The organism is Streptomyces sp. NPDC056144 (genome assembly GCF_042264145.1).
In the GTDB taxonomy this organism is placed as follows: domain Bacteria; phylum Actinomycetota; class Actinomycetes; order Streptomycetales; family Streptomycetaceae; genus Streptomyces.
Genome location: NZ_JBHJVF010000002.1, coordinates 852,284 through 908,825 on the forward strand (window position 1 = coordinate 852,284; position 56,542 = coordinate 908,825).

A 56,542-nucleotide genomic window follows, 5' to 3' on the forward strand; every position below is an offset into this window, starting at 1 on the left:
AAGTAGGCGGCCTCGCCGCGGTGCTCCAGCTGGCAGCAGGCGACGACCTCGCCGTCCCGCTCGACGACGAGGAGGCGGCTGCCCGGGGTGGTGATGACGGCGGCGACGCCCTCGGCGTCGGTGCGCTGGCCCTGGAGGATGTCCGCCTCCGTCGTCCAGCCGCCCCGGCTCGCGTCGCCCCGGTAGGCCGACTCGACGAGCGGGACCAGGACCGGGACGTCGTCGAGGACCGCCTCGCGGTACTCGATCCGGCCGGCCTCCTGGGACGTGGCGGTGTCCATGCGTACGGGCTCCCCTCGGGCGCTGACGATCGCGGTGCGCGATCGTCCCGAGCCTAACGCGCGCACCTCTCACTCCCCCTCGTACATCCGTGCGCGCCCGTGCGCCCGCGTGCGGGTTCCCGGCGGCGGGCATTCCTCCTTCAGGAGGGGGGTGATGAGCCGTGCACGGAGCGGCCCTGACCGGGTGGCTGCTGGTCGCGCTCGGCGCGGCGGCGGGCGCGTACTGCCTGCTGCGGGTGCGGGCGTCCGACGGGGAGGAGCGGCGGACGGCCGGCGGCGAGGCGGCGATGGGTTTCGGCATGGCGGCCATGGCCCTGCCCGCGGCGGTCCTCACCCCGCCGGACTGGACCTGGGTCGTGTACGCGGCGGTGTTCGGCGCGACGGCGCTCCTCGGCCTGGCCGGGGCGACCCGGCGCGGCCGTCGGAGGCTGCACCACCTCCACCACCTCGTCGACTCGCTCGCGATGCTCTACATGGCGGTCGCGATGGCGGCCCCGGCCCTCATGGGGGCACGGGGGGCGCACGGGGGGCACGCGATGGGGTCGGCGGCGGGGATGGCCGGCGGCATCCCCGTCCTGACGGGGGCTCTGCTCCTCTACTACGTGGTGTACGTGCTCCACGCGGGCGCGCGGCTCGTCCCGGTGGCGAGACCCGTGCCGGCGGGGGCGGGCGCCGGGGCGGGAGCGGGTGCGGGGGCGGGGGTCTCCTGGGCGACCCGGCCGGAGCTGACGCTCGTCTGCCGGCTCTCGATGGCGCTGGCGATGGTCGCGATGCTCGTCACGCTCTGAAACGGCCGGAACGGAAGCGGTCGGAGCCGAAACGGCCGGAACCGTGACCAACGGAACCGTGGCGTACGTCACTTGAGGTCCGCGCCCATACCCGGGGCCGTACCGCGCTCATAGGGTGACGCCCATGTGGGTCTCCCTCGCGCTGCTCCTGCTCGGCGTCCTGGCCTCCCTCGCGGCCCCCCGGCTGCTCACGCGGGCCGAATGGGCCGAGCGAGAACCCGTGGTGGCGCTGTGGGTGTGGCAGTGCGTGGTGGCGGCCGTGCTCCTGAGCTTCGCCCTGTCGATGACGTTCAGCGCGTCCACGGCCTGGCAGGCCGTGCGCGGGCAGCTCTTCGCCCCGGCGCCGCACGCGGTGGTGGAGGCGTACGAACTCGGCACGAGCGGACCGTGGTCGGCCGTCCTCGCGGTCGTCCTCGCCTGCGGCGGCCTGTGGTCCGGGGCGATGCTCGGGAGGGAGATCGGGCAGGCGCGCGCCCGGCGCGTGCGGCGGCACCGCGATCTCCTCGTCCGCGCGCCCCGGTTGCCCGGCGAGCGGCCGGACGGCGACCGGCTCGTCGTCCTGGAGGGCGAGCGGGCGGACGCCTGGTGGCAGCCGGGGACGCCGCCCCGGCTGGTCATCACCACGGCGGCGCTGCGCCGCCTGAAGGGCCGGCAGCTCGACGCGGTCCTCGCGCACGAGCAGGGGCACGCCCGCGCCCGGCACCACTGGCTGCTGCACTGCTCGGCCGCGCTCGCGGGCGGGTTCCCGGGCATCCCCGTCTTCACGGCCTTCCGTGACGAGATGCACCGGCTCGTGGAACTGGCCGCCGACGACGTGGCCTCGCGCCGGTTCGGCCGGCTGACGATCGCGCTGGCGCTCGTCGAGCTGAACGAGGACCGGGGCGTCTTCGGTCCGGGTGCGGGGACAGGGCCGGGGGCGGGGACGGACGCGGGCCTGCCGCAGCGGGTCCACCGGCTGCTCACGGCGACGCCCCGGCTCACGGCCGGACGCAGGCTCCGGCTCACGGCCACCGCGGCCCTCGTCCCCGTCGTCCCGCTCCTCGTCGCCCTGGCCCCGGCGCTGACGACCCTGGGGTAGAGACCCACGAGGAGGCGGACAGGGTGCTCCGGACGGGCGGCGCGCGCGGACCGGTCCCGGAGAGCCGTCCGGGAGGGTTCGTCGGGCAGGATCGGCCCATGCGTCCGTCCGCCGTGGTCTCCGGGGTCCTCTTCGCCGTCCTGCTCGTCCTGGTGGCCGCGGGCTGGCCACCCCTGCTCTCCTTCGACCGGTCGGTCGCCGAGGCACTGCACCGTGACGCCCTCGCCCACCCCGGCGTCACGCACCTCAACCGGATCCTCAGCGACTGGGTCTGGGACCCGTGGACGATGCGGGCCCTGGCCGCCGTCGCCGTGGTGTTCCTGTGGACGCGGCGCGAGCGGCGCCTCGCGGTCTGGGTGGCCGTCACGTGCTTCGCCGCCGCGGGTCTCCAGCAGGGAATCAAGTTCCTGGTGGGGAGGGAGCGGCCGCAGTGGCCGGACCCGGTGGACTCGGCACGGTTCGCGGCCTTCCCCTCCGGGCACGCGATGACGGCCATGGTCACCTGCGGGCTGCTGCTGTGGGTGCTCGCGCTGCGCTGGCGGGACGAGTGGCGCGGCTGGGGCGTCCTCGCGGGGGCCGCGCTCGTGTCGGTCCTCGGGGTGGGCTGGACGCGGCTCTACCTGGGCGTGCACTGGCCCTCGGACGTGCTGGGCGGCTGGCTGCTCGGCTGGACCCTGGTGGCCGTGGCCGTCCTCTCGTACCGGCGCTTCCCGGGGTCCGGCGGCCCCCGGGAGGACAATGGGAGCGAGACGGTGAGGACGGGGTGAAAGCGGCATGAGCACGACGAAGCCGTCTGTTCTGGACGATCCCCCGTGTCGCCCAGAACAGACGGCTGCCCCGCCGGCCTGCCACGAGGGCGCGCCGACGGGATGCGCTGAGTATATTGGCCGCGAGCCAGTCAACGCAGGAGTCCAGGATGTCCCCGCGTAGCCCATCGGTCAATGAAGAGCTTCGGCGCCGGTCGCGCGAGCGGATCCTGGTGGCGACGGTGGAGCTCGTCTCGGCGCGCGGATACGAGGCCACCACGCTCGGCGACATCGCGGAGCGGGCCGGTTCGGCGCGCGGTCTGATCTCGTACTACTTCCCCGGGAAGCGCCAGCTGCTCCAGGCGGCGGTGCACCGGCTGATGCACCTGACGCTCGACGAGGCGCTGGAGCGCGAGCCGCGCACCGAGGACGGGCGCGAGCGGATGGCCCGGGCGATCGACGCGGTACTGGGCCTGGCGGTGGAGCGGCCGACGCTGATGCGGACCCACATGGCGGGAATCCTCCAGGCCGACGGCTTCGTGCAGTGCCAGGAGCAGCAGCGCCTCGCGTTCCTGCTGCGGGACACGGTCGTCCGGTACGGCTCCGAGGACGTGGACACGGACTATCCGCTGCTGCGCGCCCTGCTGATGGGCGCGGTGGTGGCGGTGCTGCTGCCGGGGGCGCCGATGCCGATGGCGCGGCTGCGGTGGGAGCTGTTCCAGCGGTACGGGCTGGACTGGGAGATGGGCGCGCCGCCGGACGGAGGTCCGCCCGACGGCGCGTCGGTGGTGCCGGTGGTGCGGTCCGGTCAGTCGTCCAGGTCGAAGTAGTCCGGCTGGGTCTGGACGTTGAGCTCGTCCAGGCGGATCTTCCTCGCCGGGTCGGTGCGCGGGTCGGAGAGCTTCAGCACGTCGAAGCCCTTGGCGATGTCGTTCGAGTAGATCAGGCCGTTGTAGTAGTACGCGGACCAGGAGCCGCCGGTGATGCTGGCGGTGGCGGAGAGCGGGCCGCGCTCGAAGTAGCCGATCTCCTTCGGGGCGGAGGAGTCGGTGAAGTCCCAGACGGAGATGCCGCCCTGGTACCAGGCCTGGACCATGAGGTCCTTGCCCTTGACCGGGATCAGCGAGCCGTTGTGGGCGACGCAGTTCTCGGTGTCGGCCTGGTGGCGCGGGATCTTGTAGTAGCTGCGGAAGACGAGCTTGCGCTGGTCGCGCTTGCCGACGATGTCGTAGATGCCGTTGGCGCCGCGGTTCGGGCCGACGACGGCGTTGCAGGTGGCGCCGCCGCCACCGCCGAGCTCGTCGGTGAAGACGACCTTGTTGGCCTTCTGGTTGAAGGTCGCGGAGTGCCAGAACGCGAAGTTGACGTTGTCCTGAACCCGGTCGATGACGCTCGGGTGCTCGGGGTCGGCGATGTCGAAGAGGATGCCGTCACCCATGCAGGCACCGGCGGCCAGCTTCTTGTTCGGCAGCACGGTGATGTCGTGGCAACCGGTGGTCTTGGAGACGCCCGGGTTGGTGGGACCGCCGGGGTTGCCGCCGCCGTCCGGGCCCTCGCCCGGGAAGAGGACGGGGAAGTTGACGACCGCGGCCTTCTCGGGGGCGTTGCGGGGGACCTTGATGACCGAGATGCCGTCGTGCGGGGGCTGGCAGTCGGGGAAGGCCGCGTTGGGCGAGTACGAGGCGACGTACACGTACACGTTCTTGCCCTTGGGCACGAGCGTGTGGGTGTGGGAACCGCAGGCGGTCTCGACGGCGGCGACGTACTTCGGGTTGGTGATGTCGCTGATGTCGAAGATCTTCATGCCCTCCCAGGATTCCTTCACCGTGGCGGGCTGCGACGTGCTGTTGCACGAGTTGTCGCTGCGGGACGCGTCGGTGGAGAGGAAGAGGAGGTCGCCGGAGACCGAGATGTCGTTCTGGCCGCCGGGGCAGAGGACCTGGGCGACGGTCTTCGGGTCCTTCGGGTTGCTGATGTCGAAGATCCGGAAGCCGTCGTAGTTGCCCGCGAAGGCGTACTTGCCCTGGAACGCGAGGTCCGTGTTGAGGCTCTTGAGGGCGTCCTTCGGGACGTTCGCGAGGTGCTCAATGTTCGACGTGTGGACGATCTCGTCCACACCGGGTATCTCACCGCTCTGGATCGCGGCACGCGCCTCTGCCGCCTGCTCCGCCGTGACGGCGCCCTGGACCCGGGCGGCGCCCGGGTCGGGGGTGGCGGCCGAGGGCACGGCCGCGAGCAGGGTGGCGAGCAGGCCGGCCGCGGCGGATGCCACGCCCAGGCGTCTGAGCCGCCCGCGCGGGTGCCGCGCCTCGGCGGTCTGCGGCGTAGGGGTACGCAACGAAGTCACACCGTCCTCCCTGGTTTCCGTTCATCTTGAACGGATGTTGGACCCCGGCAGTATGGTCCTTGGCGTGCGCATCTCAACAGATGGCAACACAGATGTAATGAAGGAAGTTGATCGTTCCACCCGGGAAAAGTGCTAGGAACGAACATCCGTCCCGCAAGAACACCTGGAGGTCGCGTTGTTGATCCGCCGTCAGCGAGCCGTCGCCGCCGTGGCCCTCGCCGCCTTCGCCGTACTCGCCCTGGGCGCCTGCGAGTCGGCGCCCGACGAGACGAAGGCGCAGGCCACGTCGGACGCCGGCGGTTCCATCCTGGCGCCCGGGAAGCCCGGGGAGCCGGCCCGCCGGATATCGCCCGAGGAGGCGGCGCGCCAACTCCCCGACGAGAAGCCGAACGGCGCGGACTTCCGTTATGTGCAGATGATGATCGTCCACCACCGCCAGGCCCTCACGATGACCGAACTGGCCCCGGAGCGCGCGGGATCGACGCCGGTACGGAAGGTGGCCGAGCGGATCGCGGCGGCGCAGCAGCCGGAGATCTCCGCGATGGAGGCCTGGATCGAGAACAACGGCGGGCCGCGCGACCAGGGCGCGCACGACCATCACGCGATGCCGGGCATGGCGACCGAGGCTCAGCTGACGGAGCTGCGGAACGCGAAGGGCAAGGCCTTCGACGCGCTCTTCCTCAAGCTCATGACGGCGCACCACGAGGGCGCCGTGACGATGGCGGTGGAGGTGCTGGGCGAGGGCAACAACATCCTCGTCGAGGAGATGGCGAACGACGTGATCGCCCAGCAGACCGCCGAGATCAACCGGATGCGGTCGCTGTAGCCGACCGACGGCCCTCCTGGGCGTCGACCGCCGCGAGGACGGCGTCCAGGAGGCCGGGGAAGAGCGCGTTCAGATCGTCCTCGCGCAGGCCGTTGAGCTTGGCCGTACCCCGGTAGCCCTGGTGAATGACCCCCGCCTCGCGCAGGACGCGGAAGTGGTGCGTCGTCGTCGACTTCGTCACCGGCAGGTCGAAGTGCGAGCAGCTCAGGGCCTCCCCCTCGCGCGCCAACTCCCGCACGATGCTCAGGCGCACGGCGTCCGAGAGCGCGTGGAGCACCCCTTCGAGCGTGATCTCGTCCCGCGCGGGGTGGTCGAGGGCGCGCGGGCTGGTGGCGGTCGTCATGACGGCGGCTCCACTTCTTCCGGTTGGCCTTCATCGTACGAGACCCGTCGTAGATAGGCTTGTACGAGAACCTTCGTAGTTTGACAGATCCCGTACTACGATGAGTATCGTACGAGTGTCCTTCTTCGAGGTCCCGAAACGGAGTTCCGTCATGAGCGTCGCCCTCTTCGAGCCCTACACCCTGCGTTCGCTGACCGTGCCCAACCGGCTCTGGATGGCGCCCATGTGCCAGTACTCGGCCGAGATCACCGGCCCCAACGCGGGCGTCGCGACCGACTGGCACTTCGCCCACTACGGCTCGCGGGCCACCGGCGGCACCGGACTCATCCTCGTGGAGGCCACCGCCGTCGCCCCCGAAGGCCGCATCAGCCCCGCGGACCTGGGCCTGTGGAACGACACCCAGCAGGAGGCGCTGGCGCGCATCGCCGGCTTCCTCAAGTCCCACGGCACCGTCCCCGGCATCCAGCTGGCACACGCCGGGCGCAAGGCCTCCACCAACCGCCCCTGGGAGGGCCGCGGCCCCTACACGGGCGAGGCCTGCTGGACGCCCGTCGCGCCCAGCCCGGTCGAGTTCGACGAGGGCTACCCCGTACCGACCGAACTGACCGTGGAGCGCATCCGGGAGATCACCGGCCAGTTCGCGGACGCGGCCCGCCGCGCCCTCGACGCCGGCTTCGAGGTCGCCGAGGTGCACGGCGCCCACGGCTACCTCATCGGCGAGTTCCTCTCCCCGCACAGCAACCACCGCACCGACGAGTACGGCGGCTCCTTCGAGAACCGCACCCGCCTCGCCCTGGAGGTCGTCGACGCGGTGCGGGCCGTCTGGCCCGAGCACCTCCCCCTCTTCTTCCGTATCTCCGCCACCGACTGGCTGGGGGACGCGGGATGGACCGGCGACGACACCGTGCGCTTCGCCGCCCTGCTGCGCGAGCACGGCGTCGACCTCCTCGACGTCTCCACCGGCGGCAACGGCGGACCCGCCGAGATCCCGGCGGCTCCCGGCTTCCAGGTGCCGTTCGCGGCCCGCGTCCGCGCCGAGACCGGACTGCCCGTCGCGGCCGTCGGCCTGATCACCGAGAGCGACCAGGCGGAGAGGATCGTCGCGGGCGGCGAGGCGGACGCGGTCCTCATCGGCCGCGAGATGCTCCGCGACGCCTCCTTCGCCCGCCGCGCGGCCCGCGAGCTCGGCGCGGAGACCCACGCCCCGTCGCAGTACGCCTGGGCGATCTGAGGCACGGCCCGCCCCCGAGGCGGGCGCCACGGGAGTGTCCGGGGGCCGTTGTCAGTGGCCGGGTGCAGACTGGCCCATATCCGCGACAACGGCGTCCTGGAGGTGGCAGACCATGCCCGACGTACTCCTCACCGTAGGCACCCGCAAGGGGCTCTTCCTCGGCCGCAGGCGCGGCGGCCGCTGGGAGTTCGACGATCCGGCCCTGCCCGCGCAGGCGGTCTACTCGGTCGCCATCGACACCCGGGGGCCGACGCCCAGGCTGCTCGCCGGCGGGGACAACGGGCACTTCGGGCCGTCCGTCTTCCACTCCGACGACCTGGGGAGGAGCTGGACCGAGCCGCCGCGCCCGGCGGTGAAGTTCCCCGAGGACACCGGGGCCTCCCTGGAGCGCGTCTGGCAGCTGCACCCGGCGCCCGCGCACTCCCCCGGCGTCGTCTTCGCCGGGACGGAACCGGCGGCCCTCTTCCGCTCGGCCGACGGCGGCGAGTCCTTCGAGCTCGTCCGGCCGCTCTGGGAGCACCCGACGCGCTCCCGGTGGGTGCCCGGCGGGGGCGGCGAGGCCGTCCACACGGTCGTCACCGACCCGCGCGACCCCGACGCGCTCATGGTCGCGGTCTCCACCGCCGGGGTCTTCCGCTCCCGGGACGGCGGGGCCGCGTGGGAGCCCTCCAACCACGGCGTCTCGGCGGTCTTCCTGCCCGATCCGAACCCCGAGTTCGGGCAGTGCGTCCACAAGATCGCCCAGGACGCGGGCGACAAGGACCGGCTGTACCTCCAGAACCACTGGGGCGTCTTCCGCAGCGACGACGGCGGCGGCAGCTGGTCCGACATCGGCGCCGGGCTCCCCTCCGACTTCGGCTTCGCCGTCGCCGCCCATCCGCACCGGCCCGGCACGGCCTACGTCTTCCCCATCACGGCGGACTCCGACCGCGTACCGGCCGACCGCCGCTGCCGCGTCTACCGGACCCGGGACGCCGGGGCGAACTGGGAGCCGCTCACCGCCGGGCTGCCGGAGGGCGCCCACTACGGCACGGTGCTGCGCGACGCGCTGTGCACGGACGACGCGGACCCGGCGGGCGTCTACTTCGGCAACCGCAACGGGGAGGTGTACGGGAGCGAGGACGACGGCGACAGCTGGCGCCTGCTCGCCGAGCACCTGCCGGACGTCCTGTGCGTGCGGGCGGCGGTGATCTGACGGCCCGGCGTCGAAGGTCAGGGCAGGCGCCAGTCCACGGGCTGCGCGCCCTGCCCCAGGAGCAGCTCGTTGGCCCGGCTGAACGGGCGGGAGCCGAAGAAGCCCCGGTCGGCGGACATCGGGGACGGGTGCGCCGACTCGACCGCCGGAAGGTTCCCGAGCAGCGGGCGGGCGTTGCGCGCGTCCCTGCCCCACAGGATGGAGACGAGCGGCTTGCCGCGGGCGGCCAGCGCGCGGATGGCCTGCTCGGTGACCTCCTCCCAGCCCTTGCCCCGGTGGGCGGCGGGCTTGCGCGGGGCCGTGGTGAGCGCCCTGTTGAGGAGGAGGACGCCCTGACGCGTCCAGGGGGTCAGGTCGCCGTTCGACGGCCTCGGCAGGCCGAGATCGGTGCCCAGCTCGCGGAAGATGTTCTCCAGGCTGCCCGGCAGGGAGCGGACCTCGGGCGCGACCGAGAAGCTGAGTCCCATCGCCATCCCCGGCGTGGGATAGGGGTCCTGACCCACGATCAGGACCCGCACCTCGTCGAAGGGCTGCTGGAACGCCCGCAGGACGTTCGCCCCGGACGGCAGGTACGTGCGGCCCGCGGAGATCTCCGCGCGCAGGAAGTCGCCCATCCGGGCCACCTGTCCGGCCACGGGCCGCAGGGCCTCCGCCCAGCCGGGTTCCACCAGTTCGTTCAACGGTCGCGCTGTCACGGTCCGTCACTCTACCGGCCTACAGTGACAGCGAAGCCTGCTCTCTCCCCCAGACGCGAGGACGGTGCACCGTGAACGAACCCGGCGTGGCCGCGCACACCGAAGCACTCGTGGTCGGCGTCGACTCCGGTGGATCGGGGCTCCGGATCGCCCTCGCCGACGCGGCGAGCGGAACCGTCCTCGCCGGCGCCGCCTCGCGCGAGCCCGTGCGCACCGGGCCCGGCGGGATCTCGGCCGCGCACTTCCTGGAGCAGGTCCTCCCGGCCGTCGACGCCCTCCTGGAGCCGTACCGCTCTCGGCCCCTGCGCGCCGCCGCCGTCGGCGCGGCCGGGATGGCGACGCTCGGGGACGAGCTCCGTGCCCAGCTGCCGGCCGCCCTCGCCGGGGCCTGGGGCGTGCGGCGCCTCGCCCTCGCGGCCGACGCCGTCACCGCGTACGCCGGGGCGCTCGGGCACCGGCCCGGTGCGGTCGTCGCGGGCGGGACCGGGCTCGTCGCCCTCGGTACGGACCTGGGCTCCTGGCGCCGGGCCGACGGCTGGGGCCATCTGCTCGGCGACTGCGGCAGCGGCGCCTGGATCGGCCGGGCGGGCCTGGAGGCGGCCATGCGGGCGTACGACGGCAGGCGCGGCGGTTCGGCGGCGCTGCTGGCCCGGGCGGAGAAGCTCCTCGGCCCGGCCGCGGGCCTGCCGGGCGCCCTCTATCCCCGTACCGACCGTCCGGCGGTGCTCGCCTCCTTCGCCCCCGAGGTGGCGGCCTGTGCCTCCGGCGACCCGGTCGCGGCCGGCATCCTCGCGGCGGCGGCCGGGCACATCGCGGAGGCGGCCGAGGCCGTCTGCCCGGCGGAGCCCGGCGCCCTGGTCGCCCTCACGGGCGGGCTCTTCAGGATGGGCGACCCGCTCCTCGTCCCCCTGCGGGCCGCGCTCGCGGAGCGCGTACCGCACGCCCGGACGGTGGAGCCGGCGGGCGATCCGCTGGCCGGGGCGGTGACCCTCGCGTCGGCGCTCGCGACGGGGGTGCCGGGGCTGCCGCAGGACCCGTCGCTGCTCCGGGTCTTCACGTCGCCCGGAGGGCGGTAGGCGCGCCATTCGCCCAGGTCGGACGCCGTGGACACGACACACCGGGCCGATCACCGGACATAGGGGGACAGACGGCGCGCGATCCCACCTCAACGAACAGCGTGGTGGGCGAAACCAGTAGCATGCGGCGCCATGAGCACCCCCACTGGGCCCGCTTCCGGCCTGCCTGTACGAATGCCGCGACCCCGACAGTCCGGGCGGCACCGTCGCCCCGAGCCCGCGGCGGCGCCCGAGGGCGCTCCCGCGCTGGTGCTCGCCGTTCCCGGTGAGCCCTCGGCCGCCATACGCTCCCTCGCCGAGGAGCTCGTGAGCATCACCCGCTCGGAGCTGCCCGGCCTGGAGGCCGTGATCGGCTTCGTGGACGGCGACGACGCCGAGTACCCCTCCCTCTCCGCCGTGCTCGTCGCGGCCGAGGCCCTGCGCACCCAGCGGTACGAGCTGGCCGTGGCGGCGGGCCGCGAGGTCGCCGCCCCCTCGGGCCCGCCCGCCGTCGTCGTCCCGCTCCTCGCGGGCCCCGACAGCGCGCAGATGCGGCTGGTCCGCCAGGCCGTCATGGACAGCGGCAACACCGCCGAGCTGACGGACGTCCTCGGCCCGCACCCGCTGCTCGCCGAGGCGCTGCACGTGCGCCTGTCGGAGGCCGGGCTCGCCCGCGCCGACCGTGCCCGGCTGTTCACGGTCGCCACGGCCGCCGACGGCATCATCCTGGCGACGGTCGGCGGCGAGGAGGCCGTGCAGGCCGCCGGGATCACCGGCATGCTGCTCGCCGCGCGGCTCGCCGTGCCGGTGATGGCCGCCGCGCTCGACCAGGAGGGTTCCATCACCTCCGTCGCCGACCAGCTGCGTGCCGCGGGCTCGGTCCAGCTGGCGCTCGCGCCGTACCTGATCGGCCCCGAGCTGGCCGAGGGCCTGCTCGAAGAGGCCTCGAAGGAGGCCGGCTGCGCCGTCGCCGAGCCGCTGGGCGCGTACCCGGCGATCGGCAAGCTGATCCTCTCGCAGTACACGGCCGCGCTGGGCATCCCGCCGCAGCAGCCGCAGAGCGTGCCCTCCGCCTGACGGGTACGTGGAAGGGCCCGCACCGGGTGTCCGGTGCGGGCCCTTTCGCGTACGGGCCCTTCCGCGTACGGGGCTACCGCCGCGCGAAGACGACGCAGGAGGCCGCCGGGGCCTCTACCGAGCCCGCGCGGACCGGGATGCCGGTCTCCCAGTCGATGTCGAACCAGGTGACGTCCCCGGAGCGCTCGTTGGCCGCGTACAGGCGGCGCCCGGTGGGGTCGAGGACCAGGTCGCGGGGCCAGTGGCCGCCGCAGGGCACGGAGGCGACGAGCACGGCCTTCGTACCGCCCGCGTCGAGGGCGAGGACGGCGAGGGTGTCGTCGCCCCGGACGGCGACCCACAGGAAGCGGCCGTCGGGCGCGGCGACCACCTCGGAGGGGTAGCAGGGGCCGTCGGGGAGGCCCTCGGGGACGACGGGGGTCTCGCCGAGTGGTTCGAGCACGCCCGCCCCGGCGTCCCAGCGGCAGACGGTGAGCGTGGGCTCCAGCTCGTGGAGGACGTAGGCGTGGCGGCCGTCCGGGTGGAAGGCGAGGTGGCGCGGGCCCGTGCCGGGGCGCAGGGCGGTCTCGCCGTGGAGGGTCAGCGCGCCGGTGACGGGGTCGAGGGCGCAGATCCGTACGGAGTCGGTGCCGAGGTCGACGGAGAGCACCCACCGGCCGGTGGGGTCGGGGAGCACCTGGTGGGCGTGCGGGCCGGCCTGCCGGTCCGTGACGGGTCCCGAGCCCTCGTGGCGCAGGAGCGCCGAGGCGGGGCGCGCGGTGCCGTCCTCGGCCAGCGGCAGGGCGGTGACGCTGCCGGAGCTGTAGTTGGCCGTGAGGAGGTGTCCGGCGGCGAGTGCGAGGTGGGTGGGGTCCGCGCCGCCGACCGGGACGGGCGCGCCGAGGGGGCGGGGCGCGGGTCCGGTCACGTCGAGGGCGGCGACGGCGCCGTCCCCGGTCTCGGAGACGGCGTGGAGGACGGCGCCCGCGAGGGCGAGGTAGGAGGGGTTGGCCACGGCGTCGCTGCCGCCGGTGACGGTCAGGGCGCCGGTCCGTTCGTCGACGTCGGCGGCGAGGACGCCGCGGCCCCCCGCCGTGGTGAACGATCCGATGTACGCGCGCAGCGCGCCGCGGCCCGCAGCCGCCCCTGTGTCGCCCGTGGTGCTCGTCATGCGGCGGACGATAGCAGGTCTAGACCAGACCCCTCCGAGTCGTCGGTGCGGCCTTCGTCAGGCCGCCGGGACGAGCGGCTCGCGCGGCGAGGTCCGCAGCGGCGCGGCGAGGTCGACGAGGGCCTGTTCCAGGCTGTGCAGGTGGCCCAGGGCCGCCTCGGCGCCGGGGTGGTGGTGCGGCACCCCGGCCGTCGCCCGGGCCGGGTCCGTCACCGGCCGGACCTGGGGGACGAGGGCGTGGACGGCGGACTCGACGCGCCAGGCCGCCGCGGCGAGCCGGGCGTCGTGCGAGGCGTCCGGGTCCCCGGCGACGACGGCGAGCCCCTTGATCTCGCGGGCGCAGTCGTCGAGCAGCGCGAGCACGCGGCGGGCCCGCGCCTTGCGCGCGCGCAGCGGGCTCAGCGGGTGGACGAGCGGCGCGAGGGTGAGCCGGGCGCGGCCGAGGAGGAGTTCCAGCTCGGCGGCGTGCGGGGCCGGGTCGGCGTGCGGGTCGCCCGCGAGGCGCCGGGCGGCGGCCGTGGTGCAGGTGTGCACGCAGGTGACGGCCCGCTCGATCCAGGCGTTGGTGGCGGCGTGCGTGGTCACCGGCAGCAGGGCGACACCGATCACCGCGCCGAGGGCGCCGACGGCGGTCTCCTCGAAGCGCAGGACCAGGAGGCCGGGGTGGAGGACGCCGAGGAGCCCGTACAGGAGTCCGGCCATGACGGTCACGAAGAACATCATCCAGCTGTACGAGAGCGGGGCCGTGTAGAAGATCCCGAAGACGCAGACGGCGACCAGGAGGGCCGTCGGGGCCGGGGCGCCGCCGAGGGGGACGGCGACGAGCAGGCCGGCCGCGATGCCGGTGACCGTGCCGAGGACGCGGCGGAAACCGCGGACGAGGGTCTCGCCGCGCGAGGCGGTGTTGACGAAGATCCACCAGGCGGTGCCGACGGCCCAGTACCAGCGCTCGTGCGAGATCACCTGTCCGGCGGCGAGGGCGATGCCGCAGGCCACGGTGGCCTGGAAGGCCTGCCGGGTGGTCGGGCGGGCGAGCCCGGTCCCGGGCAGCGGGGCGGGCGCGGCGGGCGGCGGGACGCGCCGCTCGACGGGCCACAGCACGAAGCGCACGGCCCCCGCCGAGACCATGGCGATGGCCGTCGCCGCGAACAGCTCGGGGAGCTGGGCGGGCAGGGCGTGCAGGAACTGGGTGACGAAGAACTGCATGAACGCGAAGATGCCCAGCGCGTGGCCGCGCGGCCCCCAGCGGCGCGCGTACACCCCGGCGAAGACGACGAGCAGCCAGGCCGCGTCCCGTACCTGCGGGGCGTCGTGCAGGAGGGTCGCGACGGCGAGCGCGGGGAAGCCGACGACCGGCAGCAGGGCGGTGGTGACGGCCTGGCGGCGGATGGTCGCGTCGCCGACGGTGAAGAAGGCGAGCAGCGCGGCGAGACCCGCGGTGATGGACGCCACGAGGGAGAGGCCGAGCAGTTCGGCGAGGGCGACCGCGAGCGCGATGCCGACGACGGCGCGAGCCGATGTCCGGAACCGGACGAGCCCCGGGTCCGGAGCCATGAAGAACTTCTGCAGCGTGCGCACGGCGGCCAATCCCGCCCCCCTTGTCCTGTCCCTCACCGCGCACGAGGGTCCCCGGGGGTGGTGGGGGCTCGGACACGACGAAAGCACCGCGCACCGTGCCGGCCTCGTCGCCGGACGGCGCTGCGCGGCGCCGAAAACCATGTGATGGCTACAAGAATAGACGGAAGAGGGGACAGCGGCCCAAACGGCCATGGAATCACTGGGCCAATGGCCTTCTCGATGCCCGATTCAATGGACCGGACGGTGCCATTGGCCCACGGGAGGCTCAGACCGCCCGCCGGTTCCCCTTCGCGTCGCAGGGGATCTCCGCGGCCGTGTGGTGGACGAGGAAGTCGCGGGTGGCCTGGCGTTCCGCCTCGGTGATCGCGGTCGGCTCGACCTTGACGATGCCGCCGTAGGGGCGGTCGACGTCCTTGATGATGCACAGGGCCGTGGTGAGCAGCGCCGTGATCACGACGAGGGTGAGGATCTGACCCCGGTTGTTGCGGCGGGGCAGGCAGATGCCCAGGGCGGTGACGGTGATGACCAGGGTCGCGAGGAGGAACCAGAAGAAGGCCCTGGGGATGCTGGCGGTGGCCTGGGTGAGGCGTTCGTCGCGTTCGTCCGCGCGCTTGTTGTCCGCCGCGACCACCATGCCGAAGACCGGCTTGCCCTCCAGTTCCTTGAAGACGCGCCGGAAGTCGGTGGACCAGAGGCTGGGTGCCCGGGAGCCCTTGCCGTCCGCCATGGCCGGCCACTCCTGGGTGCGGACGGCCCTGGCGTAGCAGACGGCGTCCGCCTGGAGTTCCTCGCGCTGGACGACCGGTCCGTACTCGGCGGCCTCGACGAGCTGGTCGAGGGCGCGGGCCTCGCCGCGGGAGGCGACCTCGGCCTTGCCGTACGAGCCGTTGGCGGTGACGAGGACGAAGGCGAGCAGCAGCACGGTGAGGGTGAGGAGGGGGCCGACCAGGTCCTTCACCGCCATGCCGGTGTCGTCGTCCTCGCTGAGGAGGCGGGGCCGCAGCCAGCGGTTGGCGGCCAGACCGGCGAGGAGTGCGAGGGCGGCGACGACGATGATGAGGAGCATGGAGGGATCCCTGCCGTGGCCCCGGCGGCGCGGAACAGGCGAATCGTTCCCGCACCCCCGAACGAGGGACCGCCGTCCGCCCCGGGAGGACCCGGGAGGAGCGGACGGCGGTCCCTCGCCACGGGCCGCGCTAGAGCAGGTCCGCCGCCTGGGTCAGCAGCTTCTCGTAGATCTCCGGCCGGTCCTCGTCGATGACCGGGAACCCGACGCCGAAGTCGCCGTTCACCCATCGCGCCGCGATGCCCGGGTTGGCGCTCTCCGTGCCGTCGTGCAGGAAGACGTGCGGGCTGCAGTTCACCCTGCCGTCCCGCGCCGACTCGTACTGGTCCATGACCGCCCGGCGCGCCGTGCCGCCGTCGAGCGCGTCCGCGAGCACGGCCGTGTCGACCGCCCCGGTCTCCTCGGCCACGTCGAGGATCACGTGACGCTGGGAGATGCACCGGCCCTGCGACCAGAACGCCCGCCGCAGGGCCCGGTCGAGCTGCTCACTGGCGTGCCAGCCCTGCGCCTTGGCCGCGTGCACGGCCTCCAGGGCCGGCAGGGTCGTCACCGGGTACGTCCAGTCCGGGCCCTGCCACAGCGTCCAGCCCGCCTCCGGTTCGAGCGCGCCGAGGACCGAGATCTCCGAGTCCACGCCGGGCCGGGCGTTCACCTCCCGGTTGAACAGTTCGAGCGGGAACGCCCGCAGGTCGAACCAGACCCGCCCCTCCAGCCCGAGCCGCCGCCGTGTCTCGTGCAGCCGGTGCACGGCGACGTGCGCGAAGGAGCAGTTGAGGTCGGTGTAGACGGCGATCGTGTCCGGCGCGGCCGGCAGGCGGGGGTCGAACCCCGCCTCCGCCCCGGTCCGGGTCACGCTCGTCGTTTCGGTCATGGTGCCTCCTCGACTCGGATCAGCCCCCACCAGCCCTCACTGACACCCCAGTGAAGGTTTCCGGTGCGGTAGAGATGGTCCCCCGGATGCTGGGCGCGGAACCGCACGGTCCGGGTGCTTCCCGAGGCCAGCGCGCCGAGGGTCGACACGTACCAGCCGCGTCCGGTCTCCGAGGCGTCCCACACCTGGCCGTGCACCGTGAAGCCCTGGTTGCGCATCCGGTGCGAGGCGACGGCGAGGTGGACGGCGACGCGGTCGCCGGCGCGGACGGTGAGGAGCGGGGTCGGCGGGTTCGGATCGGAGAGGACCGGGTCCAGCGGGTGCAGGGCGGCGGTCCGGTAGTTGTAGGCCTTCTGGCCGGCGTCGTCGGGGCTGTCCGAGAACAGGTCGGTGACCGGCTGGGTCAGGTCCCCGTCGTGGTAGAGCCGCAGGCCGTCCTGGGAGACCAGGACGAGTTCCCGTACGGGTTCGGCGTCCGGCCTGCGGACGACGGCCCGCTCGCCGGTCCACCGCTCGCGCCCGGTCTCCGGGTCGTACGGGGTGGCGTCGGCCTCCTCCACCACGAGGACGCCGACCAGGCCCCGGCGCGGGTGCGAGACGACGTCGGCGTGGGAGCGGAGCAGCACGACCCCCGGCTCGGCCGCGTGCCAGCGGTAGGTGCGGGAGGCGCCGGGCTTGACCGTGCTGTCGGCGTTGCGGCCGACGTGGGCGCCGTCGTCGGTGCGCACGTCGTAGTCGAGCAGCGTGGGGTGGAGGGAGACACGGCCGGAGATCGTCCGGGCGCCGCTGTCCGCCTCGTTCATCAGGCGCGGGTCCAGCGGGCTCGCGGGCGGCGGCCCGTCGAGCTCGTTGACGAGGGTGACCTCCACCCACTCCCCCGCCCGGCAGCGCAGGACCAGGGGCCCTTCCTCGGGGGTGCCGTCGGCGCGGTGGTCGCCGTCGGCCCGGAAGACGAGGCCGTACGGGTCGGTGCGCAGCGGGCTGTACGGGATGACCTCGGCGCGGGCCCGGACGGTGTACCGGCGGACCTTGCGGCGGCCGGGCCGCGCGGGGGCGTCGGCGGTGCGGCCGGGGAGCGGCGGCAGGTCGGCCTGCGGGCGGTCGTGCAGCCGGAGCAGGCCCCAGCAGCCGAGCCACAGGTCGTTGGCGGCTCCGAAGGACCACAGGTGGTCGCCGGCGCCGAGGGTCGGGGCGAGGGCGAGCTGTGCCACGTTGGAGATGCCCAGGGTCTGCTGGTTGCGCCAGGCGGTGTCCTCGCGGCCCGCCCACTCGCGCCAGCGGGCGCCGGAGATCGTGAAGCTGTGCTGGAGGTCGTGGGAGCCCTGGAGGACGTGGACCCGCAGGTCCTCGCCGGGGTAGCCGCGCAGCAGCGGGGTGCCGGGGTCGCCGTGGACGGCGCTGGAGAACCAGTGGGCCGGGTCGCCGCCGCGCTCCGAGAGCGGTGCGCTGCGGTAGTTGACGCCCATCGCGCCCTGGTCGTCGGGGGCGCCGGGGACCGGCGGCGGGTTGATCGGGCCGCCGTGGTCGCCGTGGCCGTGCTTGACCATGGGGACGAAGTCGCCGATGGCGAGCACCAGTTCGCGGTGGGCGGTGCCGTCGGCCTTCTTGATGACGGCCTGGGTGCCGCGCCGCAGCTCCTTGCCGTGGTCGTCGGGAGAGACCCAGACGGCTCCCTCGGGCTGGGTCTGGAGGGCGCCGAACAGGCCGTGGCGCTGGCGGTAGTTGGCGAGCAGGTGGTCGTGGAAGAGGACGGTCCCGAAGTCCTCGTCCACGTACCAGCGGTACGTCCAGGAGTTGTACCGGCCGTTGTCCTCGGCGCCCTGGTCGGCGGTGGTGGTCGCGGAGAGGTAGTTCCAGCCCACGGCCGAGCCGTCGGAGACGAGCGGGTCGTACTTGACGAGGTGGGTGTGGAGGCCGCACTCGGGCTGGAAGGCGAGCGCCGGGTCGAAGGCGGACTCCTTCTGCGGGCCGGTCGGCAGGGCGTTGGTCAGGGTGAGTTCGAGCACCTCGCCCTTGTTGGCGCGGATGACGAGCGGCTCCAGGGTCCGTTCGCCCCGGGCGAGCTGCCGCTTGAACTCCGCCAGGCCGCCGGCCTCCTCGATCTCCTCGGCGAGGACGTAGAAGTGGCCGTTGTGGTCGTGCCAGGTCGCGGCGTGCTCGTCGGCCGGGTCCCCGTGGTAGTGCAGGGTGCCGTTGGTGACGACCAGGTCGTAGCGGCGTACGGGGGCGTCCGCGGGCGCGATCTTGGTGAAGGCCTCGCCGGGCTGCGGGTCGTCCACGAAGGCCGCCACCTCCAGCGGGGTGGGTTCGCGGCCCATGCCCGGCGGCTGGAGCGGGGTGCGCGGAGGGCGGGGGTTCTTCTGCGGGAAGGTGGCCGACTGGGCGAGGAACCCGGGGAAGCCGGGGCGCTCGGGCGTCGGGAGCGGCGGGGCCGCGCGGTGGGGCAGCGGGACGAGCCGCTGGACGGTCCGGCCGTCGGGATAGACGCCGTCGCCCTCCTGGAGGGTGTCGAAGATCCGGAACATGCCCCACATGCCCATGTGGAAGTGGACGTACATGTGGCAGTGCCATATGGAGTCGCCGACCGCACCCTGGGTCGAGCCGAGCCCGCCGATGAGTTCCAGGGTCATGGCCTCCTGCGGGCCGATGCTGACGGAGTCGACGATCGGGGCGTTCTCGTCGTCGGCGCGCAGCCGCCACTGGTGGAGGTGTGTGTGGAACACATGGGTGTCGCGCATACCGCCGTGGACGAGCCGGATGACCGTGGGGTCGCCGGAGTAGCCGCGCAGGACGGGGGTGGCGGGGTCGCCGAAGAGCCAGGAGCTGTGGTGCACCTCCTCGCCGTGGACGGCGTCCCGCACCGGGTCGAGCTTCCCCTCCTCCAGGAGCTGCTGGTACCGGTGCATCCGCCATTCCATCGGCTCGATGCGGTGGTTCACCGGCAGCATCGCCATGTTGGGCGGGGTGAGGTCGTCGACGGTGTCCGAGGTGCCGGGGCCGGCCGCCGGGGAGCCCGTGGCGGAGGGCGGAGCCGGAAGCGGGGCGGTGGGGCGGTAGATCCCCGCCGCGGCGGCCGCCGGGGGCGCCGCGGCGTGCCCGCCCTCGTGACCGCCGCCGTGTCCGTGGCCCGGCATCGGCGGCGGGACCGCCGGGTTGTCGTTGCTCGGGTACTCCATCATGAAGATCACGAACTCGCGGAAGCTGCGGTCCGGGAGGTGGACGTCCGCGTACAGGCCGGTCGCGAGCGGCCCGCCGGTCTCCGGGTCCGTCCAGGTGGCCTCGGGCGCCTCCACCACGACGGCGCCGACCATGCCGTGGCTCTGGGACCCCTCGCCCCGGGCGTCGGACATGTCCCCGAAGTGGAAGACGCCCTCGTGCTCGCAGTCCCACTCGTAGACGCGGGTGCCGCCGGGCGGGACGCTGCTGTCCGGGTTGGCCCCGGCGGCGAGGCCGTCCATGGTGCGGACGTCGTACCGGACGCCCTGGACGGTGATGCCGGCGGGACGGGCGAGCTCGTTGGTCAGCCGGACCCGCAGCCGCTCGCCGCGCCGGACCCGCAGGACCAGCGGACGGGCGAGCGGGTGGGTGCCCGGGACGAGCTCCGGGTGCTCCAGGTAGCTGGGGAAGGGCGTCGGCCAGGTCGCCGCGACCTCCCGCAGCGCCGGGGCGTCGGAGGCCAGGACGTACAGGGTGCCGTTGCGGTCGTGGTCGCCGAACTCGTTGTAGGCGATGGGTACGTGGAGGGCGACGACGTCGTACGTACGGACCGGGCGTCCGTCCCCCCGGCGCCCGTCGGGCTGTTCCGTGGTGCTCATGTTCGGTGGTACTCCCCCGTGCTCGATCGTGCTCGATGGTCGTGTCGGTGCGGCCGTGTCGGTACGGCCGTGCCGGTGGTCGGCCGGCCGACGGGTCACTCGGCCGGCCGGTGGGTCAGTCCGTGGCGCCGCCCGTGCTGTGGGCGAAGCGGGCCACCACCCGTGAACCGGAGAGGACCCGCCCCTCCCAGCGGTACGTCTGGCCGAAGGGGTCGCCGTCGCGGCCGCCCTCCCGGCTGAAGGCGAGGGCGATCCGGTCCCCGCGCCGCACCCGCACCGGCCGCTCGACCGGCAGGTAGCAGTGCTTCCAGCTGTCGGACGTGGTGCGGCCCGCGATGTCGTCCCCGGAGATGTCGAGGGCGACGGTCTCGGAGAGCTGGGCGACGAAGTAGCCCTTGAAGCCGGTGAAGACGCCGTCGCGCTGCACCGTGTACGCGAGCGGGACCCGGTACGAGGTGTCGGCGCCGGCCCCCGCCGGCGCCCCGGGCTCGTACCGCCGGATCAGGCGCGGGGCGGCGAGGTGTCCGGAGACCGGCAGGATCGTGTCGTAGTAGAGGGCGAACGGGTCCTCGGCTCCCCGGGCGGCGAGCAGGGCCGTGAACTCCTCGCGGCTTCCCGCGTCCTGGGGCGCCGAGCCGGTCAGCTGGGCGTGGGCCGTCTCGGCGGCCACCGGTACGAGGAAGCTGTCCACGAGGCCGGGCAGCATCAGGCCGCCGGGCCGCAGGAACCGCTCGCGGGCGTCGTCGAGGATCGCGGAGAAGTTCTCGTTGTCGGCGAGGTTCCCCATGATCTCCGAGATCACGATGTCGACCCGCTCCGGGAGCTCCAGGTCGAAGGAGAGCCCGGCCAGGGGGTGGAACCGGTCGGCGAACCCGGCGTCGGCGAGGCGCTCGGAGGCCGTGGCGAGCACGTCCTCGTTGAGGTCCATCCCGTAGACCTTGGCCGCCCCGGCCTCCAGGGCCCAGCGGGCGAGGATGCCGGTCCCCGTGCCGAGGTCCAGGACGACGTCCCCGGGCCGTACGGCCTCGGTGATCGCCGTCCTGAACGCGGTCATCCGCAGCTCGTCGCCGAGCATCAGCTCATGGAAGTCCGGTCCCCAGTCGAGCAGTTGCTCCGAGGCCGGCAGCCAGACCTGCTCGGGTCCGTAGTAGCCGGGCCAGACGCCGGACCGGTGGACGGTCAGCGGGTCGCCGCAGGGGCCGCCGACGGCGGCACCGGTGGCGAGGTCGAAGCTGCTGTGGTGGAGCGGACAGCTGATCCGCAGGGTGCGCGGGTTGACGTACCCGTGCACCAGCCTGCCCTTGCGGTGGGGACAGGTGGCGTCGACGAGGAACTCCTGCCCGGCCGCGCGGACGCGCAGCAGGTCGCCGGGGAGTTCGTCGAGCGACGGCTCGGTGGCCGCCCCGCCCCCGGTCACGCGGTCACCTGGCCCGCGATGCGCCGCGCGCGGTCCACGGCGGCGTCGAAGGCGGCGCCGATCAGGCCCGAGACCAGCCTCGCCCCGGTCCACAGCCGGGCCGGGTCGAGGCCCTCGGCCGCCTCGTACTCCTTGATGGCGAGCTGCATCTCCTGCATGTGGAAGGTGTCGATGTGGAGGTGCTCGGTGTAGTAGCGGCCGTTGCGGATGCCGAGCCGCTCGCAGGCACGCGCCTGCGGGACGAAGGCGTCGGGTATGGACGCCTCCAGGTAGGCGAGGCCGCCGAGGAAGTACTCGACGTGCGGGGCGCGCTGCGTGAGCCAGTAGAAGACGTTGAGGAACGCGAAGGTCTCGTCCCCGGTGGTGTCGAGGAACTCCTCCGGCTCATGCGGCAGTTCCAGCTCGGCGAGGAGCAGCCGGTAGAGCTGGGAGTGCGCCTGCTGGAGGTTTCCGCAGCCGAACTCGTCGATGAGGACCCGCATGACGGCCATCTGGGCCTTGATCGGGAGCCGGGGCACGGCCGGGAAGAAGTTCTGCGCCTCGGTCAGTCCGTCGAGGGCGAACTCGCGTACGACCAGAGCGAATTCCTCGCGGCTCGCCTCGTCGGCGAGGTACGCGCCCGCCGGGCCGCCCTCGCGTTCCTCGGCGAGGAGCCCGTCGAGGAGGCGCTGCCAGGCGGTCCGGTCGGGGACCGGGTCGCCGGAGGCGTCGAGGGAGGCGACGAGGGGGACGATCCAGTCGCGCTCGATCTCCTCGATCCGGGCGAGCAGCCGGGAGTCCTGGAGCTCCCGGTTGAGCCGGAAGAGTTCCTGGTGGGGGGAGTCCCCGGCGCCTTCGGGGCGATGGACCTGTGCGGCGTCCACCGTCCTGTCGGTCTCCAGGATCCCCCGCTCGTACAGGGCGGTCTTGACCCAGCGGTACCAGTCGTCCTTCTCCAGGCCGTAGCGCTCGCAGGCGGCTGCGAGCGGGGTCGCCGGGTCGTCGAGACGACCGGCGAACAGGTCGGCGCACAGCTCCGGTTCGACGTTGGCGAGCGCCACGACGTATCCGTCGACGGGACCGGATTCGAGCAGGAGGTGTTCGAGGCCGGGAAGGACGCTCACGCCCGGCTCGGCCTCGACCAGCCGCCGGGTGAAGGCGGAGCTGCCCGAGGAGTCCTTGACGCCGACGACGCCGGGCAGGGCGCAGATCCGCAGGAGGGTGTCGAAGTCGGCGGAGTTCCCGGCGACCTCGGTGCCGTGGTAGACGATCACGGGCAGTCCGGCCTCCGCGGAGATCCGCGCGAAGTGCTCGTAGATCTCGTCCTGGGTGACGTCGGGGCCGTACGGGCTGGTGGCGATCATCCCGTGGGCGCCGAGCTCCACCGCGACCCGAGCGCGTTCCAGTACCTGTTCCGTGGTGGGGCGCAGGATGCCGGCGAGGACGGGCAGGCCGTCGGCGTGTTTCACGGTGGCGACGAGCATCGCCTCCCACTGCGCGTCGGTGAGCAGGCGGCCCTCACCGGTGCTGAGGTTGGGCAGCAGGCCGTCGACGTGGGGGCGGAGGGTGTCGAGCAGTCCGGCGACCGCCCTCTCGGAGACCTCTCCGGTCTCCGAGAAGGGGGTCACCAGGGCCGCGATCACTCCCTGGTTCATCTCTCAGGCTCCCTCGGGTACGGCCCCGGCCACGGCCGGGGGCAGGCGCAGGGCGAGCGACGCGGTGTAGAGCCGCTCCAGCGGCTCGGGGAAGGAGGGCTCCGGCTCACCGGCGGGCCGGGCGGGCACGCCCTGGACCGGGAGTCCTCCGAAGGCGGCCGCCCGGGGGCCGGGCGTGTGGAGCAGCCCCTTGCGGTTGATCACCTGGCCGAGCACGAGGCGGTCGGTGAAGGGCAGGTGCGCGGGGACGGCGGAGTCGTCGAGGGCGAGCCGGACGTCGGCCGGGTCGTAGGGCTCCCGGCTGATGTCCATGACCGTGTGGAGCACGTCCATGAACGGGTAGTAGACGTCCTGGAGTTCGCGCGAGTAGCCCCAGATGACGTCGTCGCAGCGGCCCACTTGTTCGAGGCTCATCACGACGCGGCCGTCGAGGCGCTGGACGAAGAACGCCTTGGCGGCGATACGGACGGCCTCGTCGGCGCTGTGCATGCCGAGGAAGAGGGCCGCGTCGATGAACCCGCCGTGGAGGTCGTCAGCGGGCATACCGGTCGAGCACCTCCCGCAGCCGCTTCATGGCTCCGGCGAACATCTCGGGCTCGCGGGCGAGCGCCATGCGGACGAAGGGCTCGCCGCGGCCCGGCTGGCTCCAGTAGAAGTAGCGGCCGGGCAGGACGTACACGCCCACTTCCGTCAGTTCCCGCTGGAGTTCGGTGGCGGTCAGCTCGGGGTGGTCGATCCTGGCCCAGGCGACGCTGGTCTTCGCCAGCGGCTCCTGGTATTCGAGGATCGTGCCCTGCAGGGCCTCCTTCACGGCGGCCCGGTTGACGTCGAGGACGTCGCGGACGGAGGCGAGGCTGTCGGCCTCGGAGTTCTCCACGTACTGGGTGAGCATGTTGAGCACGAACGGCGAGACGTTGAGCAGGACGCTGGTGTGGAGGTTGTAGACCTCCTCCTTGATGTCGTCGCTCGCCGTGAGCATGGCCGCCTTGGCGTCCTGGACCGGCCAGGTCTTCCCGGTGTCCTCGATCGCCAGGTAGCGGACGCCGGACTCCTCCAGGAGTTCGTAGATGTCGAACCGGGCGAGCTCGGGGTCGTACAGGGTGAAGGAGGCGAAACAGAAGTCGATGATCAGCAGCTTGTTGTGGTCCTTGCAGAACCGGACGACCTCCTCGAAGCCCTTGCGCCCGGAGTGCATCAGGCTGAACCCGGTGGGGTTGTTGGGGTCGACGAGGAACAGCGCGTCGGTGCGGACCCGGCGCTTGAGCTCCGTGTAGATCCGGTCGGGGTCGTGGAGCGCGGACTCCTCGATCGGATACAGCGGGACGCCCATGTTCGACAGGACGTCGTGGAGGTTGTCGAAGCAGGGCTCGACGAGGGTGACGGCCATGCGCTGCCGCTTGAGGTACATCGCGACGACCATGGTCGAGATGGAGGCGGCGTACGAGAGCAGCGTCTTGTTCTTGGCCAGCGCGGTGGGCTGGCGGTGGAGGCGGAAGAACGCCTCGATGAACCGCTGCTCGTAGGTGGCCTGGAGGCCTTCCTCCGCCTCGTACCAGAGCTCGGGCAGCCGGGCGACGATCTTGTGCTGGGCCGCGGACTGCCGCTGGTGGGTGTGGGCGTCGGCGAGGTTGAACTCGGTCAGCAGGGCCTGGATCTCGTGCTGCGTGAGGTCGAGGAGCGCCTGGTTGTGCAGGGTGGTGCCGGCGTGCGCGGTCATGCTTCCTCCATGCGTACGGCATTTGGGTGAGCGCGTGCGGGCGTGCCAGCGTGACGTCGTGCGCCACGATGCTGCGCGTGTGCCACGGTGCGGTGCGTGTGCCGGCGGGCGGGCGCCGCGGGTGCGGGGGCGCCGCGGGGGCACACGGAGGTCCGCCTCAGGGAGACGGCGGCGAGGGGAACACCCCTACAGGAGGAGACCGAGAGACTCGTCGTCGGTTGCGACGCGATATCGGAAACAGGTTCCAGACATGTATCTCCCCCGTAAACGGACTGCGGTCCGATTGGGGGCGACTCTGCCACATGGCGCGGCGAGCGGACAAGCGATCCGGAGCCGGGGACGCGCCGCGGTCAAACGGAGGTCAACCTTCGGTCAACTCCAGGTTTTCCAGGGGTTGTTGGAACGCCACGTGCCGTCGACGGAACCGGACGCGGCGCGCGGATCACCGACGCGCGGCGCCCGGATCGCCGACGCACGGCGCGCGAACGGACCATGGCCGTAAACTGCCTGAACGCCACCCCGGTCCCCACCCGGGATCCCCCGCGGAGCGAGATGCGAGAGGCCCAGGTGCAGCACGTGCGACCCGACCTTGCCGCCGTCCCCTTCGAGCCGGGACCGGAGCGGTCGGACGCCGCCCGCAACCGGCTGCGGATCCTCGTCGCGGCCCAGTCCCTGTTCGACCGGTACGGCGTGGAGGGCGTGTCGATGGACCGCGTCGCCGCCGAGGCGGGCGTGGGCAAGGGCACGCTGTTCCGCAGGTTCGGGAGCAAGGCGGGGCTCGCCGCCGCCCTGCTCGACGCCCAGGACAGCCGGCTCCAGGAGCGCATCCTCTTCGGTCCGCCGCCCCTGGGCCCCGACGCCCCGGCGGCCGATCGCGTGCTCGCCTTCTTCGGCGCGTACCTGGACCTCCTGGACGACAACCTGGAGCTCCTGCGGCTCTCCGAGACGGCCGCGCCGGGAGCCCGGTACCGGATCGGTTCCTACGGCTTCTGGCGCGTCCACGTCGCCCTGCTGCTGCGCGAGGCGTGTCCGGATGTCGACGCCGACTGTTCGGCCCATCTGCTGCTGGCGCCACTCGACGCGGACCTCCAGCACGCGCTGCGCCAGGGCGAGTTCACGGTGGACCGGATCCGGGACAGCGTGCTCACCCTGGTGCGGCGCTTCATCGGCGCCTGACCCCCCCTCGGGCCGTTCCTGGCGCCTCGCTGCCTCGGGCCTCTTCGGGCGCAGCCCCCCTCGGGTACGCCGAAGGAACCCCGGTGCGGGTACCGACGCACCGGGGTCCTTCGCCGAGGCGGCCGGGGTCAGCCCTCCCGGATCGCCTCGAAGTCGAGGGACAGCTCGATCTCCTTCGAGACCAGGATGCCGCCGGACTCCAGGACCATGTTCCAGGTCAGGCCCCAGTCCTCACGGTTGACCTTGCCGTGGGCGGAGAAGACCACGCGGTCGTTGCCCCACGGGTCGCGCGCGTAGCCGACGTAGTCCACCGCGAGCGTCACCGGGTGGCTGACGTCCTTGATGGTGAGGTCGCCGACGAGCGTGCCGGTCTTGCCGTTCCAGCTCACCGAGGTGGACTCGAAGGTGGCCTTGGGGTACTTCTCCACGTCGAAGAGGTCCGCCGAGCGCAGGTGGTCGTCGCGGGTCGCGTCGCCGCTCTCCACGCTGGCCACGTCGATGACGGCGGTGACCTTGCTGTCCTCGGGGCGCTCGCCGACGACCAGCGTGGCGTCGACGCCGGTGAACCGGCCGCGGACCTTGGTGAGCATGAAGTGGCGGCCCACGAAGCCGACCTCGGCGTGGCCCGGGTCGATCTTCCAGGTGCCGGCGGAGGGAAGCTCGACGCCGTCGACGGTGCGAGTCGGTGCGGTGGTCATGTTCGTACGCTCCTTGTCGAACTGCGGATCAGGCTTGATCAGGCACCGGTCTCGACGGGAAGACCCGCCTCCACCCAGTCGGACTTGCCGTCGTAGTACTCGAAGACGTTGGTGTAGCCGAGCTCCACGAGACGCTCGGCCGCGATGCCGGAGTTGGGGCACGGGCCGTCGGAGCAGTAGACCGCGACCTGGGCCTCCTTGTTCGGCAGGAGGGACGGGGCCAGCTCGTCCACCTGGTCGTGCGGGAGGTTGAGCGCTCCGGGGAGGTGCCTCTCGTTGTAGTACGAGGCGGGCAGCGCCTCGACGACCACGACGACCTTCTCGTCGATCTTCTTCTTCAGCTCGTCACGGGAGATGCGCTGAGCCATGGGTGGAGCCCTCCTTGAGAAAGGAAATAGTCCGTGCGTCTGCACACACCTTAGTAGGTCCGTGCGTGCGCACACAAGCTATACTCGGAGGCGTGAGCAAAGGTGAGTACCGAATCGAGGCATGGCGAGCGCTGCTGCTCGCCCACAACGCCGCCGTGCGCGCCATCGAGACCGATGTGCAGCGCAACGGGCGGGTGCCGCTGACCTGGTACGACGTGCTCCTTGAGCTGCGTGGTGCCGGCGAGCAGGGGCTGCGCATGCAGGAGGTCGCCCAGCGGGTGGTGCTCAGCCGTACGCGGGTGAGCAGGCTGGTCGACGAGATGGCGCGGGCCGACCTGGTGACCAAGCGCCCCGACCTCACGGACAAGCGCGTCACCTGGGCGGTCATCACCGACGAGGGCCGCTCCGCGCTGCGCGCGACGGCCCCGGCCTACATGCGCGGCATCCAGGAGCACTTCGCCCGGCACCTCACGGACGAGGAGGCCGCCGTGATCACGAAGGCGCTGCTCCGCGTGGCGCAGGCGGGGGACGACATCCAGCTGGGCTGAGTTCCCGGGCGGGGGGGGCGCCCGGGGCCCGGGGACACTCGCGGAGGCGTCGGCGGCGGTGGCAGACTGGCCCGTCGACCCGCCGAAGGAGCACGTCGTGTCCATGATCCAGCGCCTGCGCAGGGCCGTACGCCTGACGTACCGTCGCGCCGTCGACCTCAGCCATCCCGCCCGCTCCCCGCTCGGCAGCGCGGTCGTGAACTGCGTGGTGTACGTCGACGGGGTCCGGCGCAGCGGACGCGGGTCGGCCGAGGAGGCGCTCCGCCGGGTCCGCAAGGCCGGGGACGGGTTCGTCTGGATCGGCCTGCACGAACCTGACGAGAAGGAGTTCACCGGGCTCGCCGAGCTCTTCGGCCTGCACCCGCTGGCGGTCGAGGACGCGGTCAACGCGCATCAGCGGCCGAAGGTGGAGCAGTACGACGGCGTCCTCTTCGCCGTCTTCAAGACCGTCCGCTACGTCGAGCACGAGGAGCTCACGGCCACCAGCGAGGTGGTGGACACGGGCGAGCTGATGGCCTTCGTCGGCCCGGACTTCGTCATCACGATCCGGCACGGCGGCCACGGCTCGCTCGGCCCGCTGCGCGAGGCCCTGGAGGAGCACCCCGAGCAGCTCGCCAAGGGCCCTTCCGCCGTGCTGCACGCGATGGCGGACCACGTCGTGGACGACTACCTGGCCGTCGCGGACGCCGTCCAGAGCGACCTGGACGCCATCGAGAGCGCCGTCTTCTCCGAGCAGGCGGACCGCCGGGACGCCGGCCGCATCTACCAGCTGAAGCGCGAGCTCCTGGAGCTGAAGCGGGCGGTGGCCCCGCTCGGCCGGCCGCTCCAGGTCCTCGCGACCCAGCCGATGCCGCTGGTCGACCCGGACATCAGGGCGTACTTCCGCGACGTCGCCGACCATCTGGCCCGGGTCGTCGAGCAGGTCTCCTCCTTCGACGCGCTGCTCGACTCGATCCTCCAGGCCCATCTGGCGCAGGTGACCGTCGCCCAGAACGAGGACATGCGCAAGATCACCGCCTGGGCGGCGATCGTCGCCGTCCCGACCATGGTGTGCGGGGTGTACGGCATGAACTTCGAGCACATGCCGGAGCTGCGCTGGACGTACGGGTACCCACTGGTCCTCGGCGTGATGGCGGTGGCCTGCGCGGTCATCCACCGGGGCTTCCGGCGCAACGGCTGGCTCTGAGGCCGGTCCGCCGCCCCCTGGGTAGAGTCGGTATCCGGACAACCCGGACCTGCCGGGACCAGAGGCAGCGAAGGAGGCCGGTCGGCCATGGCCGTGGACGCACTCGACACCCGCATCCTGCGGCTCCTCATCGAGCAGCCCCGGACGAGCGTGCGGGAGTACGCACGCGTCCTCGGCGTGGCGCGCGGCACCGTGCAGGCCAGGATCGACCGGCTGGAGCGCGACGGCGTGATCACCTCGACGGGCCCCGTCCTCTCCCCCGCCGCCCTCGGCCACCCGGTGCTCGCCTTCGTGCACGTCGAGGTGGTCCAGGGGCATCTGGACGAGGTCGGTGACGCGCTCGCGGGCGTCCCGGAGATCGTCGAGGCCTTCTCCGTGACCGGCGGCGGGGACCTCCTGACGCGCGTGGTGGCCCGCGACGCGGGTCATCTGGAGGACGTCATCCAGCGGCTGATCCAGCTGCCCGGCGTCGTCCGCACGCGGACCGAGATCGCGCTGCGCGAGCGCGTGGCACACCGGCTGCTGCCGCTGGTGGAGGCGGTGGGGCGGGGCGCGGGCGGCGGCCCCCAGGGCGCCTGACCCGCCCAACGGCCGGGGCGCGGGCGGAAATTCGAAGGCGCCTCGACGAGGCACGTGGCAGGCTACGGCCCCTCTGTCCCCTGCCGTCGAGGAGCGCCTCCATGTCCCTGCCCACCCGACTCGTCCCCCTGCTCGAACAGTTCGACTTCGCGCGCAAGCGGCTCACCGACCGGATGCTGGGGCCGGTGATGGACAGCGGGAACGGCACGGACGTGAAGGTCGGGCCGATGACCGACGACGAGTACTTCTGGGAGCCGGGCCCCGGCTGCTGGTCCGTCCGCCGGCACGCCGACGGTCCGGGGCCGCGCGCGACGCTGCTCGTGGGCGCGGGCGAGTGGGGCCGGGACTCGGCGGCGGCGCCGCACCCCACCCCGCCTCCGTTCACCACGATCGCCTGGCGCCTGAACCACCTGAGCGAACTGCTCCTGATCCGTGCCGACCACACGAACGGCACCCGTTCGCTGACCCGCGACGCGTTCGTCACCGGCGGGGACGCCGCGTCCGCCGTCGCGGCCTTCGACGCCGCCGCGACGGCCTGGCGCGAGGCGCTGCTCTCCGTGGACGACGCGGCGCTCGACACGGTCGGGTACTGCACCTACCCGCACGGCAGCGACCCGGAGAACCCGTTCTGGGAGATCGTCTGGTGGGTCAACCAGGAACTCCTGCACCACGGGGCCGAGATCGCGATGCTCCGCGACCTGCACCGGATCCAGCGCGCCGGGGCCTGAGCCGTACCGGAGTCGTACCGGAGACGTCCGTGCCCCCGCGTGCTCAGACCGAGCGTGTACGGGCCATGAGCACCGCGACGTCGTCCTGCGCGGGCCCGTCGAGGAGTCGTGCGAGGACCTCGTCGCACACCGTGTCGAGGGGCCGGTCGAGGCCCCGGAGCGCCTTGGCGATCTGCTCCATGCCCTCGTCGAGGTCCCGGTCGCGGGCTTCGATGAGGCCGTCCGTGTAGAGGACGAGCAGGCCGCCCTCGGGCAGGACGACCTCCTCGGTGCCGAAGTCGTGGACGCCGGTGCCGAGGGGGGTGCCGGGCGGGCCTTCGAGGAAGGTGATGGTCCCGTCCGGAAGGGCGACGGCCGGCGGCGGATGGCCGGCGCGGGCGATGACCCATCGGCGGGTGGCCGGGTCGTGGACCGCGTACACGCACGTCGCCATCTCGTCCTCGCCGAGGTCGGCGACGACGGCGTCGAGCGAGCTGAGCATCCGCGCCGGGTCGATGTCGTGCCGGGCCAGGGTCCGTACGGCGGTGCGGAGTTGGCCCATGACGGCCGCCGCGTGGATGCCGTGGCCCATGACGTCGCCGATGACGAGTCCCGTACGGCCGCCGGGAAGCGCGATGGCGTCGAACCAGTCGCCGCCCACGTCGTGGGCGCTCGCGGGCAGGTAACGGCCGGTCAGTTCGAGCCCGTCGACGTCGGGCAGCGCGTTGTTGGTCAGGCTGCGCTGGAGGGTGAGGGCGGCCTCGCGCTGGGTGGTGTAGAGGCGGGCGTTGTCGATGTTGAGGGCGGCCCGGGCGACGACCTCGTCGATCAGGACGAAGTCCTGCGCGTCGAAGGGCTCGCGGGTACGCAGGCGGGTGACGGTGACCGCGCCGAGGACCTGGCCCCGGGCGACCAGCGGGACGAGCCGCGCCGAGCCGATCTTCGTGGCGAGGTAGGTGCGGAGGGCCTCCGTGCGCGGGTCGCGGAAGAGCGCCGGGAGATCGGAGGAGCGGAGCATGGTGGGCTTGCCCCGGGCGACGACCCGCTCGTAGTCCGAGTCCAGCGGGAGCTGGAAGGTCTGGCCGGGGGCGAGGGAGGCCGTGGGGGCGCCCGGGTCGGGGAAGGTGGCGGCGAGGCGGCGCAGGACGCCGCGGGTGGAGGCGGCCGGGTCGTCCGGTTCCAGGACCGCTTCGAGCATCTGCACGTCGGCGGAGTCGGCGAGCTGCGGCACGAGGAAGTCGACGACCTCCTCGGCGGTCTTCCGGAGGTCGAGGGTGGTGCCGATCCTGGCGCCGGCCTCGGCGAGCAGGGCGAAGCGGTGCCGGGCCCGCTCCACCTCGATGTGCGCCTCCTGGCTCTCGGTGATGTCGACGAGGGAGGCGATGATGCCGAGCGGGCGCTCCTCGTTGCGGTCGATGAGGGGCGCGTACGAGCAGGACCAGATGTGGTCGCGGTCGGGGTCGGCGGGCGTGCGGCCGACGCGTCGGGCGTCGACGATGGCGGTGCCCTCGGCGAGGACCTGGTGCATCAGGGCTTCGAGGGCGTCGGCGTTCACGTCCGGGACGACCTCGGCGAGGTGCCGGCCGACGTGGGCGGCGGACGGGACGCCGTTCATGCGGGCGAGGGCGTCGTTGACGCGGAGGAAGCGCAGGTCGGGGCCGAGGAGGGCGAGGCCGATGGGCGACTGCGTGAAGAGGCTCTCCATCGCCGCGAGGTTCTCCCGCATGCGCAGGACCTCGGAGGTCTCCACGGCGATGAGCATCGCGCCGGGCCGCCCCCGGGGGTCGGCGGCGGGCACGATCCACATCTCCATGGTGACCGTGTGGCCGTCCCGGTGCCGGACGGGGAGCGTGCCGACCATCGTCTCGCCGTTCTGGACGCGCTCGGTGAGCCGGTCGGCGAGCTCGCGGTTGGCGTCGGGGACGAGCAGCGGGGTGGCGAGGAGTCCGAGGACGTGCTCGGGCCGGTGACCCAGGAGGTCCTGGGCGGCGAGGGACCATTCGACGATGCGCCCGTCGGCGTCCTCGCGCCACAGGGCGATCGGCAGGAGTTCACGGAGCACGCTGGCGTCGCCGACGGCCGCTCGGGGCGACTGCGGAACCCTGCTCGACGACTGATGAGTGTCCAACGCAGCCCTATGCATCGTCCTGCCCCGGCGGGGCGCATTCCCTAACGAATCACCCTAGCCGAGAGGGTGCCGACGGGCTCTGTGTGGGGGGCTTTTCGGTGCGCACGCGCACATTCCCGTTCGCCGTGTCCGGAACTCGCCAGTCTCGGGGGCGGTACGAACGGCCGGAACCGGTCAGGATCGCTCCCGACCATTGGGATCCGGCCACGAGTATGGCCGTCCCACGGGGTGGACGGCCGAATTCCGTTCTCATCACTCAAACAGACATCATGATGCACAGGTAGTTATCATCCCAGGTCGCAGTGATCCTCGCGCCCCCGTGCACGCCCTGGTGACGGTGATCTTCCGCAAAGCACTCTGGACTCCTGGACTGCGTGGAGACAACGGGGGGTGGTTCGGATGAGTACGGACACGGACGTGTGCGTCGTCGGGGCGGGGCCGGTGGGGCTCACCCTGGCCATCGCCCTGCGCCGGCTCGGCCTCCGGGTCCGGATCGTCGACAGGGCGCCCGCGACCAAACGCGAGGCACGGGCCCTGGTGCTGTGGGCACGGGCCCGGGAGGCCCTCGACTCCCTCGGGGTCGGCGAGACCCTCACGCGGCACGGCGTGGAGCTGGAGACCGTGACGGTCCACGCCCGCGACCGCGACCTCGGTCAACTCACCACCGGCTGGGCGCGGTCCGCCCACGCCCGCCCGCTCAACATCGAGCAGCACGACATCGAGCGCCTCCTCGCCGAGGAACTCGCCCGGCTCGGCACCCGGGTGGAGTGGAACACCGAGCTGACCGACGTCAAGGTCCACGAGGACCGGGCCGAGTTCACCCTGCGGCACGAGGACGGCTCGGCCGAGTCGGCCGTCGCCCCGTGGATCGTCGGCTGCGAGGGCACCGCGAGCGTGGTCAGGGACCGCCTCGGCATCCCCTTCGAGGGACGCCGTCGTACGGGGCTCCAGGTCGTCCAGGGCAACGCCCACCCGACCTGGCGGATCGGCGAGGAGCCCGGCAGGGGCCACATCTTCCTGGCCCCGCACCGGTCCCTGCTCGTCTTCCCGCTGCCCGGCGGCGGTTACCGCTTCTTCTGCTTCCGCGACGACCCCGACCCCACGCTCACCGCCGCCCCCACTCTCGACGAACTGCGCGACCTGGTCGCGGAGACCGCCCGGATGCCCGGTCTGCGGCTCGCCGCGACCGAGCAGGTCTGGCTGAACCGCGCCCGGTTCAGCGACCGCGTCGCCGCCCGGCTGCGCTGCGGACGCGGGCTGCTCGCGGGCGACGCGGCGCACGCCTGGGCCCCGGTCGGCGGCCACGGCATGAACGTCGGGGTGCTCGGTGCCCACAACCTCGCCTGGAAGCTGGCCGCCGTGCATCACGGCCAGGCGGGCGAGGCGCTCCTCGACACGTACAGCGACGAGCAACGGCTCATGGCCCTGCGGTACATCCGCGAGATGCGGTTCAACTTCATGGAGCTGCCCCTCCCGCCGCTCGGCTACCGGGCGTTCACCGCGACCGTGCCCTTCGCCCTCGCCCGGCGCGGTTTCCAGCGCCGTCTCGACCTGCGGCTCAGCGACCTCGGCCGGAACCACGTCGACAGCCCGCTCTCCCGGCACCGTCCCGGCCGCCGCCACCGGCCGGGACCGCGCGCCGGCCGGCGGATGCCCGACATCACCCTCGCCACCGGCGGTGACCCGGCCCGGGGCGGAAGCCCCGGCGAAGGGACCACGGCCGTCCGGCTGCACACCCTGCTCGGGTACGACCGGTGGACGCTGGTCCTGCGCGCCGGCCGTGCCGACGCCGGCGTGCTCGACGCCGTCCGGGTGGCCTGTCAGGGGTTCCCCTCGCCGGTCCGCGTACTGCCGGTGACGCCCTGGAACGAGGCAGAGGCCCGACGGCTCGGCCACCCCGACGACCTGCTGCTCGTCCGGCCCGACGGATACGTCGGGCTGGTCGCCCCGCTCGCCCGTACGACCCTGCTCCGCTCCTACCTGGCCGCGCTCGCCGCCCGTCCCGCCTGACACCGAACGCACCGGGGACACCCCGCACCACAGGCACCGATTCGAGGGGGAATTCGGACCATGACGCAGCAGCACCCTCCGCTCAGGGGGCGGCGCCGCACCCGCGCCAACAGCACGGTGACCGTCGTCGGAGCCGGGATGGCCGGGCTCGTCGCCGCGTACGAGCTGGAACGGATCGGTTTCCGCGTCGAGGTCGTCGAGGGCAGCCGCCGCCTCGGGGGCAGGATCCGCACGCATCGCTTCGGGGCCTCCGAAGGCGCCCCGTTCGTGGAGCTCGGCGCCATGCGGATACCGACCGCGCACCACCGCACCATGCGGTACGTCGAGCATCTCGGACTCGCCGACCAGGTACGCCCGTTCACCACCCTGCTCTCCGAGGAGAACGCCCTCCTGGCGACCAGTACCGGGCACGTACGGCTCCGGGACGCGCCCCGCACGCTGATCGCGGACGTCCGCGCCTCGCTGCCCGGCGCCCGGTACCGGGAGGAGACCGTGGTGTTCGGGGCCTGGCTGGCGGCCGTCGTCGACGCCGTGGCCCCGCCGGCGCTGCGCGCCGGACTGCGGGCCGACCTCGCCCGTAACCTCCTGGACCTCGTCGAGGACGTCGACCTGTCCCCGTACCTCGTCGGCCACGCCAAGGACCGGATCGACGTGCACGCGCTGTTCGCCGCCCATCCCGGAATCCGGGCGGGCTGCGGGACCCGGCTCAACGGCTTCCTCGACGACATCCTCACCGAGACCAGCCCCGAACTGGTGCGGCTCGCCTGCGGGATGGACCAGCTGGTGCAGCGGCTGGCGGCCCGGGTCCGGGGGCCGATCTGGTTCGGCCAGCGGGTGACCGGTTTCGAGGTGGCCGCCGACCACGTGCTCGTACGCGTCGGGGGCGGCCCGCACGCGGCCGTGCGGCGCTGCGACTACGTCCTGTGCACCGTGCCGTTCTCCGTCCTGCGGGGGCTCAGCCTCAGCGGCTTCGACGAGGACAAGCTCGCCGTGGTGCGGGAGGTCGTCTACTGCCCGGCGACGAAAGTCGCGGTGCACTGCCGCGAGCCGTTCTGGGAGCGCGAGGGGATCCGGGGCGGCGCCTCGTTCAGCGGCGGCCGCATCCGGCAGACCTACTACCCGCCGGCCTCGGCCGGGCCGCCGGCGGACCCGGCCCAGGGAGCGGCGCTCCTCGCGAGCTACACGATCGGCGAGGACGCCGACCACCTCGGCCGGATGCCTCCCGCCGTGCGGCACCGGACGGTCGTCGAGGAGCTGGGACGGATGCATCCGCAGCTGCTGCGGCGCGGCATGGTCCGGGGCGTGACCAGCCTCGCCTGGGGCGGGCATCCGTGGACGCAGGGCGGCTGCACGATCCGCTGGGGCCAGGACGCCACCGCCGGCGAGGAGCAGCGGCGGCGGGCCGTGCGCCCGCAGCGCCGGATGTTCTTCGCCGGGGAGCACTGCGCGACCGAACCCGCCTGGATCGAGGGGGCGGTCGAGTCGGCGCTCGAAGCCGTGGACCTCATCGCCCGGCACGCCCCGAGCCGTGCCGTGGCACCGCGGGCCCGGCTGGAGGCGGCATGAGCGTCTTCGACCTCCCCCGGCTGTACTTCGGCGGATCCGCCCTCACGCGGCTGCCCACGGGACCGCGCGGCGGCCTCGTCGACCTGGCGCGCAACACGGCCCTCCGGGGCGCCGCGGCCAGCGGCGGCCGACCCTCGCCCGTGGGCCCGTTCGGGGAACAGGAGCCCGCCGGGGCCTACCACGCGCACCTGGCCGAACAGGGGGCGCGCGGCGGGCACTTCTCGGGGAACGGCCACTTCCTCCTGGACGCCCGGGTGACCGGGGTGCAGCGGGCGGACGGCGGCCCGGTCGACAGGGACGATCCCGTCGTGGGACGCGCCGTCGACCTGTGGGGGCACCACAACCCGTACCTCGGGACGACGGTGAACCGGGCGCGGGTCTTCGACGTCGATCCGGCGTCGGCGTGGACGGCGACGCTGATGGGCGGGCGGTTCGCCTTCGGGCGGGACGGCCGCTCGCACGACGCAGGGTACGCGTGCGTGGGGGACGTCGGCGGGTTCATGCCTCCCCGCTGGCAGGGGTTCGGGCCCGTGCGCCGGGTGCTGCACCAGTTCGCGATCGGCGCGGGCGAGGGGCTCGACTGGCCGTCCGGCCCGACGGACTCCCGCGCCGTCCGCGCCCTGCGCGCGGCGGCCGAGGAGCGGGAAGGGGGCGGAATCCTCGTCCAGTTCACGCTGGAGCAGCGACCGGCCGGGACCCCTCGGAGGGCAGCGGATTTCCCGGAGGCCGAGGACGCTCCGGAGACCGGGGACGCTCCGGAGGTGTGGCGGCTGCGGGGGACGATCGCGCCCTGGCGGCCGGAGGAGCCGCGCACGTACCCGGCGGGCCGGCTCCTCGTCCCGGGGCGCGTCTCCGTCCCGGGACGCTTCCCCGACGCACCGGGACCCTGCGCCGTACGGGTCTCCCCGGCCGGGGTCTCGTTCCACTGGCCGTACGCGCGGGTCGCCGACGCGGGCGCGGAGCTGCGCACCGCGCGGTCGGGCCTGCCGGTGGCCGTGGTTCCGGCGGGGACGGGCGGCGACGGCGAGGTCGTGACCGTTCCGGCGGCGTCGGAGGAGGGCGCCCGGCGGGCCGCGGAGGAAGGGCTCGTCCTCGTGCGCGCCGGGGACGGCTCCCCCGGGGACGGCTCCCCCGGGCCCGGCGGTGCGGGCGGCGAGGTCCTGCTGCGCGAGCGGGAGGAGGTCGTCGTCACCGACACGGCGACGCTGCTCCTGGAGCACCCGGACGGCGAGCGCGGCGACGAGTACGCCGTGGAGGTGCCCGTCCGCACCTTCGTACGGGGTGTTCCGGCGCCGCTGGACGCGGTCGTGGTCCGGCAGTTCCCCAACCCCCGGGCCGTCCCGCTGGAACCGGTCGCCTCGGCACCCGAGGCCCGCTGCGGGGAGCTGCGGATCGTCCGGGTCCGGGCGGGCCGCGTCGCCGGGGAGAAGCCCCGGGACGACGGGGAGACCGAGGATTCGGCCTGGTGCCGCTTCGCCACGGACGTCCGCGGGAGGGGGTGGTTCACCGTCTCCGGCGCCCGGGCGGGCACGGCCCGGCTGCTGCTCGGGGCCGGTCCCGGGGAGCGACCGCCGCACGACCCGGCGCTCCCGGGCTCCGCCGAGGCCTGCTACGACCACGAGGACGCCCTCGGCTTCTGGCCCTGGGCCGGGTCCGCCGACGTCCGGGTCCTGCCCGACGACTGGCACCTCGACGCCGTGCTCCAGCAGGACGCGACCTTCGAGCTGCTGTACCGCGAGGTGTTCGCGTACTACGAGCAGCTGTTCCCGTTCATGCGCGACGAGGTGTTCAGCCTGGCGGACCGCTGCAAGGTGGAGACGTACGCGAAACTCATCTGGCAGATGTGCGATCCGGCGAACAAGGACCGGACGTACTACATGCCGCCGACCCGTGACCTGTCCCTGCCCAAGGCGCGGCTGCTCCTCAAGTATCTGCGCGCCAGGAGCGCTGCGGCCGCCGCACCCCTGTCGGCCGTCGCCCCGCCGGTCCGCTCGTCCCCGCGGATCACCACGCGGGCCCAGCTCCGGTCGGCGCTCTGGCAGGCCGTCACGGTGGAGCTCGCCACCTCGCTCCAGTACCTGTACGCCGGGTACTCGGTGCCGACGCACGGCACCGGGTTCGCGTACGTCCGCAGCGGGGTGTGGACCCCGCGTCAGCTCCGCCTCGCCTGCGGGGACGGCGGGGAGACCCTGGCCAAGGGGGTGCGGGACAGCCTCTTCGACGTGGCCAGGGAGGAGATGACGCACTTCCTCGTCGTCAACAACATCCTGATGGCGATGGGCGAGCCCTTCCACGTACCGGAGATCGACTTCGGTACCCCGGGCAGGCTGCCGCTCCCCCTGGACTTCGCCCTGGAGCCGCTGCACCTCGGGAGCCTCCAGCGGTTCATCGCCATCGAACGGCCGGAGCGGCTCGCGGGCCCGTTCGGGTCGCCGGGCGAGTCCGGGCCACCGAGCCCGTTCGGGTCGCCGAGCGAGTTGTACGCGGGCATCCGCGACGGCCTGACCCGGGTGCCCGAGCTGTTCCCGGTGGCCCGGGGGCGGGGCGGCGGCGAGCATCACCTCTTCCTCGGCGGCGCCGTCGACTCCGTCCACCCGGACTACCAGTTGGAGGTGGACGACCTGTCGAGCGCGCTGTTCGCCGTCGACTTCGTGACCGAGCAGGGCGAGGGCGGGATCCTCGACCTCGACACGGCGGGGAACGGCTCCGAGTCCCATCACGAGACCTTCGTGCGCCTCGCCGAACTCCTCATGGCCGAGCGCGCCGACGGGCCGCACGGCGAGGGGGCTCCGTGGCACCCGGCGTACCCCTCGCTGCGCAATCCGACGCTCGACCCGGCGCATCCGGGGCGGGCGGCCGTGAGCGCGCCGCACGCGCGGCAGGTCATGCGGCTCTTCAACCGCTGCTACTTCATGATGCTCCAGCTCATCGTGCAGCACTTCGGGGAGAGCCCGGACGCGAGCCTGCGCCGGTCGAAGCTGATGAACGCCGCCATCGACGTCATGACCGGGATGATGCGCCCGCTCGCCGAGCAGCTGATGCCGCTGGAGTCGGGATGGCGGGGGCGGACGGCCGGCCCGTCGTTCGAGCTGGAGGAGCCGCCCGCGTACATCGCGCGTCCCGACGTGGCCCGGCGCGGGTTCGCGATGCGGTTCCGGCATCTCGCGGCGATGGCCCGGGAGTGCGAGGGGGTGCCGGACCGGGTCCCGGAGCTGATGGCGTGGTACGCGGAGTACTTCGCCCACGAGGGGAGGGGCTGAGGCGATGTCGGACAACCGTACGGAGCGGACGGAGCGGACGGAGCGGACGGAGCTGACGGAGCGGGCCGGGGGGCCGGCCCGGGAGACCGAGGTCCTGATCGTGGGCGGCGGGCCCGTGGGGCTCGCGCTCGCCCTCGATCTCGCCCACCGGGGCGTGGACTTCGTCCTGGCCGAGGCCGGGGACGGGCGGGTCGCGCACCCGAAGGTCTCGACCGTCGGCCCGCGCGCGATGGAGGCGTTCCGCCGCTGGGGCGTGGCGGACGCGATCCGGGACGCGGGCTGGCCGCGGGACCACACCCTCGACGTCGCCTGGGTGACCGCCGTCGGCGAGCACGAGCTGCACCGGCTGCGGCTCGGCACGGCCGGCGGGCGCCCGCTGCCCTCGTACACGCCCGAGCCCGAGGCGGTGTGCCCGCAGCACTGGCTGACTCCGCTGCTCACCGCCCGGGTCGGGGCGGGACCGGCGGGTCCGATGCGCCTGGGCACCCGGCTCGTCGGTCTCATCCAGAGACCGGACCGGGTGAGCGCGGCCCTCGTCGACGACGCGGGGGTACGGCGAGACGTGCACGCCCGGTTCCTCGTGGGCTGCGACGGGGCGTCCTCCGCAGTGCGCAAGGCCTGCGGGATCGAGATGCCGGAGCGGCACAGGACCCGCTCCCTGCGCAACATCCTCTTCCGGGCCCCCGGCCTCGCCGCCCGGCTCGGACCGCGCGCCGCGCTCGTCCACTTCCTCACGGACCCGACCGGCCTGCGCTATCCGCTGCGGGCGATCGACGGCCGCGACCTGTACCGGCTCACCTGCCCGGCCGGACCCGCCGAGGCCGCGCGGGTCGTCCGGCGGGCGGTGGCCGTGGACGTGCCGGTCGAGGTGGTGTCGGACGGAATCTGGCACCTGACCCACCGGGTGGCCTCGCGCTACCGCGACGGGCGGGTCTTCCTCGCGGGCGACGCGGCGCACACGCTGTCGCCCTCGGGCGGGCTCGGCCTCGCGACGGGCGTCGGGGACGCGGCCGACCTGGGGTGGAAGCTGGCGGCGGAGCTCTCCGGCTGGGCGGGGGCCGGGCTGCTCGGCACCTACGAGGACGAACGGCGGCCGGTCGCGGTCCGGAGCCTGGAGGAGAGCCACCGCAACCTGCGGCGGACGGTCGACCGTCGTCTGAGGGCGGCGCTGCGCGACGGCACCCCGGAGGGGGAGCGTGCCCGCGCCGAACTGGCCCGGGAGATCGCGGACTCCGAGCCGCTGCGGGAGTTCGACGCGCCCGAGCTGCACTTCGCGTACCGGTACGCGTCCCCGGCCGTCGCGGACGAGAAGGAGGGGCCACCGGGCGACGCCACGGCGGGTGTCGAGGGGCCGGCGTGGAACCGTACGACTCGGCCGGGGGTACGGGCTCCGCACGCGTGGCTGGGGGCCGGCCGGTCGACGCTCGACCTGTTCGGCGACGGTTTCGTCCTGCTGGCGTTCGGCGACGCGGGCGTCCCGGAGGGGCTCGTCCGGGCCTTCGCCGAGCGCCGGGTCCCGCTGCGGGTGCGGCGCTGCCACGACCCGGAGGTGGCGCGCCGGTACGAGCGGCCCCTCGTCCTCGTACGTCCCGACGGGCACGTGGCGTGGCGCGGGACCAGCGCGCCGGTGGAGCCGCTGCGGGTCGCGGACCTGGTGCGCGGGGCGGGCCGATGACGGCGGGAGGGGTGGTGCCCTTCGACCCGTCGCGGCTCGACCTGGCCGACCCGTACCCCGTCTACCGGCGGTACCGGGAGACGGACCCGGTGCACGCCGTCCGCGCCCCGGGCGGCCCTGCCCCCACGACCTGGTACGTCTTCGGGCACGCGGAGGTGGCCCGCGTCCTCGCTGCACGGGCCTACGGCCGGGGGTCACCGCTGAGCTCCCGGGCGGCGCCCGTGCCGGACGGGTACGTGACGCTGCGCCGGGTCGTCGAGAACTGGCTCGTCTTCCTCGACCCTCCCCGGCACACGCGGCTGCGCGCGCGGGTGACGCCGCCGCTCGGCCCCTCGGCGGTGGCGGCGCTGCGTCCCCGGCTGCGGGAGATCGCGGAGGAACTGGTCGCGCCGCTGGAAGGGCGGTCCGCGGTGGAGTTCGTCGAGGGGTTCGCCGCGCCGTACCCGCTGCTCGTCATCGGCGGGCTGCTCGGTGTCGACGCCCGGCGGTGGCCGTGGTTCCGGGGTCAGGCGCTCGCCCTCCAGCAGGCGGGCGGGACCCGGGGCGACCGGACGCCCGCCGCGCTGGACGCGGCCGAGCGGGCGGCGGCCGAGCTGGACGGGTACTTCCGCCGGGAGCTGGCCGCGCGGCGCGCCGAGGACCGGGGCGACCTGCTCTCCGCGCTCGCGCGGGCCGGGGCGGAGGACCCGTCCCTGAGCGAGACGGAGCTGGCGGCGACCTGCACGCACCTGCTGACCGCCGGGCACGAGACGACCACGGGCCTCCTCGGCAAGGCGGTGCTCGCCCTCCTCGCGCGGCCGGCGCTCGCCGACGAACTCCGCGCCGATCCGGGGCTGCTGCCCGGCGCCGTGGACGAGTTCCTGCGGCACGACCCACCGGTCCAGATGGTGACCCGCTGGGCGCACCGGGACGCGGACCTCGCCGGCCGGAGCATACGCAGGGGCGACCGGCTCCAGCTGGTCCTGGGCGCGGCCCTCCGCGACCCGGCGCGCTTCCCGGAGCCCGACGTGCTCGACATACGCCGGGACAGCGGCCGGCACTGCGCGTTCGGCCTGGGCATCCACTACTGCGCCGGGGCGGGCCTCGCGCGGGCGGAGGCCGAGACGGGGCTCGGGGTGCTCCTGGACCGGCTTCCTGCGCTCGGTCAGGGGGCCAGGACGGGTGTCGAGGTGGAGTACGCCCCCGACTGGGTCTTCCACGGCCCGTCACGTCTGACGCTCACTCGGGAGCGAGGGGGATAGGGTGTTCGACGGCCCGGTGTCGGGCCTCGAACCCCTTGTCTTCCCCCGAAAGTTGAGGTAACCGGACGATGTCCGCGAGCCGCGAGCCGCGAGCCGCGAGCCGCGAGCCGCGAGCCGCGAGCCGCGAGCCGCGAGCCGCGAGCCGCGAGCCGCGAGCCGCGTAGCTGACGGGCGCGGGCTCGACGTACGTTGGCGGCGTGGCCATGCACACTGACCGGCCGCTCCGCGTTCCCGTCGGGCACGACGCCGAGCGCTGGCGGACGTTCCGCGCCGAGCGGACCCTCGTCGTCGCCGCGCGGACCGTCGTCTCCACCACCCGCGTCCTGGAGTGCCTCCCCGCCGTCCTGCGCGACGACAGCCGCGTGAGCGTCGTCTTCGCGTACGACCCGACCTCCGCGTTCAACGACGGCGTCCTCGACCTCCTCCACGACGCCGGCTGCCGCGTCATGCCCTGGTCGCAGCTGGGCGAGGTCTCCCCCGACCTCGTCCTCACGGCGAGCGGGAACGTCGACGTCCCCACCGGCACCTGCCCGGTCCTCGTCCTCCCCCACGGCATCGGCTTCCAGAAGTTCGTGCCGGACTCGCGCACGGACCGCGTCCGGCTCTCCGGACTGGTGCCGGACGCCCTCCTGGACGCCGGCCGGGCCTGGCTCGCCACCTCCCACCCCGACCAGACCGAGCAGCTGCTCGCCGCCCACCCCAAGGCCGCCGGCCGGACGCTGCTCGTCGGCGACCCGTGCTTCGACGAGCTGGTGGCGAGCGCGGCACGGCGCGAGGAGTACCGCGCGGCCCTCGGCGTCGGCGCCGGCCGGCGGCTCGTGGTGGTCAGTTCGACGTGGGGCCCGACCTCGCTCCTGGCCGAACAACCGGACCTCCCGGCCCGCCTCCTCGGCTCGCTGCCGTACGACACGTACCGCGTGGCGGCGATCGTCCACCCCAACGTGTGGGCCGCGCACGGCCCCTGGCAGATCCGGCGCAACCTCGCGGCCGCGCTCGACGCGGGGCTGATCCTCGTCCCTCCGGTGCACGCCTGGCGCTCGGTGCTGCTCGCCTCGGACCTGATCGTGGGCGACCACGGATCGGTGACGCTGTACGGGGCGGCGCTCGGCCGTCCCGTCCTCCTGGCCGCCTTCGGCAGCGACTCGGTGCCGGGCACGGCGGCCGGTGTCCTCGGGCGGGAGGCTCCGCGCCTCGACCCGCGCCGGGACCCGCGCGCACAGGTGGAGGCGGCGGCCGACCCGGCCGCACGGGCCGCGTACGCCGAGGTGGCCGGGCTCGCGTTCAGCGAGCCGGGCCGGGCGCTCGGCCGTCTGCGCACCGCGCTGTACGAGCTCATGGGCCTCCCGGAACCGTCCGCCGGCCCCCCGCCCGTCCGGACGCTCGCTCCCGCCCGCGTGACCGCCGAACCCGTCACGTCCTGGCAGGTGCGCACCCTCGTGACCACCGACGGGTTCGTCGAAGTGGAGCGGTTCCCGGCCGCCGTCGCGACGGACGGGGCGGAGACCGAGAACCTGTTCGTCCACCTGGCCTGCACGGACGCGGAACGCGATCTGGGCGTCTCGGAGAGTGCGTCGGTGCTCCTCGCCGCGTCCCCGTCACCGACGGCCGAGCACGCGCGCGCCTGGATCGCCGACACACTCGCGGCCCGACCGGGCTGCCTCCTCGCCGCCGTCAGCCTCACCGACGGCGGCGACGACACCGGGCACCTGGTGGGCCTGCGGGACGGTCGTGTCGTGGAGGTCACGACGGAGACGGGCCCGGAAGGAGCCTCGGCCGCCGTGTACGCGTACCTGCGCGCCGGACTCCCCCTCGACGGCCCGGCCCCGGCCCCGCGTCCGCGGCTCAGCCGCTGACCCCGTCTCCCTCCCCCAGCGCGCGCAGCCGCTCGCGCAGGACCGGGCCGAGCGGGCTGCCGCCCGCCTCGTGGATGCGCGCCGCCTCGTCCAGCCACCCGGCGACCTCGTCCCGACGGGTGCCGGTGCGTTCGGCGATGTCCGCGAGGGTGACGAGGGCCTGGGCCTGGTAGTGCGTGGCCCGCTGGGCGCCGAGGGTCCCGGCCGCGTCCTCCAGGGCGCGGACGGCCCCCTCGACGTCGCCGAGGTGGTCGAGCGCGACGCCGACGGCGGCGGTGGCACGGGCCGCCATACGGGGGTCCCGGCACTCGGTCAGCATGCGGTACGCGCTCCGCAGCGTGACCAGCGCGGTCGTGTGTTCCCCGGCGGCGTCCTGGGCGCAGCCGAGGAAGTACGTCGCGATGGCCGCGCCCCGGGCCTCTCCGGCCCGTTCGTTGAGCGCGAGGGACGCGCGGTAGGAGGCGACGGCGCGGGCCGGGTCGTGCCGGTCCCAGTACCGCCCGTCGAACTCCCGTACCGACGCGCTGAGCACGGTGTGCCCGGCGATCTCGGCGCAGGCCAGGGCGGCGTCCAGTTCCTCGCGGGCCCGCGCGTCCTCGCCGAGGTCGAGGAGCGGGCGTGAGAGCAGGCTCCGGAGGCGTGCCTCGGCGGCGGGGGCGACGGCGGTGACGGCGGCCCGGATGCCCAGGTCGAGGGACTCGCGCCACGGGCCGAGCGCCCGCTGGTGCAGGAAGAGCACGGTGAACACCTCGGCCAGCTGCCACACCGGGGTCTCCAGGCCCTGGTGGGCGGCGCCGGCCCGCAGGACGGCGAGGAGGTCGGCGCGGCGCGCTTCGAGCCAGTCGAGCGGAGCGGGTCCGCCGGGGGCGGCGAAGGGGTCCGCGGCCCCGTCGAGGAGTACGGCGAGGTCGGTGACGCGCAGCCGGTCCTCGCGGACCGCCCGGTCGGCGAGGGCGGTGAGGACCAGGTGGTGGGTGAGGACCCGCCCGACGAGCGCGGCCTCGTCGGTCCGGGGCTCCGCCTCGTACGCCCGCTCGCGCGCGTGGAGGCGTACGAGATCGTGCATCGTGTACCGGCCGTCCGGGGTCCGTTCGACCAGCCCGTCGGCGGCGAGCCGCGCGAGGAGCGGCCTGGTGGCGGCGGGCGGTGTGCCGAGTGCGGCGGCGGCCGAGTCGAGGTCGTACGTACGGCACGGGTGCAGGCCGAGGGCCCGGTAGAGGCGGGCGGTCTCCGGCGGGAGGGCGCGGTGGCTCGGGTTCAGGACGGCGGACACCGAGTAGTCCTCCCCCAGGGCGAGTCCGGCGAGCCGCCGCTCCTCGTCGGCGAGCTCCGCCGCCAGCTCCGCGGTGGTCAGTCCCGGGTCGACGCGCAGCCGGGCCGCGACGATGCGCAGGGCGACGGGGAGTCCGCCGCACAGCTCGACGAGCCGTTCGGCGGCGGCCGGATCGGCCGCGACGGTCTCCTCGCCGCAGCCCTCGGCGAGCAGCAGGAGGGCCCCGTCCCGGTCGAAGGGCTTGAGGGCCCGGGTGCTGGCTCCGTCCATGACCAGTTCGCCGAGCGCCGAGTGACTGGTGACGAGCACGGCGCTGCCGGGGCCCTTGGGGACGAGGGGGCGGACCTGGGCGGGCCGGCCGACGTCGTCGAGGACGACGAGCAGCCGCCGGTCGGCGGTGCGGGTGCGGAAGAGCGCCGCCCGCTCCTGGAGGCCGGCCGGCATGTACGCGTCGTCGACACCGAGGCCGCGCAGGCACATGGCGACGGCCTCGGAGACATCGCCGCCCGCCTGTCCGCGCAGGGCGGCGAAGTCCACGTACAACTGGCCGTCGGGGTACCGGTCGCGGGCGGTCGTCGCCCAGTGCCGGGCGGTGGCGGACTTGCCGACTCCGCTGAGGCCGTGCAGGACGCCGATGCCGACCCGGGGCGCGGCGAACCACCGGTCGATCTCGCCGAGGTCGGCGGTCCGGTTCACGAAGGCCGACGTGAGGGCGGGGACCTGGTCGGGGCGGGGCACGGAGGCGCCCCCGGCCGGCGGCACGTGGATGGTCACGTCGCCCTGGATGTGCGCGCCGTGGAAGTCGTACGTGGCCGTGGGCGGCGGCGTGCCGAGTGCGGCGAGGAGCTTCTGGAGTTCGGCGACGGCGTCCGGGTCCTCGCGGAGCACCTGGAGGAGTCGCGCGCTCCACCGCTCCTCGATCGCGCGGGCGCCCGCCTCGTCCCCGGCGGCGCGCGCCGCCGCGGCCGCGCGGCCGGCCCGCTCCAGCTCGCCGGCGGTTCCGTCTGCGGTTCCGCCGATCGCCTCGTCGGCGGCTTCCGCGCCCTCGTGTGCCGGGCCGCGGCGGCCGAAGAGGCGCCAGTCGCGCGTCCTGACCGATTCCCAGACGTCCGTGACGACGAGTCCGAGGACGGTCGACACCCCTGCCATGGCGAGCGCCGCCAGTTCCTCCACCGCTCCCCCTCCGTCTCACCGGTCCGCCCCCACCACCGTAGAGATCCCGGCGGACCCTTGAACAGCCCGCGCGCCGCCGTCCCGGGCACGTCCCGTGGCCGGTTTCGTACGGTCGGGTCACCCGGCCCGGTGGTGTCAACGGCCCCCGGGTGCCGTGAAGGCGACGTCGGCGGCGGCCGTGGTGACCTCCGCGTCGCTCCCGAGGGAGTACGCGGCGACCCGTGAGACCGTGGCGGCCGGCACGGTCGCGTGGACGCCCGGGACCGCCGGGCAGTCCTGGGTCGCGTGGGCGTCGTGCGGCACGACGACCCGGTAGCCGTGGTCGAGGGCCGTGCGGGCCGTCGCCTGCACGCACATCTCGGACATGACCCCGCAGACGGCGACCGCCCGCGCTCCCGCGTCCGCGAGCACGGCGCCGAGCGCGGTCTCCCGGAACCCGTCGTCGTAGGGCTTGCGGATCACCGACTCCGCCGGCCCCTGTTCGACCCGGTGGTGCAGCTCCCATCCCGGCGTGTGGGGTTCGTCCTCCGCGCCGGGCGGCCCGTCGTTCTGGAGGTGGACGACGAGGGCCCCGGCGCGGCGCGCACGCGCGATGAGGTCGGCCGTCCGCGCGACGAGCCGGTCCGCCTCCGGAACCGCTCCCGGTCCGGTGACGAAGGCCGTCTGCACGTCCACGACGATCAGGGTGTCCACGGGCTGTGCGGGTGTCTGCGGGCTCATCCACCCATCATGATCGCCGGGCTGCCGTGATTCCACGGGGTTTCGTTGGTCAGGGCGCCGGGCGGGCCGACCCGCCTTCCGCTCGCCGCAGCAGCCAGCGGCCCGAGACGCCCGTCACGAACAGGCCGCCGACCAGGGCGAGGAGCGCCGCGCCCGGGCCCGACGTCCAGTCGACGGACCCGGCGTGGACGGCCAGGACGACCGCGCTCGCCGACGCGACCGCCGGGACGGCCGTGAGGGCGGGGCGGATACGGGACAGGTCGTCCTCGGCGAGCGAGCCGAGGACGCCGACACCCAGGGCGAGCGCCCACACGCCGAGGCCCTGGGCGTCCGCGCGATTCACCGTCCAGGGCAGCAGCGGCCCCCAGAAGGCGGGGAGGACGAGGAGGCCGGCGCCGATGCCGAGCCAGCCGGAGCCGAGGACCGCGAGGAGCGGTTTCGACCAGGCGGGCAGCGGTACGGGGGCGGGTCGAGGGCTTCCGGCTTTGTGCGGGGCCGCCGGCCTGCGGTACTGCGCGCCGAGGCACACGACCGCGCCCAGCGCGAGCAGGCCGAGCGTGGCGACCCAGCCGAGGCTGAACAGGGCGAGGAACAACGGGCCGCCCCGGACGGCCTGGAGGGAGCCCGCGTTGAGCAGGCTCACCGTGAAGAGTCCGACGAGGACGATCACCAGCGGCAGGACCAGGGTCCGGGCCTCCGCCCAGTGGCGGGCCCGGCCGATCGTGAACAGCGCGGGCGCCACGCCCGCCATCGCCGCCCCGACGAGGCCCGGGGTGAGCGCCTCCGTGGAGACCCAGGCACCGGCGGCGTGGCCGAGGAGGCTGGTGCCGACGAGCAGCGCGCCGACGACGGCGCTGATGCCGCCGACGACCCCGCTCAGGAGCACGACGGCGGGGGCGAGTTCCCGCCCGAGGCCGACCGGGGCAGGACCGGAGGCGGTCGCGGCGGACGCGGTCGCACCGGGGCGGGTCTCGTCGGGGCTGATCTCGCCGGAGCCCGTCTCGCCGGGGCTGATCTCGCCGAAGCCGGTCACGCCGGAGCCCGTCTCGCCGGGGCTGATCTCGCCGAAGCCGGTCACGCCGGAGCCCGTCTCGCCGGACGCCGCGGGCTTCTCGGTGGCGCTCATCGGGCGTCCTCCCGCACCGGCGCGGCCACCGCCACCGCCACCGCGTCGTGGGCGGCGGCCGGTTCGGCCTCCGCCGGCGCGTGTTCCCGCTTGAGGAGCTCGCGACCGTACAGGACCCGCAGGCTGACCACCGTGACCGCCGTGTAGGCGAGCATCCCGCAGCCGATGCCGACGCCCGCCGTCAGCGCCGTCGCGCGGTCGAGGCCCATCGTCCGTTCCAGGACGGGGACGGCCGCCGCCGAGAACGCCGGGGCCAGGCAGAGGGCCGTCAGGTGGATCCGCCACTCCTCGCGGGCCCACGCGTCGCCCCGTACGCGCGCGCGTGCCGCCCGCACCGCGACGACGCCGTGGACGAGGGCGTACGGGACGACGTACGCGACGAGCAGGCGGCGTCCTTCCGTCCCCTGGTCGAGGAAGGCCACGGCGGTCCACGCGAGCCCGGCGGCGGCCGCGAGGTGGGCGGCGACCAGGACCGGTGTCGGGCACCAGGTGCCGGTGACGCCGGGGACGGTGGTGCGCCGGTCGAGCGCGCGGGAGGCGAGCAGCGCGCCGAAGGAGACGAGGGCGCCGAGGTGCATGATCGCGACCCGGTTGATCTCCAGGATGGACAGTCCGGGGTAGAGCGAGGGCAGGAAGCCCCATTCGAGGCGGAGCAGCGGGGCGGTCATCAGGAAGCCGTAGCAGAGCAGCATCCAGCGCTGGTGGAGGTCGGGGAAGCCCCGGACGGCGGCGAGGACGCCGAAGCTCACGCTGCCGACGGTGCCGACCAGGATCGTGGCGAGGACGATCCAGAACGCGGCCCCGCTGAACGCCTCCTCGGGCGGGGTGCGGACGAGGTAGAGCGCCGCGCCGCCCATGGAGACGTACACGATCGCGGCGAAGACCAGCCCGGCCGCCCGGTGCAGCCTGACGCGCCGGCGGACCGCCGAGAGCAGCTGCACGGGGCCGAGGAGCATGAGGAGCCCGCCGAGGACGGAGTGCACGACCAGCGGGGCGAGGCTGCGGCTGTACGGACCGATCCGGTCGCGCACGGCCTCGGCGACGAACTCCGGCGACACGGACTTGCCGAGGACCCATTCGCCGATGGCGGGCGCGCCGGGCTTCGCGTACGGCCAGAGTTCGGTCATCGCGAGCGGCGCGTACGCCAGGCAGACGACCGTCACGGCGACGGCGGCGGCCCTCCCCCATCTCGTGCTTGTCGGACGCCCCACGGTGGTTCCCCCTCCGAACGCGCGATAGTCCTGTCTGGACTATGGAGGAAGGTAGGGCGGGGCCGGGGCGGGGTCAACCCGTCGGTAACATCCGATTCGGTAACGGGAGTTCCGTCAGGGTTCCCGGCTCTCGACCCACTGCCAGAACTCGACCATCATCCGCTCGTACCGGATGCCGAACTCCAGCGCCTCGCGCTGCCCGCGCGTCAGCAACTCGCCGACGCTGTCGGCCAGTTCCTCGTACTCCTCCAGGGTGTCGCGGTGCTCGTCGATCTGGACGGGGGCGTGGACGCGCGGGCTCGCGCCGAACCAGAGCTTGAGGATGCCGCGCTCGCGGGCCTCGACGGGGACGAAGGAGGAGTCCGCGAGCCAGTCCCGCAGGGCGGCCGCCCCCTGCTCCGTCAGCTTCATCAGGCGCCGGTTGCGGCCGCCGGACTGCCGGACCTCCGAGAGCAGACCGGCTTGGAGGAGCCGGTCGCACTGGGCGTAGACCTGCGCGTGCGGCATCGACCAGAAGGGGGCCACCGTGCGCGCCGCCTCCACCTTCACGTCGTACGGGCTGGCCTCGCCGAGCTGGTCGATGAGGCCCAGCACGAGGAAGGACGGCGTGGTCAGGCGGACTTCAGGCATGCGGGATCGTATCGCGCGGGCCCCCGGCACGGTGGCCGGCCGCTCACGTCCCCCACGACTCCGGGCCGTCCGGGGCCGGTTCGGGGCCCAGGAGGCCCCAGAGAGCCGTCAGACGGATCAGGCGCAGGATCCGGGGCTGGTCGCAGACGAGCCGCCAGCGGGCTCCCCGCGCCTGGGTCCGCCCGGCGCAGTGGGCGAGCAGCCCGAGGCCGGTGGCGTCGCAGAAGGTGAGCCCGCGGATGTCGACGGTCAGCGCCTCGGACTCGCGGACGAGGGCGTCGAGCTCGGGCCTGAGGTGCCGCACCAGGACGAGGTCGAGCTCGCCGCGCAGCGCGGCGACGGTCTGGCCGCCGGTCCGGCGGATGTCGAGGTGCGGGTCGTGACGGGGAATCAGCTGCATCGGACGCTCCACAGGGTGGGTCCATGTGTCCCGACGAGCGTGGACGCGTCCGTGACGGGAAAGACGTTTCAGCTGGCCGAATATCACCTGAATCGGTGAAAACCGGGGGCGCGTGGAGCCGTGCACGCCCCGTTCACTCGCATACGTGCACGATGCGGCGGACGCCCCTCACCCGTCCTCGGGCCACAGCGCGTGCGTCCGCAGCGCGAGGAGCGCCTCGAACCGGAAGCGCGGGTCGGCGAGCCGCTCACCGAAGAGACCCGGCTCGGCGACGGTCGGAAGACTCGTCGCCCTCTCCCCGACCAACCACGGGACCACACTGTGGGGCATGGGGCTCCTCGCCCGCGCCTTCCCCGGCGGTGACGAGCTCGTCGGGCTCGCCTGCACGGCGTGCGCCCAGCAGATCCAGGGCTCCGACTTCGTCAAGGATCTCAACGCGGGCGGCGAGACCCACCCGGCCGCCTCCTACACCGTGATCGCCACCTGGTACGACGAGGTCGTCACCCCGTACACCTCCTCCTTCCTGGCCGCCGCCCCGAACGTCACCAACCAGCGCGTCCAGGACTTCTGCCTCGGCGAGTTCACCGAGCACCTGGGCATCGGCTACAACGACGTCGCCACCAGGCTCGTGCTCAACGCCCTGGACCCGGCACACGCGCAGCGACCGGACTGCTGACCCGCGGCACCCTCCGCTCGCGCCGCGTCCGCAGGGCCAGCAGGCCGTGGCGCGGCGCGAGCAGCCAGACCACGGCGAAGAGCGCCGTGAGGACGACGACGACCGAGCCGCCGGCCGCGAGGTCGTACGCGTAACTCACGTACAGCCCCGCGACGCTCCCCGCGCAGCCGACGAACGCGGCCACCAGGGTCATCGCCCACAGCCGCTCCGTGAGCAGCCGGGCGGTGGCGGCGGGGGTGATGAGGAGCGCGAGGACGAGGATGTTCCCGACGGCCTCCAGGGACATCACGATCGTCGCCGTCACCACGACGTACAGCGTCAGGTCGAGGCCCAGGACGGGAAGCCCCGACGCGCGGGCCGTCTCGCGGTCCAGGCTCACCGCCACCAGCTCCTTGCGGAGCAGGAGGACCACCGCGACGAGTACGGCCCCGATCGCGGCCACCCGCCGGATGTCCGCCGCGTCGACGGCGAGGACCTGGCCGAAGAGGAACGAGGACAGGTCCGTCGTCCAGCTGTCGCGGGTCGACACGAGGACGATGCCGAGGCCGAAGGCGAAGGCGAAGAAGACGCCGATGACGGTGTCCTCCTTCAGGCGCCGGTTCTGCGAGACGAAGGCGATGAGCACCGCCGTCGTGACCCCGGCCGCCGCGCCGCCGAGCAGCAGGTTGCCCTCGAAGGCGTACGCGAGGGCGACACCCGGGAACGCCGAGTGCGCGACGGCGTCGCCGATGAACGCCATGCCCCGCAGGACGACGTGGACGCCCACGACCCCGCAGACCAGGCCGACGATCCCGGCGACGGCGAAGGCGCGGCGCATGAAGGGCAGCGCCCACGGGTCGGTGAGGAGGGTGAGGAACTCGGTCACGCCGCCGGCTCCTCTTCGTGCGTGGGGCCGTGCGTGGGGCCGTGCGTGGGTCCTTGCGACGGGCGGAGGCCGAAGGCCCTCAGCATCTGCTCGGCGTCGCCGAGGAGTTCGGGGCCTCCCTCCGCGACGACGCTCCTCTTGAGGAGGAGGACGCGGGTGCAGGTGCGGGCGGCGGCGGCCAGGTCGTGCGTGGTCATGAGCAACCCCCTTCCCTCGGCGGCGAGTCGGCCGAAGAGTTCGTTCAACAGGTCCTGTGTCGGGACGTCCACGCCCGTGAACGGCTCGTCGAGAAGGAGCAGCCGGGGGCGGGCGGCGAGGGCCCGCGCCACCAGGACGCGCTGCCGCTGGCCGCCCGACAGCTCCCCGATCGGCCGGCGCCGGAGGTCGGTCAGGCCGGCGAGATCCAGCGCCTCGTCGGCCGCCGCCCTGTCGGCCGCGCCCGGCCGCCGCAGCCAGCCGACGGCACGCGTACGGCCGCTGAGCACGGCACCGGCGACATCTACGGGGAAGTCCCAGGCGAACTCGTGCCGTTGGGGTACGTAGCCGATCGGGCCGTGCGCGTCGACGGAACCGGCCGACGGCGTCAGGAGACCGAGCACGGCACGGAGGAGGGTGGTCTTACCCGCGCCGTTCGGGCCGAGCAGACCGACCAGCTCCCCGCCGGACACGGCGAGGGAGACCGCGTCGACGGCCGTCCGGCCGCCGAGCTCGACGGAGACGGACCGGACACGGAGAAGGTCCGCGCTCGCGCTCATGAGCGGCGCCTCCTGCGGGTGAGGAGGACGGCACCCGTGCCGACGGCCGCGAGCGCGGTCGCGGCGCCGGCGAGGAGGGTGGTGGACTCCGCGCCGGTGGCGGCCATGGAGCCCCGGGCGGGAGGCGTGGCGGGGGCGGAGCTCGCACCCGGGGAGACCGTCGGCCGGCCGCCGCCGGTGGCGGGTGCTTGCGTGGTGGGTCCGGTACGAGGGACGGAGCCCGTCCCCGTACGCGTACCGGAGCCTGACCCGGAGCCGGAGCCGGAGCCGGAGCCGGAGGCTGATCCCGAGCCCGGAGCCGATCCTGTCCCGGAGCCCGACCCAGTTCCGGACCCGGACCCGGACCCGGCCCCAGGGCCCGAACCGCCGCCCGTACCGCTGCTCCCGCCCGGCGCCGTCGCCGGGTCGGTCGAGCCGACCTCGAACGTCAGCGTCTCCGTGTCGCTCGTCCTCGTCCCGTCCGCCAGCTCGCCGGACATGGTGAAGGTGAGCCGGTAGACGCCCTCCTTCGCGAAGGCCCAACCGCCGTGCGCGTGCGTGTTCTGCGGGACGCCGAAGGAGTCGGGGACCCCGTCGCGGCTGTTGAAGCGGACGGAGGCACCCGACAGGCCGTCGTAGTTGTAGAGGACGAACGGGCCGGGGCCCTCGGCCTTCACCAGGGAGAACCCGATCTCTCCCCGGGTGGCGCCCGCCGCCATGGCGTCCGTCGACCAGCCGGGCCACAGCAGCTCCGGGCGCTGCACCTGGTCGAGGAGCCACACCGGATCACCCGCCTTGCCCAGGAAGGCGAAGGCCGGGTTCGCCGGGATCTCCTTGCGTGCCTCCGGGCGGACGCGCAGCACCAGCGACGAGGGCTCGCGCCAGACCGACCTGCCCGGCACCGTCCCGTCCTTCACGTGGATCTGGAGCCCGCCGTCCACGACGCGGGCCGCGATGTCGATGTGTCCCCGTTCGAGGACGGTCGGCTCGGTGCTCACCGGTTCCTCGGCGGACACGTCCGAGGCGGTGTCGGCAGTGTCGACGCTCCCGCCGGTCTCGGCGTCGGCCGCCCGCGCGAGGGGCGCTTCGGCGACGACCTGACGCGAGGGTGGGAACGGAGGCGGCGGCGGGGGCGGGGCGGACCCGGTGCTCTCCGGGGAGGGTGCGGCCTCGTGCTCCTCCCCGACCCGTACCGTGTACGTCACCTCGGCCACGGCCTCCCCCTCGGTCTCCGCCGCCAAGGTCAGCCGGTGGACGCCGGGCGCGTCGAAGACCCACCGGGTCTCACCCCGGCTCGCACCCGGGAGGTCCGTGCTGTCGGGAAGTCCGTCGCCGCTGTCGAACCACGGCGCGGTCGCGGCCCCGGCCCCCACCACGGCGGGCTCGCCGTACACCGTCACTCTCCCCGGCCCGTCCACCCCGGTCAGCGACCAGCGAACCGGTCCGGCCGGAAGCGCCGTCGTGTCCCAGACGGGCCTGAACTCCCAGTGATCCGAGCCGTCCTGGGCGACGACCCGGTGGCTGTCGTCGAGCTCGACGACCTCGTCCGCGCCGAGTCCGAGCAGCCTCTCGGCCCAGGACGCGGGGACGGCGGCCGTCGGCGTCGGCGGGACGGTCAGCGCCGTCCCGCCGAGGGCCAGCGCCCCCGCCGCCGCCAGCGCGACCCTGCTGTTCCGTGCGAGCCTCATCGGGCCCCACTCCCCTCCCGGCCCAGGCAGCGGGCCAGTTCGTTCGCGTTGTGGCGCATCATCGCCACGTAGTCGTGGACCTTGTCGTCGAAGGAATCGCCGTAGATCGTGCAGATCCCGACGCCCTCGTCCTCGGCCACCCGGCGCAGGACGTCCGCGCGGGCCGCGAGGTTCGGTTCGAGGAAGACGGCCGGCACCCGCTGCTCGCGGATGGTGGCGCGCAGCCGCTCGACCTCGGCGGCGCTGGGTTCGCGGCTGGGCACCGGGACGACGAACCCGGCGATCTCCAGGTGGTAGGCGTGCGCGAGGTAGCCGAAGGCGTCGTGCGTGGTGATGAGCCTGCGCCGCTGTTCGGGAATGCCGGCGAGCGTCCGGGCCACCTCGTCGTCGAGGGCGGCGAGCCGCTTCAGGTAGCGCGCGGCGTTCCGTTCGTACGTGGCCCGGCCCCGCGGGTCGGCCTTGGTCAGCTCGGCCTCGATCCGGCGGACGTACGCCTCCGCGTTGGCGACGTCCTCCCAGGTGTGCGGGTCGAGGTCGCCGTGGACGTGCCGTCCGACGACGGCCTGCGGCAGGACCCAGAGGGGCGCGCCGGGGCGGCCGAGGAAGCGGTACGCCGCCTCCCGGGGCACGCTCTCCCGCGCCCGTTCGGGTACGGAGAGCACGACGTCGTCGACGTCGTGGTGGACGCGGCGGCCGGTTGCCGGATCGTCGGAACGGACCCTGACCGACCGGCTTCCCGCGTCGAGCGCGATGTCGGCGTGCCCGCCGTCGAGGACGGTCCGACCGGCGGGCGCGGTGGCGCCGCCGACGACGAAGGTGACGGTCCCGCCGCCGATCGGCGCCCGCTTCCCGTCGAGCGTCTCGGTCTGCCCCTGGACGGTGAGCCGGTACGTACCGGGCTTGCTGAACGCCCAGTTGACGTGGGTGTGCGCCTCGGGCGGGAGGGTGAAGGAGTCGGCGGCGTCGAAGCCGTCGGCGGAGTCGAGGACGACCTGGGGTGTGCCGAGGGTGTCGGTGAGGTAGACGCGCAGGTCGCCGGGGCCCTCCAGCTCCGTGGCGGTCGTACGGACCTGGGAACCGTCGCCCGCCACCTCGCCCTCGACGGCCCAGCCCAGCCAGAGCACGTCGAGGCCGAGGTCCTCGGTGAGCCTGATGACGGACCCGCCGTACTGTTCGAGCCGTTCGCCGAGCTCCACCTTCGGCGTGTCCTTCGGAGCGTTGGCGTGGATCATCTTCATGATCCCGGGCTCTTCGAGGAGGAGCCCGTTGCCGAAGACCAGCTCGGAGCGCGCGATGCGGGCCGCGTCCCCGGGGCTCGGCTCGTACGAGTGAGGGTCGCCGTGGTGCGGCACGACGGAGGTGACGTCGACCCGGTCGCCGCCGACGTTGCGGACGAGGTCGGCGAGGATCGCGGTGGTCGTGGAGACGGCCAGCGCGGCCGCCTTGCCGTCGGACCGCTGGTCGGGCCCCGGACCGCAGCCGGTGACCAGGAGCCCGGCTCCGAGGAGGGACGCGGCCAGCCGGGTACGTACACGGGTACGCGTACCGGTACGGGTACGGGTCATCGGGCCGCTCGCTTCCTGCGGACGAGGATCACGAGGACCGCTCCGGCACCGAGCGCGGCGACGGCGATGCCGGCGGGCAGGGCCGGGTGGCCCGATCCGGTCGCTGCCAACTGCCCGGCGGGCGGCGCGGATCCGGGGCCGCTCGCCGGGTTGCGCGCCCAGGCCACGGAGCTCGCGGGCGGGGTCGGCGTGACCGTCGGGGGCAAGGAAACCGTCGGGGACGGGGAAGCCGTCCGCGTGGGCATCGGCGACGGCGTACGCGTAGCCGTAGGCGTGCCCGTCGGAGCGGGCGTCACCGTCCCCGTCGGCGTGGGTACGGGTGCGGACGACGACGGAGGCGTGGGCGCAGGCGTCGGCGAAACGGTGGAGGGAGCAGCCGTGGGTACCGTCGAAGTAGGCGTAGGCGAAGGCGAAGGCGGAGACGTCGGTCCCGGTCCGGGCCCCGTCCCCTCCCCCGGCTCCACGGTCGACGGGTCGACGTCGTCGCCGACCACGACCGCCAGCGTCTCCCGGTCCGAGACCCGCGCCCCGGAGGGCAGGGTGGCGCTCAGGTCGAGGGTGAGGCGGTAGACGCCC

At 73.9% G+C, this 56,542-nt stretch carries 49 protein-coding genes (2 of these 49 cut by a window edge); 21 read left to right on the forward strand and 28 right to left on the reverse strand.

Annotated features, from left to right (window positions below; translation table 11 throughout):
* Nucleotides 1-281: the 5' portion of a GNAT family N-acetyltransferase gene (locus tag ACFC0Z_RS10320; RefSeq protein WP_376434818.1), read on the reverse strand. Its footprint begins 271 nt before the window's first position; the window shows 281 of its 552 coding nt (coding positions 1-281); its start codon is at nt 279-281; its stop codon lies beyond the left edge, outside the window.
* Between the two features lie 161 nt (nt 282-442).
* Here ACFC0Z_RS10320 and ACFC0Z_RS10325 point away from each other — a divergent pair, with 161 nt between their 5' ends.
* The 4 genes from ACFC0Z_RS10325 (at nt 443) to ACFC0Z_RS10340 (ending at nt 3,723) form a co-directional block, all read left to right on the forward strand.
* Nucleotides 443-1,069 (forward strand): DUF5134 domain-containing protein, encoded by a 627-nt coding sequence (locus tag ACFC0Z_RS10325; RefSeq protein ID WP_376434820.1) that lies wholly within the window; start codon nt 443-445, stop codon nt 1,067-1,069.
* Between the two features lie 124 nt (nt 1,070-1,193).
* Nucleotides 1,194-2,147, forward strand: a complete 954-nt coding sequence (locus tag ACFC0Z_RS10330; protein ID WP_376434822.1) for a M56 family metallopeptidase — start codon at nt 1,194-1,196, stop codon at nt 2,145-2,147.
* Nucleotides 2,148-2,245: 98 nt separating this feature from the next.
* Nucleotides 2,246-2,914, forward strand: coding sequence for a phosphatase PAP2 family protein (locus tag ACFC0Z_RS10335; protein WP_376434823.1), 669 nt, complete (start codon nt 2,246-2,248; stop codon nt 2,912-2,914).
* A gap of 149 nt (nt 2,915-3,063) precedes the next feature.
* Nucleotides 3,064-3,723, forward strand: a complete 660-nt coding sequence (locus ACFC0Z_RS10340; RefSeq protein ID WP_376434825.1) for a TetR/AcrR family transcriptional regulator — start codon at nt 3,064-3,066, stop codon at nt 3,721-3,723.
* On the opposite strand, the gene ACFC0Z_RS10345 is transcribed toward ACFC0Z_RS10340, so the two are convergent.
* A complete protein-coding gene (locus ACFC0Z_RS10345) occupies nt 3,702-5,240 on the reverse strand; it encodes an LVIVD repeat-containing protein (protein ID WP_376434827.1) in 1,539 nt (512 codons plus the stop codon). The two genes, ACFC0Z_RS10340 and ACFC0Z_RS10345, sit on opposite strands and share 22 nt — an antisense overlap.
* 175 nt (nt 5,241-5,415) lie before the next feature.
* Here ACFC0Z_RS10345 and ACFC0Z_RS10350 point away from each other — a divergent pair, with 175 nt between their 5' ends.
* On the forward strand, nt 5,416-6,066 hold the full coding sequence (locus ACFC0Z_RS10350) for a DUF305 domain-containing protein (RefSeq protein ID WP_376434829.1): 651 nt from the start codon (nt 5,416-5,418) through the stop codon (nt 6,064-6,066).
* Here the strand turns inward: ACFC0Z_RS10350 and ACFC0Z_RS10355 are convergent.
* Nucleotides 6,044-6,409 (reverse strand): ArsR/SmtB family transcription factor, encoded by a 366-nt coding sequence (locus ACFC0Z_RS10355; protein WP_376434831.1) that lies wholly within the window; start codon nt 6,407-6,409, stop codon nt 6,044-6,046. The two genes, ACFC0Z_RS10350 and ACFC0Z_RS10355, sit on opposite strands and share 23 nt — an antisense overlap.
* A gap of 151 nt (nt 6,410-6,560) precedes the next feature.
* Between ACFC0Z_RS10355 and ACFC0Z_RS10360 the strand changes: the two genes are divergently transcribed.
* Nucleotides 6,561-7,640: an NADH:flavin oxidoreductase/NADH oxidase gene (locus tag ACFC0Z_RS10360; protein ID WP_376434833.1), complete on the forward strand. Its 1,080-nt coding sequence runs from the start codon at nt 6,561-6,563 to the stop codon at nt 7,638-7,640.
* A 112-nt stretch (nt 7,641-7,752) separates the two neighbouring features.
* Complete coding sequence (locus ACFC0Z_RS10365) at nt 7,753-8,835, forward strand: WD40/YVTN/BNR-like repeat-containing protein (protein WP_376434835.1); 1,083 nt, start codon at nt 7,753-7,755, stop codon at nt 8,833-8,835.
* Between the two features lie 17 nt (nt 8,836-8,852).
* On the opposite strand, the gene ACFC0Z_RS10370 is transcribed toward ACFC0Z_RS10365, so the two are convergent.
* On the reverse strand, nt 8,853-9,530 hold the full coding sequence (locus ACFC0Z_RS10370) for a uracil-DNA glycosylase (RefSeq protein ID WP_376434837.1): 678 nt from the start codon (nt 9,528-9,530) through the stop codon (nt 8,853-8,855).
* A gap of 71 nt (nt 9,531-9,601) precedes the next feature.
* On the opposite strand from ACFC0Z_RS10370, the gene ACFC0Z_RS10375 reads away from it, so the two are divergent.
* Together ACFC0Z_RS10375 and ACFC0Z_RS10380 are read left to right on the forward strand one after the other, a co-directional pair.
* Nucleotides 9,602-10,606, forward strand: coding sequence for an N-acetylglucosamine kinase (locus tag ACFC0Z_RS10375; protein WP_376434839.1), 1,005 nt, complete (start codon nt 9,602-9,604; stop codon nt 10,604-10,606).
* Nucleotides 10,607-10,738: 132 nt separating this feature from the next.
* Entirely contained in the window at nt 10,739-11,662 is a 924-nt protein-coding gene (locus ACFC0Z_RS10380; protein WP_376434841.1) for a sirohydrochlorin chelatase, read from the forward strand.
* A 73-nt stretch (nt 11,663-11,735) separates the two neighbouring features.
* On the opposite strand, the gene ACFC0Z_RS10385 is transcribed toward ACFC0Z_RS10380, so the two are convergent.
* The 9 genes from ACFC0Z_RS10385 to ACFC0Z_RS10425 form a co-directional block, all read right to left on the reverse strand.
* On the reverse strand, nt 11,736-12,812 hold the full coding sequence (locus tag ACFC0Z_RS10385) for a lactonase family protein (protein ID WP_376434843.1): 1,077 nt from the start codon (nt 12,810-12,812) through the stop codon (nt 11,736-11,738).
* Between the two features lie 57 nt (nt 12,813-12,869).
* Nucleotides 12,870-14,366 (reverse strand): FUSC family protein, encoded by a 1,497-nt coding sequence (locus ACFC0Z_RS10390; RefSeq protein ID WP_376435076.1) that lies wholly within the window; start codon nt 14,364-14,366, stop codon nt 12,870-12,872.
* Between the two features lie 289 nt (nt 14,367-14,655).
* Nucleotides 14,656-15,456: a hypothetical protein gene (locus ACFC0Z_RS10395; RefSeq protein ID WP_376434844.1), complete on the reverse strand. Its 801-nt coding sequence runs from the start codon at nt 15,454-15,456 to the stop codon at nt 14,656-14,658.
* 130 nt (nt 15,457-15,586) lie between these two features.
* Entirely contained in the window at nt 15,587-16,327 is a 741-nt protein-coding gene (locus ACFC0Z_RS10400; RefSeq protein ID WP_376434846.1) for a DsbA family protein, read from the reverse strand.
* A complete protein-coding gene (locus tag ACFC0Z_RS10405) occupies nt 16,324-20,142 on the reverse strand; it encodes a multicopper oxidase domain-containing protein (protein ID WP_376434848.1) in 3,819 nt (1,272 codons plus the stop codon). Before ACFC0Z_RS10405 ends, ACFC0Z_RS10400 begins: the two co-directional genes overlap by 4 nt.
* A gap of 115 nt (nt 20,143-20,257) precedes the next feature.
* Nucleotides 20,258-21,559 carry a methyltransferase domain-containing protein gene (locus ACFC0Z_RS10410; RefSeq protein ID WP_376434850.1) on the reverse strand — a complete coding sequence of 434 codons (1,302 nt, stop codon included), beginning with the start codon at nt 21,557-21,559 and terminating at the stop codon, nt 20,258-20,260.
* Nucleotides 21,556-23,193 (reverse strand): dihydrodipicolinate synthase family protein, encoded by a 1,638-nt coding sequence (locus tag ACFC0Z_RS10415; RefSeq protein ID WP_376434852.1) that lies wholly within the window; start codon nt 23,191-23,193, stop codon nt 21,556-21,558. Before ACFC0Z_RS10415 ends, ACFC0Z_RS10410 begins: the two co-directional genes overlap by 4 nt.
* A 3-nt stretch (nt 23,194-23,196) precedes the next feature.
* On the reverse strand, nt 23,197-23,736 hold the full coding sequence (locus tag ACFC0Z_RS10420) for a DUF6190 family protein (protein ID WP_376434854.1): 540 nt from the start codon (nt 23,734-23,736) through the stop codon (nt 23,197-23,199).
* On the reverse strand, nt 23,726-24,910 hold the full coding sequence (locus ACFC0Z_RS10425; RefSeq protein ID WP_376434856.1) for an aminotransferase class I/II-fold pyridoxal phosphate-dependent enzyme: 1,185 nt from the start codon (nt 24,908-24,910) through the stop codon (nt 23,726-23,728). Before ACFC0Z_RS10425 ends, ACFC0Z_RS10420 begins: the two co-directional genes overlap by 11 nt.
* A gap of 576 nt (nt 24,911-25,486) precedes the next feature.
* On the opposite strand from ACFC0Z_RS10425, the gene ACFC0Z_RS10430 reads away from it, so the two are divergent.
* The gene (locus ACFC0Z_RS10430) at nt 25,487-26,086 is read left to right on the forward strand and encodes a TetR/AcrR family transcriptional regulator (protein WP_376434858.1); all 600 of its coding nucleotides are present in this window, start codon (nt 25,487-25,489) and stop codon (nt 26,084-26,086) included.
* A 128-nt stretch (nt 26,087-26,214) separates the two neighbouring features.
* On the opposite strand, the gene ACFC0Z_RS10435 is transcribed toward ACFC0Z_RS10430, so the two are convergent.
* Nucleotides 26,215-26,784, reverse strand: a complete 570-nt coding sequence (locus ACFC0Z_RS10435; RefSeq protein ID WP_376434860.1) for a YceI family protein — start codon at nt 26,782-26,784, stop codon at nt 26,215-26,217.
* Nucleotides 26,785-26,822: 38 nt separating this feature from the next.
* Entirely contained in the window at nt 26,823-27,152 is a 330-nt protein-coding gene (locus ACFC0Z_RS10440) for a rhodanese-like domain-containing protein (protein ID WP_376434862.1), read from the reverse strand.
* Between the two features lie 92 nt (nt 27,153-27,244).
* Here ACFC0Z_RS10440 and ACFC0Z_RS10445 point away from each other — a divergent pair, with 92 nt between their 5' ends.
* The 4 genes from ACFC0Z_RS10445 (at nt 27,245) to ACFC0Z_RS10460 (ending at nt 30,193) form a co-directional block, all read left to right on the forward strand.
* Complete coding sequence (locus ACFC0Z_RS10445) at nt 27,245-27,700, forward strand: MarR family winged helix-turn-helix transcriptional regulator (RefSeq protein ID WP_376434864.1); 456 nt, start codon at nt 27,245-27,247, stop codon at nt 27,698-27,700.
* 103 nt (nt 27,701-27,803) lie between these two features.
* Nucleotides 27,804-28,886 (forward strand): magnesium/cobalt transporter CorA, encoded by a 1,083-nt coding sequence (gene corA / locus ACFC0Z_RS10450; RefSeq protein WP_376435079.1) that lies wholly within the window; start codon nt 27,804-27,806, stop codon nt 28,884-28,886.
* An 87-nt stretch (nt 28,887-28,973) separates the two neighbouring features.
* Nucleotides 28,974-29,465 (forward strand): Lrp/AsnC family transcriptional regulator, encoded by a 492-nt coding sequence (locus tag ACFC0Z_RS10455; RefSeq protein ID WP_376434866.1) that lies wholly within the window; start codon nt 28,974-28,976, stop codon nt 29,463-29,465.
* 101 nt (nt 29,466-29,566) lie between these two features.
* On the forward strand, nt 29,567-30,193 hold the full coding sequence (locus ACFC0Z_RS10460) for a DinB family protein (protein ID WP_376434868.1): 627 nt from the start codon (nt 29,567-29,569) through the stop codon (nt 30,191-30,193).
* Between the two features lie 43 nt (nt 30,194-30,236).
* On the opposite strand, the gene ACFC0Z_RS10465 is transcribed toward ACFC0Z_RS10460, so the two are convergent.
* On the reverse strand, nt 30,237-32,300 hold the full coding sequence (locus ACFC0Z_RS10465; RefSeq protein ID WP_376434870.1) for a SpoIIE family protein phosphatase: 2,064 nt from the start codon (nt 32,298-32,300) through the stop codon (nt 30,237-30,239).
* A gap of 357 nt (nt 32,301-32,657) precedes the next feature.
* Here ACFC0Z_RS10465 and ACFC0Z_RS10470 point away from each other — a divergent pair, with 357 nt between their 5' ends.
* The 6 genes from ACFC0Z_RS10470 (at nt 32,658) to ACFC0Z_RS10495 (ending at nt 43,905) form a co-directional block, all read left to right on the forward strand.
* A complete protein-coding gene (locus ACFC0Z_RS10470) occupies nt 32,658-34,310 on the forward strand; it encodes an FAD-dependent monooxygenase (protein ID WP_376435082.1) in 1,653 nt (550 codons plus the stop codon).
* 60 nt (nt 34,311-34,370) lie between these two features.
* Nucleotides 34,371-35,876 (forward strand): flavin monoamine oxidase family protein, encoded by a 1,506-nt coding sequence (locus ACFC0Z_RS10475; RefSeq protein ID WP_376434872.1) that lies wholly within the window; start codon nt 34,371-34,373, stop codon nt 35,874-35,876.
* On the forward strand, nt 35,873-39,136 hold the full coding sequence (locus tag ACFC0Z_RS10480) for a ferritin-like domain-containing protein (protein WP_376434873.1): 3,264 nt from the start codon (nt 35,873-35,875) through the stop codon (nt 39,134-39,136). The genes ACFC0Z_RS10475 and ACFC0Z_RS10480 overlap by 4 nt, the downstream gene beginning before the upstream one ends.
* Nucleotides 39,137-39,140: 4 nt before the next feature.
* Nucleotides 39,141-40,811, forward strand: a complete 1,671-nt coding sequence (locus ACFC0Z_RS10485) for an FAD-dependent monooxygenase (RefSeq protein ID WP_376434875.1) — start codon at nt 39,141-39,143, stop codon at nt 40,809-40,811.
* 14 nt (nt 40,812-40,825) lie between these two features.
* A complete protein-coding gene (locus ACFC0Z_RS10490; protein ID WP_376434877.1) occupies nt 40,826-42,052 on the forward strand; it encodes a cytochrome P450 in 1,227 nt (408 codons plus the stop codon).
* A 203-nt stretch (nt 42,053-42,255) separates the two neighbouring features.
* Nucleotides 42,256-43,905, forward strand: coding sequence for a hypothetical protein (locus ACFC0Z_RS10495; RefSeq protein ID WP_376435085.1), 1,650 nt, complete (start codon nt 42,256-42,258; stop codon nt 43,903-43,905).
* Here the strand turns inward: ACFC0Z_RS10495 and ACFC0Z_RS10500 are convergent.
* The 7 genes from ACFC0Z_RS10500 to ACFC0Z_RS10530 form a co-directional block, all read right to left on the reverse strand.
* A complete protein-coding gene (locus tag ACFC0Z_RS10500; protein ID WP_376434879.1) occupies nt 43,895-46,351 on the reverse strand; it encodes an NB-ARC domain-containing protein in 2,457 nt (818 codons plus the stop codon). The genes ACFC0Z_RS10495 and ACFC0Z_RS10500 overlap by 11 nt on opposite strands.
* Before the next feature lie 135 nt (nt 46,352-46,486).
* On the reverse strand, nt 46,487-47,071 hold the full coding sequence (locus tag ACFC0Z_RS10505; protein ID WP_376434881.1) for an isochorismatase family protein: 585 nt from the start codon (nt 47,069-47,071) through the stop codon (nt 46,487-46,489).
* Between the two features lie 49 nt (nt 47,072-47,120).
* Entirely contained in the window at nt 47,121-48,197 is a 1,077-nt protein-coding gene (locus tag ACFC0Z_RS10510; RefSeq protein ID WP_376434883.1) for a hypothetical protein, read from the reverse strand.
* Nucleotides 48,194-49,408, reverse strand: a complete 1,215-nt coding sequence (locus tag ACFC0Z_RS10515; protein ID WP_376434884.1) for a DUF2306 domain-containing protein — start codon at nt 49,406-49,408, stop codon at nt 48,194-48,196. Before ACFC0Z_RS10515 ends, ACFC0Z_RS10510 begins: the two co-directional genes overlap by 4 nt.
* Nucleotides 49,409-49,522: 114 nt before the next feature.
* Nucleotides 49,523-50,038, reverse strand: coding sequence for a helix-turn-helix transcriptional regulator (locus tag ACFC0Z_RS10520; protein WP_376434886.1), 516 nt, complete (start codon nt 50,036-50,038; stop codon nt 49,523-49,525).
* Nucleotides 50,039-50,081: 43 nt separating this feature from the next.
* Nucleotides 50,082-50,438: an STAS domain-containing protein gene (locus ACFC0Z_RS10525; protein WP_376434888.1), complete on the reverse strand. Its 357-nt coding sequence runs from the start codon at nt 50,436-50,438 to the stop codon at nt 50,082-50,084.
* Nucleotides 50,439-50,606: 168 nt separating this feature from the next.
* On the reverse strand, nt 50,607-50,768 hold the full coding sequence (locus tag ACFC0Z_RS10530; RefSeq protein WP_376434890.1) for a hypothetical protein: 162 nt from the start codon (nt 50,766-50,768) through the stop codon (nt 50,607-50,609).
* On the opposite strand from ACFC0Z_RS10530, the gene ACFC0Z_RS10535 reads away from it, so the two are divergent.
* On the forward strand, nt 50,767-51,114 hold the full coding sequence (locus ACFC0Z_RS10535) for a hypothetical protein (protein ID WP_376434892.1): 348 nt from the start codon (nt 50,767-50,769) through the stop codon (nt 51,112-51,114). The two genes, ACFC0Z_RS10530 and ACFC0Z_RS10535, sit on opposite strands and share 2 nt — an antisense overlap.
* On the opposite strand, the gene ACFC0Z_RS10540 is transcribed toward ACFC0Z_RS10535, so the two are convergent.
* The 5 genes in view from ACFC0Z_RS10540 to ACFC0Z_RS10560 are tightly spaced (each overlapping or abutting the next) and all read right to left on the reverse strand, a layout consistent with a single transcriptional unit that may run on beyond the window.
* Nucleotides 51,071-51,979 carry an anchored repeat-type ABC transporter permease subunit gene (locus ACFC0Z_RS10540; protein ID WP_376434894.1) on the reverse strand — a complete coding sequence of 303 codons (909 nt, stop codon included), beginning with the start codon at nt 51,977-51,979 and terminating at the stop codon, nt 51,071-51,073. The two genes, ACFC0Z_RS10535 and ACFC0Z_RS10540, sit on opposite strands and share 44 nt — an antisense overlap.
* Complete coding sequence (locus tag ACFC0Z_RS10545; RefSeq protein WP_376434896.1) at nt 51,976-52,734, reverse strand: anchored repeat-type ABC transporter ATP-binding subunit; 759 nt, start codon at nt 52,732-52,734, stop codon at nt 51,976-51,978. Before ACFC0Z_RS10545 ends, ACFC0Z_RS10540 begins: the two co-directional genes overlap by 4 nt.
* The gene (locus ACFC0Z_RS10550) at nt 52,731-54,401 is read right to left on the reverse strand and encodes a choice-of-anchor M domain-containing protein (protein ID WP_376434898.1); all 1,671 of its coding nucleotides are present in this window, start codon (nt 54,399-54,401) and stop codon (nt 52,731-52,733) included. The genes ACFC0Z_RS10545 and ACFC0Z_RS10550 overlap by 4 nt, the downstream gene beginning before the upstream one ends.
* Nucleotides 54,398-55,966, reverse strand: coding sequence for an anchored repeat ABC transporter, substrate-binding protein (locus ACFC0Z_RS10555; protein ID WP_376434900.1), 1,569 nt, complete (start codon nt 55,964-55,966; stop codon nt 54,398-54,400). The genes ACFC0Z_RS10550 and ACFC0Z_RS10555 overlap by 4 nt, the downstream gene beginning before the upstream one ends.
* On the reverse strand, nt 55,963-56,542 hold the 3' portion of the coding sequence (locus ACFC0Z_RS10560; RefSeq protein ID WP_376434902.1) for a choice-of-anchor M domain-containing protein. The gene runs 623 nt beyond the window's last position; the window shows 580 of its 1,203 coding nt (coding positions 624-1,203); its start codon lies off the right edge, out of view; its stop codon occupies nt 55,963-55,965. The genes ACFC0Z_RS10555 and ACFC0Z_RS10560 overlap by 4 nt, the downstream gene beginning before the upstream one ends.

Coding starts and splice junctions, on each gene's coding strand:
- ACFC0Z_RS10330 (WP_376434822.1), top strand. CDS start 1,194: ATGTGGGTCTCCCTCGCGCTGCTCCTGCTCGGCGTCCTGGCCTCCCTC.
- ACFC0Z_RS10335 (WP_376434823.1), top strand. CDS start 2,246: ATGCGTCCGTCCGCCGTGGTCTCCGGGGTCCTCTTCGCCGTCCTGCTC.
- ACFC0Z_RS10340 (WP_376434825.1), top strand. CDS start 3,064: ATGTCCCCGCGTAGCCCATCGGTCAATGAAGAGCTTCGGCGCCGGTCG.
- ACFC0Z_RS10355 (WP_376434831.1), bottom strand. CDS start 6,409: ATGACGACCGCCACCAGCCCGCGCGCCCTCGACCACCCCGCGCGGGAC.
- ACFC0Z_RS10360 (WP_376434833.1), top strand. CDS start 6,561: ATGAGCGTCGCCCTCTTCGAGCCCTACACCCTGCGTTCGCTGACCGTG.
- ACFC0Z_RS10365 (WP_376434835.1), top strand. CDS start 7,753: ATGCCCGACGTACTCCTCACCGTAGGCACCCGCAAGGGGCTCTTCCTC.
- ACFC0Z_RS10380 (WP_376434841.1), top strand. CDS start 10,739: ATGAGCACCCCCACTGGGCCCGCTTCCGGCCTGCCTGTACGAATGCCG.
- ACFC0Z_RS10385 (WP_376434843.1), bottom strand. CDS start 12,812: ATGACGAGCACCACGGGCGACACAGGGGCGGCTGCGGGCCGCGGCGCG.
- ACFC0Z_RS10390 (WP_376435076.1), bottom strand. CDS start 14,366: ATGGCTCCGGACCCGGGGCTCGTCCGGTTCCGGACATCGGCTCGCGCC.
- ACFC0Z_RS10395 (WP_376434844.1), bottom strand. CDS start 15,456: ATGCTCCTCATCATCGTCGTCGCCGCCCTCGCACTCCTCGCCGGTCTG.
- ACFC0Z_RS10400 (WP_376434846.1), bottom strand. CDS start 16,327: ATGACCGAAACGACGAGCGTGACCCGGACCGGGGCGGAGGCGGGGTTC.
- ACFC0Z_RS10405 (WP_376434848.1), bottom strand. CDS start 20,142: ATGAGCACCACGGAACAGCCCGACGGGCGCCGGGGGGACGGACGCCCG.
- ACFC0Z_RS10415 (WP_376434852.1), bottom strand. CDS start 23,193: ATGAACCAGGGAGTGATCGCGGCCCTGGTGACCCCCTTCTCGGAGACC.
- ACFC0Z_RS10420 (WP_376434854.1), bottom strand. CDS start 23,736: ATGCCCGCTGACGACCTCCACGGCGGGTTCATCGACGCGGCCCTCTTC.
- ACFC0Z_RS10425 (WP_376434856.1), bottom strand. CDS start 24,910: ATGACCGCGCACGCCGGCACCACCCTGCACAACCAGGCGCTCCTCGAC.
- ACFC0Z_RS10435 (WP_376434860.1), bottom strand. CDS start 26,784: ATGACCACCGCACCGACTCGCACCGTCGACGGCGTCGAGCTTCCCTCC.
- ACFC0Z_RS10440 (WP_376434862.1), bottom strand. CDS start 27,152: ATGGCTCAGCGCATCTCCCGTGACGAGCTGAAGAAGAAGATCGACGAG.
- corA (WP_376435079.1), top strand. CDS start 27,804: ATGATCCAGCGCCTGCGCAGGGCCGTACGCCTGACGTACCGTCGCGCC.
- ACFC0Z_RS10455 (WP_376434866.1), top strand. CDS start 28,974: ATGGCCGTGGACGCACTCGACACCCGCATCCTGCGGCTCCTCATCGAG.
- ACFC0Z_RS10460 (WP_376434868.1), top strand. CDS start 29,567: ATGTCCCTGCCCACCCGACTCGTCCCCCTGCTCGAACAGTTCGACTTC.
- ACFC0Z_RS10475 (WP_376434872.1), top strand. CDS start 34,371: ATGACGCAGCAGCACCCTCCGCTCAGGGGGCGGCGCCGCACCCGCGCC.
- ACFC0Z_RS10480 (WP_376434873.1), top strand. CDS start 35,873: ATGAGCGTCTTCGACCTCCCCCGGCTGTACTTCGGCGGATCCGCCCTC.
- ACFC0Z_RS10485 (WP_376434875.1), top strand. CDS start 39,141: ATGTCGGACAACCGTACGGAGCGGACGGAGCGGACGGAGCGGACGGAG.
- ACFC0Z_RS10495 (WP_376435085.1), top strand. CDS start 42,256: ATGCACACTGACCGGCCGCTCCGCGTTCCCGTCGGGCACGACGCCGAG.
- ACFC0Z_RS10505 (WP_376434881.1), bottom strand. CDS start 47,071: ATGAGCCCGCAGACACCCGCACAGCCCGTGGACACCCTGATCGTCGTG.
- ACFC0Z_RS10510 (WP_376434883.1), bottom strand. CDS start 48,197: ATGAGCGCCACCGAGAAGCCCGCGGCGTCCGGCGAGACGGGCTCCGGC.
- ACFC0Z_RS10520 (WP_376434886.1), bottom strand. CDS start 50,038: ATGCCTGAAGTCCGCCTGACCACGCCGTCCTTCCTCGTGCTGGGCCTC.
- ACFC0Z_RS10525 (WP_376434888.1), bottom strand. CDS start 50,438: ATGCAGCTGATTCCCCGTCACGACCCGCACCTCGACATCCGCCGGACC.
- ACFC0Z_RS10535 (WP_376434892.1), top strand. CDS start 50,767: ATGGGGCTCCTCGCCCGCGCCTTCCCCGGCGGTGACGAGCTCGTCGGG.
- ACFC0Z_RS10530 (WP_376434890.1), bottom strand. CDS start 50,768: ATGCCCCACAGTGTGGTCCCGTGGTTGGTCGGGGAGAGGGCGACGAGT.
- ACFC0Z_RS10545 (WP_376434896.1), bottom strand. CDS start 52,734: ATGAGCGCGAGCGCGGACCTTCTCCGTGTCCGGTCCGTCTCCGTCGAG.
- ACFC0Z_RS10550 (WP_376434898.1), bottom strand. CDS start 54,401: ATGAGGCTCGCACGGAACAGCAGGGTCGCGCTGGCGGCGGCGGGGGCG.
- ACFC0Z_RS10555 (WP_376434900.1), bottom strand. CDS start 55,966: ATGACCCGTACCCGTACCGGTACGCGTACCCGTGTACGTACCCGGCTG.